Genomic DNA, 51,320 nt, shown 5'->3' on the forward strand with positions numbered 1-51,320 from the left:
AATGATCAATGTAGAAGTATATACAACGCCAACGTGTGAGGATTGTAAAAATTTCAAAAAGTTCTTACGAGAACATGAAATTTCGTTTACGGAGTATGATATCGCCGATCACCCTGATTATGCCGATACACTTCGAAATCGGTCAGGGAAAAATTTAGTTCCTACTATTTTTATCGATAATCAGATATTTTTCGGTTTTGTATTCAATCGCCAAAAAATCGAAAAATTGCTTCTTACCTAGTTTCTCAAAAAAAGAGCCACTCCCTGCAGAGTGACTCCTTTCTTCTTATATTCAAATCAATCTTTTTTTTCGCAATGTAAAACCCTCTTACGGATTGGCCCCGGCGGGTTTCCCTGTAACTACCGGGAACCCCGGCTTCAGCCGGAAATCGTCACGGGCGGCGTCCCTGAACTGCGGATCGGCAAACTGCGAGCTGGAATCGTTCCCCGTGTCGCGCTGGTAGAAGGCGAAGCCGGGGTATTCCTTCTTTTTCCATACCCAAAAGGCCTGATCTGCCCCTGATTCTGTATAATAAAGGTTGCTGCCCAGCGTATTATTGCTGTTGCTTGTATATTCGTTGCTGATCATAACGCCGGAATCACCTGCTACGATAATATTGCGGGTAATGACATTACCGCTTAAGTTAGCTTGCAGATACAATTGGCCGTTGCCATCGCCCAGCAGGTCGTTCTTGTAGAGCGTATTAGACTCGATGATACTATCGCTGGTGCCTCCACGCTCCTCGTCATAACCGCCCATGGCAATACCGGTCAGCCGGTTGTGGTAGATCAGATTGTTTTTGACCGTAATATCCCTGGTTAGCCTTCCCTTATGTTCGGAAGCAAGCTCAAGGCCGATGTCATTGTCATATAAGCGGTTCTGCTCCACCAGGATGGACCTTCCTCCGTCGATGTAGATTCCACCTGCCGCATGGCTGTCATTGGGTACAGGCTTGCCATAAGACGGATTAAGATTGGACGAAATCCCGTAGACTACGTTTCCTTGGACCGTTCCGTTACGCGCCTGATCCACCCGCTCGTCTCCCGCCGTTCCCTCAAACCCGATCAGGTCGATCCCGATATTGTCGCTGTCATGAACGATATTGTTCGTAATCTCAAAAGTATCCACATTGCCGTTAACGACCAGCGCCTCACTTGAGCCAAGCACCAAATCGTACACTTCATTACCATCAATAATCAGTCCTTGCAGCGCTTCCTTCGCTTCGGTTCCGTACACGGCAATCCCATGGGCATCCCTCCCGGTAAGCCCGTCCCCTTCAGGCGTGGCCGTATTGGCTATGGAATGAATGCGGTTATTGAGCACAGAGAGGTCCTTCCCTGAACCGTGAATATAGATACCTGCGGGAATGTCGCCAAGGGATGCAGTCTTGTAATTGCGGATTTCCAGTTGCTGAATCGTTACATAGCTGGCCTGATGGATCTCGACCATACCCTCCAAGCCGTCAACCGGCAGGCCTTCGCCGTCAAGCACCGCCGTCTCATTCGGATAACCGGCGAATATGACAGGACCGGCATCCTTCGAGCCTCCCTTGGAGATCTGCAGCTTCTGATGGTACACGCCTCCGCGAATATAGACACGGGTTCCCGGCTCTGCGAGGTCCGCAGCATGCTGAAGCGTCTTCCAGGGAGAATCTATGGTCCCTTGATTACTATCAGCTCCATCGACAGCCACATAGTACGTGTTGGCCTTATCCGGCTGCGGCGCTGCACTGGACTTCGGGGCCGGAGCTGTTCTTTGCGCGTATTGCGGCTTAGCTTCCGGCGGAGCTTGAACAGATAACGGCGTGTCCGAGGCGCCGGAACATCCCGACAGTACGATCAAACCAAGCACAATAGCCGATCTCCGGAAAATTCTTAGCATTTATGCACTCTCTTCTCAGCTTATTTATGATCCTCACCCAAATAAATACGGATGATTGCATCCATATATTGCATGACCTCGGTGGTCATCCCGTACACCCGTGCAGTTTGTCCCTCCTGCGGTGTAATGTACTCCCAATATTTCTGAATGAGCTGCTCATCACCGCCGAACATTTTGTCGGCGTATTCTATGATTGAGGCCGCGAGCTGCTGCGCCGCTTCAGAATCGGGCGGTTCTGCCAGCAGTCCAGAGACACGCCTGAGAATATCGGACCACTCCATAGCGAGCGGATTGCTTACATCGTTAATCGGCAGCACCTCCAGCTCTTCCGGAGTGAAGACCTGCTGCCGCAGCTGCGGACCCTGCGGGGGCTGTTCAAGCTCACGGATAAATCCGAGCATCTCCTCAATATTCACTTGTTCGGTTGCCCGCATCGCGTACAAGGTGGAGAACAGCAGATGCTCTACCGCCCGCAGCTTCTCCTGCTCCTGCTTTACGAAGACCATCTGCTGCTCCAAGGCACGGCTCCAGACGGTGACATCATGGTGTGCAACCTCACCGCTGTCGAGAATCACTTTAATTTCACTCAGCTTGAAATGCATTTGCTTCAGCACAGCAATCTTCTGCAGCCGTAGAATCTCATTCTCGCTATAAGAGCGGTACTGGTTCCCGGTATCCCTGTCCGGCTCCAGCAGGCCCAGCTTCTCATAATAATGCAGGGTGCGGACAGACACACCGGTTAGCTTGGACAGCTGGCCTACGGTATACATGGGCTTTCCTCCAAATAGGAATATTATTTGCTATATAGATTGAATTTGTAAGTTATGCGACATAGGTTGGCCGTGACTCCAGAGAATGTTTGGCCCTCCGGCCGCTGTTGTCCCCAGATTTCTTGATTTTGAACCGCTAATCGCGGTGGAAATCCGGTGACAAAGGCGGACGCTGACGCTCCTACAGTGCCAAAATTCTCCTCCGCCACTTTTCCCTGTCTGTATATTTTCAAGATCAAATCTATATAGAAGGTTGGGCACAGTAAATCATCCGGCACTGGCATGGCCGGATGATGGTTTATTACTAGTATGCTGTCCGCAGGCGCCGGCGGCGCCACAGATTAAGCAGTACCAGCAGCCCTGCGCTGCCGATAATGATTACACCAAACTGGATCACAACGGGACCGGTCCCCGCCTCCAGCTCGCTGTATGTCAGCAAGCGCCGGTCCTGCTGCAGGATAACGAACCGCGCAATTTCCAGAAAGGCCACATGAAATCCGACGGAAGCCCACAGTGATCCGGTCAAGCTGCGCCATAGCTGAAGCATCGTGCCATAACATAACAGCATAATCACATACTCTGCATTAATGCTGCTTCCGCGGTCGAGCCCGCTCCAGGCTTGCAGCTGGTTCACCGTCACCGGCACCAGCACAAACAGCAGCACCTGAGCGCCGTAAGCTGCGAAGGCAGGCAGGCGCAGCCGCAGGCCGCTGTATACTATTCCTCTCATTGACAATTCCTCCGGCAGCGCCTCGTACAGGAAGGCAATACATGTGTTGAAGGCTACAGCCAGCAGCAGCTCCGCAGAGAAATGCCAGGCTGTAATGGTGGTCCAGCCCAGGATACCCGTAATTATGAAGCCCAGTCCCCCCATCAGCAAGGCTGACGCTGCACCGCCCAGCATATGCAGGAATGCGACTGGTGTCAACGGCAGCAGCCTGGCGGTCAGGCGGAACCGGCGCTGGATGAGACAGACCGCGGGCACAATAAGCAGCGCCGCAGTCAAAGCCTGGACAACGGCAATTTCGTTATCCGTTGCACCGGAAGCCCGGACGGCGTTCCCGGCAACCGTAGCCGTGAACAGTCCCAGCGTCATGGCGAGCCAGCCAAGCGCTGTAATTGCCAGCCAGCTGCGGGCAGGTGTACGTCTTAAGATGTTCGATGATGGCATTGTTGTTTTGTCCATTTGTGATCCCTCCTGCTTCCATTGTAAACCCTCCAGTATACGTCAGGGTCAACCCTGGATTAGCAGGAATGATGCGTTAATTCCGTGATGAATGGGATCAGGACACACCGAAATATTCCTTAATCCCTGCTACAATAGCAGCCGCCACCCGGTTCTGGAATTCATCCGAGAACAGGATCGCTTCCTCTGTAGCATTGGACAGGAAGCCTACCTCGAGTAGCGTGGCTGGCATGGTCGAACGGCTCAATACGATTAATTTTTTAGACTTGACCTTACGGTCGGTGAAGCCGGTTGCCCCTTGCAGATGCTTGTGTATCATATCGGTCAGGGCTTTACTGTCTTTCCTGTAATAATAGGATTCGGTCCCCCGCACATCCGGCCTGTCTTGGACGGAGTTCGCATGAATGGATACAAAGGCATCCGCCCCGAGTTCATTGGCCATCTCTGCACGCTTGGGATTGGTCGGGTAGGTATCATCGCGCCGGGTCATTACAATATGAAAATCCGGCTCCTGCAGCAGCAGACGCTCCACTTTTAAGGCCAGGCTGAGGTTGAAATCTTTCTCCAGCGTGTTCGTTATGCCGATAGTGCCAGGATCAGCAGCGCCGTGTCCTGCATCAATCACAATAATTTTTTTCCCGTTCCCCGGATAGGCAGGCTGTACTGAAGGCGGTTCTTGGGAGGAAGAGTTCAGGTCGACGATCAGGAGGCGTGAAGCGACATCTTCCTCAATATAACTGGTATAATTCGTATCTGCAGAGAGTGCTAAAGTGACCCGAACGGTTGAAGCATCTGTTCCCGTGAGCTCGTAATACACCTTGCTAACCTTTGGAGTTCCGGTAATGGCCTGCTCTCCTGATTGGGTCTGATTATCCCAGAGCACCGTCTCTAAGAAGGAGGCGGACAAGGCCGTATGTGGAAGCTCGACTACAATCTGCGGCGGTTGGTTCCCGGCATAGACCTTGGGTTGAACCTTGCCTTCAAAAGCAATCATCAGGCGGTTGCCGCTGAAGCTGAGCCCGTTGACCGTTGAGGCTCCGGCTGCCGGGGCGGGCGGAACTGCCGTGCCTTCAGGCTTGGGAGAAGCTGAAGGTTCAGGAGTTGCTGTAACAGCAGGCGTGGCGGCCGGATCTGTATCAGGCCCCGAACCCGGTTGCGGAAGAGTTGATGAAGTCAAGCCGACAATCTTGCTTTTGTTGTCCCAGCTCACCCCTACGCCCATGGCTTCGCTAATGAATCTTAGCGGCACGACCGTGGTTCCGTTGAGGTTCCGGGGAGCTGCGGACAGCGGATGGGAGGTTCCGTCAATCCAGGCATTTTTGTGCCCGATCGTCAGTTCTACACTGCCCATCTCCTTAGGGATGGTTACGGTGCCAACCTGTTGGTTCCAGATTACGCCCATGCCCAGATTCTCCGCAATGATCCGCAAGGGAACCATTACACTGCCATTGATAATTTCTACCTTGTCTTTCTTTTGCAGAGGGATAGCTTGTCCGTCCAGCAGGATCGTCGGGCGGTTCTTGGCGGCAGCCTGAGCCTGTCCGCTAACCGGCAACAATAAGCATAGGGCTACGAACAGGAGCAAATAACTGAGCCTTCTCATAGGTGCATCTCATCCATTTCGTCTAATTTTGGAATTAACAGTTCTAAATGTAGACGCCAATAATTGGAATAGGTTGCGCATGAATCTGCGTCGCACGCAGTGTCTCCGTTATTCTGGTACTCCGGTTCATAGGTACAGAATGAGTAAAATACATGCAAGCAGCAGCCCGCCAGCCGCATAATCAATCCGCGAAAAAGTCAGCACCCGATAGGAGGTACGGCCCTTCCCGTTCCCGTAAGCTCTTGCATCAATCGTCATCGCCAGTTGCCCGGCACGCTGAATGGTCGTTATGAGCAGCGGCACAACCAAGGACAAATAAGCCATGCCCTGCCGGTGTCCACTAGCAGACTTGATGTCGAAGCCTCTGGCCTGTTGTGCCAGAATCATGCGGTCCAGCTCCTGGCTAATCGTTGGAATGAAACGGATGGCAAGCATAACCGTCAATGCCATAGCTTCTACCGGAACTCCCCAGGCAGACAGCGGCTTAAGCAGTTGCTCCAGCCCTTTGGCAAGCTCCAGCGGCTTGGTGGTGAGTGTTAAGAGTGAGGCCAGCGATACAAACAAAAGAATACGCCAGACCACGAAGACTCCGCTCTCTATCCCTTCCCGGGTGACCAGGAGATGATAGAGCAAGGTGAAGGACACAATAAGCAGAACCGGCTTGATGGCTCTGCCGAAGGTACGGAAGGGGACTCTGGACAGCAGCAGTTGTCCGCCCGCCAGGACAGTCGCCGCCGCGTATCCGCCCCATGTAGTGAGGAAGAGACAGCAGAATGTGAAGGCAAGCACACTCAACAGTTTGGTTCGGGGGTCAAGCCGGTGGACGACCGAATCTGAAGGTATATATTGACCCCATAGGACGTTATCCGCCATGGTGCAACCCTCTTGACTGCCAAACGGGTCTCACCAGCCGCAGAATATCTTCTTCCCTGCAGCTCGCTGGCTCCAGACTACGCCCGGAAGCAGCCTCCATCCATCTCAAAAGCTGTACCGGCTCCGGCAAAGGCAGTCCGGCCTGCTCCAAGAGCTTACTTTGTCTCAGAAACAGTTCGTTCACCTCCAAATGGGCCAATAAGCGCCCTTGTGTAAAGATCATAACCTCATCCGAATATTCGGCAACATCCTCTATCTGATGAGAGATGAATAGCACCGTCCGTCGCTTCTCCCGCTGCCATGCCTGAAGCTTCTTCAGCAGAGCTATCCTGCTTAGGGGATCAAGCCCGGCCGTCGGCTCATCCAGAATAAGCAGCTCAGGCTCGGCAATCAGCACAGAAGCGATAGCGACGAGACGCTTAAGTCCCCCGCTGAGCTGTAACGGGTTCTGCTGGAGAAGGCTTTCCGGGAGTCCGAGCTGTCCCATAACGCTTTTGACAGCTTCGTCCAGCTTGTCAGGGGCTGCTCCCTTCACTTTGAGGGCAAAGGCCAGTTCTTTATACACCGTCGTTTCAAAAATCTGTTGCTCCGGAAACTGAAACACATAACCCGCTTGCGGAACGGCTGTCCTCTTGCCTCTTCTATCCCCCGGCAGAGACTGCCCGTTATGCGTATATTCGCCTGTACAGAAAGGAGTCAGTCCTGTGATCACTTGCGCGAAGGTGGACTTTCCGGCTCCGGCCTGCCCAATGACCGATATCCATCTCCCCTTCTGAAGAGTACAGCTTACCGATTGCAGAATGTCTTTGCCGTTGATTCTTACACCTACGTCCTTTAACTCATAGACCATAAGCCGGTGATCGTCTCCTTCCAGTCTGCGCACAATGGGGCTCGTAACCCAAGCGCTTGATGCAATCTCACCGCAAAAGGAAGCGCAAGCGAATGTTCAGCAAGGGATACATTGCCGAACAAGGCCGAGGGCGTTCCGTCGAAGACGATTTCGCCGCGGCTTAGAAGCAGGACCCGGCCGGATGACAAGATCTCTTCCATATGGTGGGTGATATGAATGATCGTCATCCCCTGCCGGTGCAGGCTATGAAGCACATCCAGGATGGATTGTCTCCCCTGCGGATCGAGCATGGAGGTCGCTTCATCCACGATCAGAATAGCAGGCTTCATCGCTATGACGGCTGCCAGCGCGACCCGTTGTTTCTGGCCGCCTGACAATTGATGCGGCATCGCCTCCGCATACTCTTCCATGTGAACGGCTCTTAGAGCCTCATTCACCCGATCGGCTATTTGCTCTCCGGGGACACGCAGATTCTCCAGCCCGAAGACGACTTCATCATGAACCGATGTCGTGATGAACTGATCTTCAGGATTCTGAAATACCAATCCGGCCCTCTCCCGAATCCCCCTGAGATCCTCTGGATTCAGGGTATTCAGCTGCCCCAGCTTCACCTGTCCCTCTCTTGGCTGCAGCAGCCCGTTCATTAACTTGGCGAGTGTGGACTTTCCGCTTCCGTTCCCTCCAATGATGGAGGTGAATTCGCCCTGGCGGATGGTGAAGCTTAGCTGACGGAGAACGGGAACCCCCCGCCGGTAGTGATAATCGACTTGATCAAAAACAAGCATCTGCGTATACTCCTCCCTTCCGCCGTTACCGTCTCTCAAAATTCAAATAAATCCTCCAATCCGCAAGTAACTATAGCTGCGGGCTGCGGCTTCTGCCAACGGGTAATCTGTTGTCCGTTAACACCGAACACTTTACCAGTCAGCTCAGGGTCCTCCTGATTCAGCAGCAATCGAACGAACCGGGCCACATCTTCCGCTTCTCCCAGGTTCCATTCCGCGGGGAGAGGCTCATTGCATTTGGCGTATTTCTCGGTCAGATGTTGAATAACCGGACGGGTCATATCCGTTACGGCAGCGGGAGCAATGCCGTTGACCCTGATCCGCCTGGACTTCAGTTCATCGGCAAGCGTCCACAGCATCCCGAGAAGTCCGGCTTTGGCCGCGCTGTAATTGACCTGCCCCACCGATCCGGCCAGCCCTGCGGTTGAGGTCATCAAGACAATATCGCCTCCATGCCGGTCTAGATGGGGGATTGCCCGCTGGATGCAGTAGAAGGCTCCGTTCAGATGAACGTCCAGAACGGCTTGCCACTCCAGATCGGTCATAAATTCACATTTCCGGTCCTTAATAATGCCAGCATTATGAATTAGAATCTCCAGGGACCCCAGCTTGCCGGTCACTTCGTCCATCATCGCCGTCACCGCAGCCGGATCGGCTACATTGGCACAGAACCCCTCTGCCGTGCCGCCTGCCTGGCGGATATCCTCTACCACCTGTCCAATTCTCCCGCTGTGCCTACCATTCACGGCTACCTTATAACCGCAGCGCCCCAGCTCAATAGCTATACTGCGCCCAATCCCCCGGGTCGCCCCGGTAATTAATACGGTCTTCATAGGAGCCGGACCTGAGACAGGCTCCTATTCATAAGACCGGCTCCACCAGAACGGCCAGCCCCATTCCGCCGCCGATGCCAAGCGTTGCCAGCCCTCTGCGGTACGGATGCTGCAGCATTTCCGAATACAGGCGTGTCATGAGGATCGCACCGGATGCTCCGTAAGGGTGGCCCAGCGCCAAGGCTCCGCCGCCAGGATTGACCTTCTCCCTTGGAAGCTGGAGCTCACGCAGCGAGGCCAATACCTGGGAGGCAAAGGCTTCATTGAATTCAACGATATCCACATCGTCTATATTCAGCCGCTGGCGGCTAAGCAGTTGCCGGACTGCCGGGACCGGGCCGATTCCCGGATACCGGGGGTCCACTCCGGCGGCCTGCGAGTCCACAAACCGGAGGACGGGGGTGAGGCTCAGCTGTTCACAGGTCTCACGCGACATCATGAGCGCCAGAGCAGCGCCATCGTTAACAGGACAAGCATTACCGGCTGTAACCGTCCCGTTAGGTGCAAAAACAGGCGGCAGACTGCGCAGCTTCTCCAAGCTCGTATCCGGTCTCGGACATTCGTCAGCCGTGATCCGGTAACCGTTGACTTGAAGCGGTACCAGCTCCGGGGCATACCGGCCTGTGCGCTGGGCGTGAACCGCCTTCAGATGACTCTCCAGCGCATACCGGTCCTGCTCCTCCCGGGAAACACCATATTTGTCCGCCACATGCTCTGCGGCCAGCCCCATGTCCGGATCTCCAAAAGCGGCAGGGGTGAACGGTGCGCGTGTATATAACGTTGGTGTACCGGTCAGTGCGGCGGGTCTGAGGAGCTTCCAGGGCGCTCGGCTTGCGCTTTCGACACCGCCAGCCAGGAACAGGTCTCCGGCTCCGCACTGAATGAAGCGGGCAGCCATAATGATGGCTTCAAGCCCTGAACCGCATTGACGGTCGATGGTGACACCGGGAACGCTAACAGGCAGCCCTGCTTCAAGCACAGACTTACGGGCGATATTCCCTCCCGGGCCCACTGTGTTCCCTATGATGACATCGCTGATCCATTCCGGCGGCAGCTTGGCTTCCGTAACGAGGTCCCGGATCAGCGGGGCAAGCAGCTGCTCCGGTTCGAGCGTGCTTAGCTGTCCGCCTATTTTTCCGACAGGGGTACGCTTGGCCATGACCAGAACGGCCTCTTTCATATCGTCCCTTCTCTCACACGGTTTTTCATGATTTGACGGGCTATTTTGCCGGAACTGGTAAGAATGAATCTGTCCACTGTAATCAGCTCCTTAGGTACTTTATAGCTTGCAAGAAAGGGACGGCAATACTTACTGATTTCATCCAGACTGAGCTGCCCTTCTCCACTCCACACGATCATGGCCGTTACCTGCTCGCCCCACCGGTCATCCGGTTTGCCGAATACCATAACCTCCCGGATACACGGAATGCGGAGCAGCACAGCCTCCACTTCTTCAGGAAATACCTTGAGTCCCCCGCTCTTGATCATGTTGCCGGCGCGTCCGGCCAAGTGCAGATGCCTGTCCTGATCAAGGAGCATATAATCCCCTGTTCGCAGCCAGCCCTCCCGGAATATGCTTGCTGTCTCTTCCGGCAGCCGGTGATATCCTGCGAACATCATTTCGCTTCGGATGTACAGTTCACCAACCATTCCCGGCGGGACCTCTTGGAACTGCTCGTCACGGATGGTCATTTGCACGCCATCGAACGGCTTCCCCAACGAATCGGGCGGCTCCTCCCCGGTGATCTCCAGATAGCTGATGTAGCTGGCCTCCGATGATCCGTAATATTCATAGAGCTTCGTGTCCTTGAATATTTCACGGCATCTCTGCTTCGAGGCCGCGGACCACTTGCCTCCAGAGCTGATCAAAGCCTTCATGGAGACCTGCACGGGATGAGAAGCTGCCAGTTGAAGCAAGGTATCGGTCATCGCAGGCACAACGAACAGGATCATGCCGGGTTCGCGGGTACAGAGTTTCAGTACGCTTGGAGCCTCGAATTCCGGGAGCAGATGAAACGTAGCCATACTGTACAGGGATTGCATCATGGCGAACAGCGACAGAGAGTGTACGAACGGCCCGGGGGCAAGCACCTGCTGTATTCCGTTCAGCTCGAAAGCCTTCTCCGTCGCCTGAAGGCTTCTTAGCCATGAAACATGGGTCCGCATATACCCCTTAGGGAGGCCGGTTGTGCCCGATGTATACCCGATGAACAACAGCCCGGGGTTCTCCTCTGCTATGGCATCCGGCTCGAAGGCAGCTAACCAGGAGCTATAGCTTCGGGCTTCCCGCCCTTCACCGAAGGATAACTGCGGAATCTCTGTATAACGTTCTGCGAGGTCAGCCGTAAAACGTTCTTCACAGGCGATCAGTCCGGGCTCACACTGCCGGATTACCCTATCTATCTCAGCGGAAGGCCATTTGGGGTCCAGCAATACAGGAAGACATCCCGCATAGATCGCGCCGAGAAGCAATTCGGCGAATTCCATACGGTTTCCGGACAGAATGGCGATGCTCTGCTTCACGTGCCCGTCATGCCTGAGTCCGGCGGATACCTGCTGAACCCGCCTCATGAGCTGAGCGTAAGTCCGCTCTTCACGGCCGCCCGAGAGGGCAACACGGTGAGGATTCATCTGTGCACGTTCCAGAATGTTCTGTACCAGGTTCATGAGTACCTCACCCCTGCGCCTGTTCTTCAATCGGACTGACGGACCGGAGCTGCATCGTGATGACGGCTGCAATAACGGCTTTGATCAGGTCTCCGGGAAGAAAAGCCGTAGCACCTGCAAGTCCGGCCCAGACCGATGTATTCGTTATCCAGGCCATAATGGATGCGCCGATCAGATTCACCAGGATGACCCCAAAGGCCAGATTGACCGCGATCAGCTTCCAGGTGCGGGCCTTCGGCCATATTTTCTCCGAATACCAGCCGATGAGTCCGGCTGCGAGGGGCCAACTAAATATGTATCCTGCTGTCGGACCAACCAGCACCGCCAGTCCGCCGCGTCCGCCGCTCAGCACGGGCAGGCCAATCGCTACCAGAATGATGAAGATGATCAGGCTGAGGGCGCCCATCCGTCTGCCCAGAAAAGATCCGGCGAGCATCACGCCCAGCGTCTGGGCAGTAACGGGAACGGGGATGAAGCCTAGGGGCACGGGCGGAATCAAGCCAAGCACCGCGATGAGAGCTGCGAATAATGCCGCATATACAAGTTCTTTGGTCTTCAAATAGATAACCTCCTTGAATAAGATAAGCTGAATTATAATCGAGGTTTAATCTATTGTAAACCAATAATCAATTAAAGGTTTACAATTGGGCCGGAATAACCCACTTAAGTTTTCCTATTGTTAGATAAGCATGATAAGATATTCGAAGAGTGTTGATCGGCAAGTTATTCTTTTGGAGGGTTAGGTCCATGACAGTTAAACAACAGCTTCTAGCCTTGCTCGAGGACAGCAAAGGTGAATATATATCCGGTGAAGATATCGCCGGACGCTTATCCGTGACACGCAGCGCCGTCTGGAAGGCCATAAAATCACTGCAGTCAGAAGGTTATTCCATATTGGCTGTAACGAATAAAGGATATTCCTTGTCGCCTCATACGGATATCCTATCCGCCGGTGCCATTGCCAAGTACCTGGATGCACAGGGGCAAAAGCTGCGCGTCGAAGTCTTTAAGACGATCCCTTCAACCAACGAAGCTGTGAAAATCCTGGCCACCGGCGGAGAAGCGGAAGGCAAAGTGATTCTGTCGGAAGAACAGACCGCCGGACGGGGAAGAAAAGGCCGGAAGTTCTTTTCGCCCCCGGGCACAGGGATCTATATGAGCATCCTGCTGCGTCCCAAGCTGTCCGCAGCAGAATCCACACTGCTGACGACTTCCGCCGCGGCCGCTGTTGCCCTTGCGATCGAGCGGGTATCCGGTAAAGACACGCAGATTAAGTGGGTCAATGACGTATTCATGGAAGGCAAAAAGGTATGCGGCATTCTTACAGAAGCCTCCATGTCCCTGGAGAACGGGTCGCTTGATTATGCCGTGCTCGGCATTGGGATCAATGTCGCATTTCCGGCAGACGGCTTCCCTGATGAGCTCACCGGGGTTGCAACCTCTGTCTACCCGGATAGCAGTGCCCAGGGTGATCTCCGCAACCGGCTGGTGGCCGAAGTGCTTAACCGTTTCATGAGCTATTATGAGCATCTGACAGACAGGCTGTTTCTTACCGAATACCGGCAACGAATTCTATCGCTTGGCGGACCGGTCCTGGTGATGAAGGATCATATACAGCGTAAGGCAACCGCTCTAGATATTGATAATGATTGCCGTCTGAAGGTCAGATACGAGGATGGTGACGAGGAATATCTGTCAAGCGGAGAAGTCAGCATAAGAATGTAGCAGTTAACGGAATAGCAAAAAACCGCGATACCCTGGGGCACCGCGGTTAGGAACAATCCTGTTCTTATTGAGCTTGCTTCAACTGGAGCTGCTTCATGAACTCATTGAATTCCCCGGCAATTTCCTTGTATTTCGTATGGTGCAGGTAATGTGAGCCCTCCATCGGGATCAATTTACCTTGGGCCGATTGCTTGGCTTGTTCCTCATGCAGCGGAATCCATTGCTTGTTGCGCTCGTTATTGGATACAGCGAAGAGCAGGACCGGCAAATCATGCGGATAAGTCAGGTTTTCGGCATTTTTGAAATTGGAACCAAGGTGACCCAGCTCATTCATCAATGTTGAATTGCTGGAGACCCGGTTGGTAATCAGGTTCATCTGTTCTTTGGTATGCTCATCATAATCAAGCGATTTAAACGGATCTCCGCTCAATTTTTTGATCAGCCGCATCACCCCTGAATCTTGAGCAAACTTCATGGTCTTCAGCGGCAGCTTGACATCCATGCCCGGCTGATTGGGAACACTGCTGTCGATACCCACGAAGGCTTGAACTTCATCAGGATAAGCGTTCACATAAGATACAGCGTAGAGCCCGGTAATGGAATGTCCCATCAGAATGTAACGGTCAATCCCAAGCTGCTGCACCGCTTCGTGAATCTCGCTGATGATATTCTCTGTGGTTCTTTCTTTGTCCGTTCCATCACTGAGGCCATAGCCGAACGGCTCGATCGCCACCACTTTGTAGTTCGGAGTCAATTGATCAATGAGCAGCTTGAAATCAAGTACTGGCGATGCGGTTCCTTGCCCTGGAAGGAGAACGATCGTCTGCTCGCCGCTGCCTTCAATCAGCACATTCATCTTTTTGCCGTCAACATTGACGTATTGGCCATACGATTCAATTTTGTTTTTCTCGATCCCTTTGCTGATCACATTAACGACAAACGTGATGCCGATGAACAGCACAAGCACCCCGATGATGCCCCCTATAATTTTCAACCATAAGTGCCGTTTCTTCCGGCCCTTAATCCCTGTCTGCTGTGTTTCTGCTGATTTTGCCATGTCCATCTTCTCCTGTCCTTCTGTCTGTAGCGCCACCTTAGCGGCATAACTGAAGTATAGTCACCCAAGATGTCCTCTTCGTGACGGCAATATGAACGGAGTATGAACACTTAATAATTATTGCATGATTGTCATATTTAAAAATTGCGCGTCATCCAATTGGTCATCCGGTCTTCCATTTGCCTTGACGGGAGCAGGCGTACCTTGGTAGAGAATCCGGCCGTCAGTTATGTCGGCTACTGCTATAATAGGCATGCTGTTGTTCTTAAAATAATCGCCAGTTTGCAGCAGCAGATAAATCCGGCCGTCTGCTACCTGGGCTTGACTGATTGTTCCCTTGCCGAGTTGACTCGCTTTAATAGTCACTTGGGGATGAGCGAATCCGGTCGATAGGTCATAGCGGTTGATTGTCACCGCCTCTTCCGATAGGTGCATGGTAGTGTACGTAGCTCTCTCCAGGGAATGGAGAGTCCAAGACCCCGGTCTATTTTCTTCTTCTGCTCCAGCGACAAGCGGCAGTTCCTTCACATCTCCAGAAGCGTACTGGTACTCAAAAAGTCTTTCAGAGAATATCGTAGGAATAGTGTCGCTTGCTGATACGGTATTATCAGTTCTCTTGCTGCTCTCTGTCACCAAAAACAGCACCCGGGAGTTGGCCGCCGTCGGCTTCTTTTCCGCGATGATCTGTATTTGCAGTTCACGATCGTTCCTGGAGGGCTTGCCTAATGGCACTTGGACACTGTGAATAGGTAAACCTGTTTCGGCATTAAACACCATGTCGATAAGTTCATTACCTGAGTTAACTCTGTTAACGTTGGTAAGAACGTGTATTTCTGATCCAGCCTTCTGTACATCTATCACGTTAGTATATTGTACAGAATCGGTCAGTTCATCCGTGTAACGGACTTGCTTGCCGGTTGCCAAATCCAGCGAATCGATACTCCAGCGAATCGTTCCTTCCTGATCCGTATCTTTCGAATGGGTATAACTCGCTTTCGCAAAGATGAGTGTGTCTTGATCCGAGTAATAGCCATCAGTACCCATCTTCCCCCTCATGAACCCTGGATGCTCCTTATACAGCGCTTTAAACTCAGAAAAAGTCTGATCATGCAAAGGCCCCTTGTTTTTCATCCATTGATTCGAGAACGTCTGCTCAGATCTCTTGCTGCCCGATGTGGACACTTCAATGGGGTAAGAACCTTTACCGCCCACATAACTCCCGAGCAGAGTCAATTTGGATGCTTCGGCCAGATCCCCTTCTAATGTCTGCAGCTTATATTCCGGCAGGCGCAATTCTGCACCATAAGCATAAAAAGTTCCGAGCGAAGCCAATATTAACAGAATAAGTGCGCTCGTGATCATATAACGTTTCATTAGTCATTCACTCCCTATACGGTAATCTTCTTCGAGACGAGCCTGAAGCCGAGTGTGAGCGTAAAGCCCATCACCATAAGGTAGATGCAGAAACGGATGGCTGTTATCTCTCGAGGATAGAAGTAATTATACAGATTAAGATAAACTGCGCCTCCGATTGCAGCCCCACATACGGCAACATACAAGATCGCATAGACAATACCGGGCAGGCGGTAGCTTCGCTCGAGCAATACGGCCGTAAAGAGAACAAAGACAGCCAGAATGCCTATTCCATAATAGACAACAAATTGAATTCCATCCAGCGGCAGCAAGAAACGGACGAACACCAGATTTGAGGCAACCGCTTCGGCAAATAGGGAGGACATCCGGTATTCGGAGGGAACCATCCAGTTGAACAGCTGACGTTCCAGCAGCAGCATCAACAATTGGAACGAGACCATGGCAAAAACAAATACAAAGATAGCAGTGGCTTTGGCCATATATACGTTCCGCCTTACCGTCGGCAGGGTAAACAACCGATAGGCAAACTTATCTCTACCGATCCAGTCGCGGTACCATATCAGAAAGACATACAAACCCAATACTACAATGCTGATCAAAATAGGTATCGCAAACAAGAACTGCAAATCTCCGATGACATCGGCAAATGAAAAGTTACGTGTAGAATGCTCTCCCAAGCGGGCTGCCTCTCTCCACCCCTTAACTCTTACTTGCGTAGTATGCACAAGTCCGGTGATCTGAATGGCCGCCGTCAAGAACATCAGGCTGAAGAGAGCGTACCGGAAGCGATGAACCTCCAGATGAACGAGCTTTAGATATCTATTCAAGTGAGGAGCACCTCCTTCATGACGTCAACGACAGATTTGCTTTCCTCGCTTCGGACTTGTTCGCATTCAAAGGAACGGGCAACAACCCCATCACGCAGCAGCACTGCTTTGTCGATGAGATACTCAACCTCTTTCACTTCATGAGTAGTCAGGAGAACGCCGCGGTTGCCGACCAGTTCACTGGAGAACACCTCCGCGATTCTCTCCCGGTTGAATAAGTCTATTCCAGCAAAGGGCTCGTCCATGATCACATAATCGGAGTCTTGAGCCAAACCAAGCACCAGATTGAACTTGGCAGCAGTCCCCTTAGATAAGCGGCCCGCACGTTCATCGAGATCAAGGTCGAAGAAACGCATAAGTTCGTTCGCCCTATCCTTGTTCCAGCAGCTATAAAAGTCTTCCATGAACCGAAGCGCGTCAGACAGCTTCATCGAAGCCGGAATCGCCAAATGATCAGGAATATAGGAGACTCGTTCATAAGTATTCTGATTAATCTCTTCGCCATCAATCCGAATGCTTCCCCCATGAATCGGCGTCAGTCCCATAATCGTTTTGAGTATCGTTGATTTACCCGCTCCATTAAGTCCGAGTAGACAAGTGATTTGTCCCTTCTCGGCAGTGAACGTGACGTCCTTTAACACCTCTTTGTATGTGTATTTTTGGCTGACACGCACGAGCTCAATCATCGTTATTTCCTCCTTCTCCACTCTCAAAGGGGGCTTCCGGGGGCTCCTGTCTTTTCCCCGCCTGTGCCTCTGTGTATTTTTGCTGAATCACATCCAGCAGCTCGTCCAGTGGAACGTCTATGTTGCGAATGGTAGCCACGAACGCTTCAACGGCTGTGCCGAGCAGCTCTGCCCGAATCTGTCTCAATACATCCAGCTCCAGAGTGATGCGACTGGGGGAATTGCCTTCCGTTACAATCAAGCGCTGATCCTCCATTTCCTTGTATGCTCTCTGAGCAGTATTAGGGTTAATCTTTAGCAGGGCTGCCAGCTCTCTTCTAGACGGTATGGTCTGACCAGACTGAATAACGCCGGTTACGATCTTCTCTTTGAAAAGGCGGACGACTTGAGCATAAACAGGATCACGGCTGTTGAAAGTGATTCCGGCCCATTCATTGACTTTGTTCAAAAGTGACACCCCTTATGCTCGCAAGTGTGTACTAAGCGGTTCATACACTACAAAGTGTATTATGCGGTTAATACATTTACTTGTCAATAGTTGGCTAAAATTCCTGTTGTTAAATGAACACAAATAGGAGCAGATCTCTCATCAAATCTATGAGAGTCTGCTCCTATGTTAATCAATCCCCACAATCGACCAATTATGATCGGCCTCCGGCGAGATCGTCTTGCGCTCGCGGATGTAGCTTACCAGGATATCGCGGACGGTGCATTCGGACTCCCAGTGCTTCACCGCGCTGACCAGCCTGGAGGCCTTCAAAAGACTGCTGTAGCGGTAATTATTGACGGCAAGCTGAAGCTGATCGGTATCGGCAAGCGGTCTGCCCTGGTACATTAGATTGATAATACGGCTTCCCGCAGGCCGGGAGATATCAATCTGATAATCAACCCCCGCGAACATATCGTAGAGGTAACTCGGCACCTCGGGATCGGCGGCAATCGCCCGGTCGCCCGGCTGCCACTGCCGGAAATGGGCAGCCGACGCTTCCATGTAAGCCTTCAGCTCCTTGCCGGTGACCGTGACGACATACAGCAGGTTATCAAAAGGATAAATGCGGTAGACATCCGCATAAGTCAGAGGCCCCTGCTTCAGATCTGCCTTGTCGTTGAACAGGCTGGTGGCGGCAACATCCGCCCCGCTGGCCTGAAGCATCGCCCTCTGGATCAAGGTAATAACCGCCGTATCCTGCACTCTTCCCGCCGGTATACCTTCAGCTACCTCTGGGGGCTGGAAGTCAGCGGACGCATAACCCAGAATCCCGCCATCCCCCTCTATTGAAGGACCGCCGCCGCCCTTGGCAATGAACCGGAGGGTCTCTTCATGCGCCTCTGCAACGAGATCCCGGAATTCCGGATCCGGCTCCCAGCCGCTCATATCTACAATCGTCACCTCGCGGTTCACGACCCTTAGCTGTTCACGGTTCCGCTCAACCGTAAGGTCGAAGCGCACGACTTCCCGCCCCCGGTCACGCGGTCCCCCGATGACGGTATTCCCCATGCGCTGATTCACCGTAATATGCATATGCCCGACCAGCAGGGCATCCGCCTCAGGAACAAGCTCTGCGATGCGTTCGGCAGCATCCGAGCCTCCTTCTTCATCGAATTCTGCGACCATTCCCGCATGGGCGCTGATCACAATAAGGTCTGCCTTGCCTTCCGCCCGAAGAGCAGCGGCAAGGATCTGGGCAGTCTCAGCCATGTGGCCGAAGCTTAATCCCTCGACCTTACCTCCGTCCCAGCGCGGGACGTTGGGGTTCGTAAGTCCGATCACTGCAATCCGGACGCCTTGCCGCTCCAGGATGACATAAGGCTCTGCCAAAAGCTTACCGGCCTTATCCCGGACATTCGCGGCCAGCACGGGGAAGTCCAGCTCCTGCTTGATTCGTTCCACCAGTTCAATGCCGAAGTTAAATTCATGGTTGCCCAGAGTCAGAGCCTCATAGCCCAGCGCATTCAGCGCAGCCGCAACCGGATGCAAGGCATCCGGCCGCTTATTGTAGACATCGTCGGTCAGCATATTGCCCTGGAAGACGTCACCGTTGTCGATCAGAAGCACTTCCGTACCGCTCTCTCTGAGCTCCCGGACATAGGAGGCCACTCTGGCCAGCCCGTCATTTACAGTATCCATGCCATCTTCGTAACGGTACCCCCACAGATTGCCGTGAACATCCGAGGTAGCGATAATTACGATGCTCAGTTGGTTAGAGCCAGCTTCCAGTTCAATCATGATGTTCCCCTTCTCTATTCCTTGTTATTTCAGAATTGCGCCTGCGGTGAAGCTCTTCTCCATCTGGTCACTGAACAGCACATAAGCGAGCAGAATCGGCAGTGTGGAGATGACCATCGCCGCGGCAAGCGGCCCCCAGCTTATGCTGTACTGACCGCTGAAGTTCATCAGCCCGAGCGGCAGGGTCCGCAGCGACTCTTTCTGGATGAAGGTTGCCGCCATCAGCAGCTCATTCCATACCGCCAGGAACACAAAGATCGCTACCGAGGCCAGCGGCGGCTTCAGCAGCGGCAGTACGACTTTGAAGAAGGACTTAATCACACCGCAGCCGTCGATGAACGCGGCCTCCTCCAGCTCCTTGGGCATACTCCGCAGGAACGCTGACAGCATGTAGACGCCGATCGGCAGATTCACAGCAATGTACGGCAGGATAATCGAGAGCCGGGAGCTGAGAATCCCCAGATTCTTCAGGATCATGAAGAGCGGGATCAGCGTTGCATGGATGGGCACCATGACCCCCATCAGCAGGATGAACAGAATCAGACCATTATATTTGAATCTCATCCGTGTCAGCGCGTAAGCCATCATAGAAGCAAACAGCAGCACGCAAAAGAGGGTAATCAGCGTGACAGACACACTGTTAAAAAAGTATTGATTCACCTTGGCGCTAACCCAGGCCTCCGAAAAATTGCTAAACCGCCATTCGGTGGGAAGCGCCCACACTACTCCGCCGATAATCTCCGAATTATCCTTAAAGGCACTTACCACAAGCCAGTAGAGCGGGAACAACTGGAGGACGGCAATGAGGATCATCAGTAGATAGATGCCTGTGTTTTTGGTACTCTTCAGCATGTCCGGTCCTCCTTAATATTCAATTTTTTCACGGGTCAGCACTTTATTCAGCACCCAGGCAATGATGAGGCATTCCAGCACCATGAACACGGCAAGTGCGCTGCCGTAACCGAAATTCTGCTTCAGGAAGGCTTCCTGGAACATTTTCAGGGCAATCATCGTGGTCGAATGCAGGGGTCCGCCGTTCGTCATGACATATACGCTTTCAAAGGTTTTGAGTGCGTAAATTACATTCAGGACGATACAGATCCGCAGCACATCTGACAATAACGGAAGGGTAATATGACGGACTGCCTTCCAGCCGACTGCTCCGTCCAGCTTCGCGGCTTCATAATACTGCTCCGATATGCCCTGTATTCCGGCGAACAGGATCAGCATGTTATAGCCCACATAATGCCATGTCGTGACGATCAGGACAGACAATAACGCGGTTTTGGTATCTCCAAGCCAGGCTTGGGCCCAACTGCCCAGGTGAGCTGCCTCCAGCAGCGTGTTCAGCATCCCGATGTTCGGATCGTAGATTTTGACCCACAGGAGACTGACCATGGTCGTTGACATTACCACTGGGAAGAAGTAAATATTACGGAACCATTTGCGTCCCTTCATCTTGCGGGAGACCAGCAGCGCCAGACCAAACGAGAGCGGAAGCTGGATAAATACGCCCACAAGCAGAAAGGCAACACTATTCCATACTGCCTGCCAGAAGCTTTTATCTGCTGTGAACATCTTGGTATAATTGTCCAGTCCAATGAAGGTCATGGGGTTAATTCCATCCCACTCCTGGAAGCTGTAATATGCCGTCATGAGGATCGGTACGAAATAGAAGACCAGAAATACAGTTAGACCGGGCACCAGAAACAAAGCGATTAATTTCTTATCCGAGAGCGCTCTTTCCATTACTAACCACCTATCAGATTGCAGAAAAGCGATGCCGGTCCAAGAGACTGCATCGCCTTTCCCCTATTATATTTGTGAAGCGGTGTTACTCTGCCGAACGGAGTAAGGTTTCCAATTGGGCGGTGTACTCCTCAGGCGTCAGATTGCCGCCATAGAGCTGCTGTGTCATATCACGGTATTCCTGACCAATGTCCGCAGACAGCAGGCCGAACCACATCGCCTGGGTTTTGGCTGTTTTGCCGATATCGGAAGCATAGGTGGAGAGCTGTTCATTCTGTGATTCCGACTTCACTTCGCTTGCCGCATATCCGGGCAGGCCTTTACGAACGAATTCATCGTTAAGCTTCAACGACAGGTTAATGGCGAATTCTTTGGCTTTGTCCAGGTGCTTGGAGCTGTTGTTCACGAACAAGGAGTAAGGCGCCGCCGAATTCTGGAATCCGATCGTTGCGCTGTAGGCATCCTCTGCACCTGTCTTAGGGAATACGATGTATCCCAGGTTGTCGCCCATCGCCTTCGAGAGCGCAGAGAAATTGAAGCTGCCGTCAATCCAGATCAAGGCTTTGTCATTCTTGAATAACTCTTGGGCATCCAGGTAGGCGGAGCCGAGGAAGCCCTTCTGGAAGGCATTGCTGCTCACCAGGGAGGCTACCTGCTTCGCTGCCTCCACAAACGGGGCATCCGTGAATTTCGCTTGGCCGCTCAGCGCCTTGTCGAAGGCATTGACATCCTGACGCGCTACAAGCAAGTTGTACAGCAGATCCCCTTGCCATCTCTCTTTGCCGCCCAGGGCGATAGGAATAATCCCTTTGTCCTCAGCCTTGCTTACAACGGCCTGAAGATCATCCCAGGTCGCCGGAGGCGTAGCGCCGAGATCGTTCATCAGCTTTTTGTTATAATAAAAGACCAGTGTCGTGCTGATATTGGAAGGAACCGAATAGATATTGCCGTCTTCTTCCTTGACCAGCTGGTTGTCCAGGAATTTCGCTCCAAGTCCGGTGGAGTCCAGGGTATCGTTCAGAGGGGCCACCGTTTTCGACTGCAGCACAGGAGTTCGGTAGGACTTCCCGGCATGCTGCTGGAATACATCGGGAAGCTCATTCGCAGCCAGGGCAACACTGATTTTGGTCTTGTAGGTCTCGTCTTGTATGTACTCATACTTCAGATCCACGCCGACTTCGGCTGCGGTAGCCTCGGCAGCTGCCTGATACATCGGATCGGCATCAAAAATCCATAACGAGACAGATTCCTTGCCCTCCGCTTTGGCATCCGGTTTCGGGGTTTCCCCGTTGTTCACTTCCGCTCCTCCGCAAGCACTAAGCGCTACACCACAGAGCAGCGCGGATGCTGCAACTAACCCAAGCTTTTTCCCAAACATTTGTGCTGGACCACCTTTCGATATTTACGGATTCGAGTTACAGGTACAATCTTAACAAGTGAACCGCCGAGGACGAATGGAGATATATTGGTTCTAACAGTAAAATTTTTAGGTGTGTCAGCTTACTTTACACTCCCTTTACGAAGTGTTCCCATGTTAACCGCAGCTTTACGCAGGATTTATGGTGACTTAACACAATAAAAAAGCCCGGCTACAATAACCGGACCTGCGCGGTTGCTTCATAGAGTTCTCAATAGGGATCTGAATAGGAACCGCTATGTACTTTATTCGGGGTAATTCCGTATCTTTTTTTGAAGCATTTGCTGAAATAGAACGGGTCTTTATATCCCACCTGACGGGCTATCGTCGCTATCTTGGGCGCGGAGGCTTCCCCCTCGGAATTCCCCAGACTGAGCAGCGCCATCGCCTTGCCAAGGCGGACATTCGTCACATATTCCACAAACGACTCGCCGGTCTCCTTCTTGAACGCATGGCTTAAATAGCTCGGGTTCACGAAAAGGGCGCTGGCTGTATTCTGCAGTGACAAGGTATCCTCGGCATAATGCGAAGTCACATGGGCAATGGCCTTGCCGATCAATGCTGTACCGCTGCTCTGCCGCTTCTCCTCACGGCCCCGCCACGCCTCCGGGTCCTGCACATAACCGGCTTGCCGCTTCAACTGGCTGATGTACCGCTCCGCTTCCCATTTCTCCGTCAATTGGGCACGGATCGTGGTCAGGGCCTGTTCCACCGCATCCTCATCGACGGGCTTCAGCAGATAATGGTCCGCTCCGAGTGAGATGGCCTGCTGTGCATAAGAGAAATTATCATAGCTTGTGATAAAAATCAGCTTGACCGACGAGTTCAGCTTACGGACCTCCTGAATAAAATCAAGCCCGTTCATATTCGGCATTTCAATATCCGTAATAATAAGATCAATGCTCTGTTCCCCGATGATCCGCAGCGCGGCCGAGCCGTCCTCCGCTTCTGCGGCTACCTCGAACCCCGCGGAAGCCCAATCCACCAGACGGATCAGAAGCTGCCGGAAATAATATTCGTCATCCACAATCAGGACACGGGCTAACGGCGCTGTATTCATATTCTGGCTGTCCCCTCTTCCTGTTCATTCGTTCTCCAGAGCAGCGGTAAGCGCAGCTTCACTTCCACGCCGCTTCCCGGCTCTGACGCCAGGGCGATCCCGTAAGCTTCGCCGAACCGCAGCTGAATGCGGTCCTGAATATTCCGGAGACCGAAGCTGTATCGCTCACCCTGGTCATGGCCGGACCAGATCAGCCGCTGCTGCTCCTGGCTCATGCCCTTGCCGTTGTCACGGACGGTGAAGCAGAGCACATTCTGCCCGCCTGTCCGTTCGATATGGCAGGTGATTTCACACCAGCCCCCATCCGCCATTCCTCTAATGCCATGATGGATCGCATTCTCAACCAGCGGCTGGAGCAGCATCGTAGGCACCTGGCAGGCTTCCAGGCCCGGCTCGAACGAAATCCGGTAATTCAGCCTGCTGAAGCGGATCTGCTGGATATATAAGTAGCTCTCCAGATGCTTCTGTTCCTGGGCTACGGTGATCAGCTCCTGGCCGTTGCTTAGCGAGATCCGGTAGAACTCGCCCAGCGCCTTCAGGATACGGCTAATTTCCTTCTCGCCCGACATCACTGCCATCGCCCTTATCGTATCCAGTGTGTTGTACAAAAAATGCGGTTTGATCTGCGAATAGAGTAGCCGCAGCTCCAGAATTCGCTTGGTCTTCTCTTCCGCTTCGACTCTGCCCATCAAGCCTTGAATATGCTCTACCATCTCGTTGAAGGTAGCCCCCAACCGGCCCACCTCGTCTTCTGAATCGGCAGCAGCACGCCGGTCAAAGTTCCCGTTCCCCACCTCGACAATCACCTCACTGAGCCGGCTTAAGGGCCGGGTCAGGCGGCGTGTGAATACAACGGAGAGTATCGCTGCCGAGAGCATACTGATCAGCCCGAAGCCGGCTAATAACAGGGCGATTTTCCAATATCCGTAGGTCAGCTCTGAAATCGTAACCAGGTGAATCACCTTCCAGTCATAGGGGGCAAGGCTCTGCAATGAGACTAAATAGCGCTCTCCGGCGACTTGCTGCGTCCGTGTCCCTTGCGAGACCGACTCTGCCCAACGGGCAAGGGAAGCTTCTTCAAGCGGCTGATTCACACTCGAAGCCTCATTCGCAGAGACAATTCTTCCGTTCCGGTTAATGACCAGGGTGGAGTTCTTGCGGGTCTGTTCATTGTGGTACAGCCGGGCGAGCGTCCGTTCGTCAATATTGACATAAATATAACCCAGCGGGGTCCCCTTCTCCATGCTCATGATGACTCTGCCCACACTGATCATATTCTTGTGCTGCATCCCCGACAGGAAAGTCGGCGTAAGAGAATCTGCCCAGACCGCCCCGCCTCTGGCTGCATTCATCGCCTCTCTGGGATAGATGTCCAGACTCTGCCGGGTAACGCCGGTCAGGTTCGAGGAATAATAGAGGTTCCCGCTTAAGGATTCAATAATAACAGAGTCAATATTCGGCTCGGTCTCCAGCATCGCAGCCAGTGTATTATAGATCGACTTCAGCGCAGCGGCATCATTGCTGGACCCGGTGTCTCTGCTGAGCAGCTTCTGGGTGTCCTGATGGATCAGGACGAACTTGGTGAAATTCTGGACAGACTGGAACACCGTCTCCATTGACTGCTTCACGAGCTTCACTTCCTGCTGCGAGCTGGCTGTGGTTCGTTCCAGGGTCTGGTTGAAGACAATCCGCTGAATGCTGATCATAAAAATAACCAGCGCCAGCGATACAATAAGGATGTTGCTGAGCAGAATCTTTCGCCGGAGCGGCTGCTTGCCGCTGAACGAAAAAGGCAGCAGCGCCCGGAGCCTCTTCAAGAGGGATGGATAAGACATGAACCGCTTCATCGTTCCCTCCGTTACATGTGGGTTGTCCTTGTATTATACACAACCTGTCAACGGAATCGGTAAAATTGATGCAGCCGTCCAGGACCTGCCAGAGCCTCCGGCTAGGCTATGTGCGAATCTGTTCGGCCAGCCGCGCCAGCTCGGCTACCGCCGCAGGCGAGGGGTTGTTGAGCTGAGCCGCTACCGAGCTGCGCAGGAAGCTCCGCACTAGCGCTGTGAGCAGCACCTCCGGCAGCTTCAGCAGCGAGGCCAACATGCGCGGGACCGGCGGCCCTGACAATTCGGCCAGGTTCTGCCGCATATGGCGGATCATGCGGCGCACCGCGCCGGGATCATCCGCCAGCGCCTTCGGCCCGCCCGCCGCGAATACCGCCTGCAAGAGCGGCACCTCGATCACAGCGTGCGTCTTGAGCCAGGCATCCGTGTGCGGCTCAGCCTTGGCCCTGAGCCCGGCGCTGCGAAGCACACGTATAATCTGCTCCACCCGCGGGGTGGTGCGGCCATCGGGTTCGCCGATAGGGGTCTGCACGAGACGGGTTATGAAGTTATCTGGACGATAGCGGACCACCTCGCCGTCCAACGTACCGGCCGCCGCCGGGAAGCCGAGCAAGACTCGTTCATGGCCAAGCCTCCTGCTGAGCGGCTCCGGGCCGGCCGCCCAGTTAAGCATGAACAATACATCACCGTGCAGACCAGACAGGGAATCCAGTACGGCGTCCACCTGATGGGTGCGGACCAAGACCAGGAACAGGTCGTAGCCGCCGTCCGGATGCTCGACCACCGGCACCGGCACGCTGCGGATGTCCGGGCTGTTTCCTTCGGCGAGCAGCACACCATGCTGGCGTAAGCTGATCAGACGCTCCCCCCGGGCGAGCAGTGCGACGTTATGCCCCGCCTCATGCAGGCGGGCAGCGAGCAGGCTGCCGAGGGCCCCGGCGCCGTAGACCAGTATTTTCTTAGGGCTCTCCTCATGTGTGTGCTTATGTTTGTGCGTATCTTTGTTCGTGGTATCCATCGTTATCCCCCTCGTATGTTGACTATCAGACAATGTGTTGTATGATGAATCATACGGCGTTACCACTTGTTCAACAACCAACAATTGCGCCTGATCTGTCGGATGATCACTAGCTTGCAAGGAGGCAAGAGATGAACAAACAGCCTGAAGTAACGGAGAAAACAAGACAAACCTTTATCAACGTGTTCTGTGAGCTTTATTCCGCGAAGCCGATAGAGAAAATCACCATACAGGAGATTGCGAACAGATCCGGGTATAACCGGAGTACCTTTTATCAGTATTTTACCGATGTTTACGATTTGCTTCATTTCATTGAGAACGATATTTTCAAGGCTATCCGCGAGAAATTGAGCCGTGCTGAGCATAACTCTCCGCAGCCGCAGGAGCTGCTGCAGTTTTTTGAGGAGAATGAAACGGCCTTGCAGGCGTTATTGGGGGATTACGGCAATATGCGCTTTGCTGAGAGACTCAAAAGCGAGTTTTTCGCGGAGGGACCACAGCCTTGTCTCCCTGATGATCATTCACTGAGCCCCTATCTCATCGAGTTTCAGCTCTCCACCTCATTCTCACTGCTTCGGCTATGGCAGCGCAGGCACAAGGATTTGCCCCCGGAGGAGTTATTACAGCTGATTGATATGCTATGTAATTCCGGAATCTCCTCTGTGGCACAAGAGCCTTATACCACAAACAAAGCAGCGAATCTCCCATGATGGGAGGATCGCTGCTTTTTGGAGGGGGCGGGAAGGTGTGGGAGGAATGACGAGGGAACGATGTGGCAGGAACGAATAGCGCGGGAACGATGGCAAGGGAACGATGTGACAGGAACGAATGGCGCGGGAACGATGGTGTAGGATCGAATGGTGCGGGAATGATGGAGTAGACTCCTATGGTGCGGGAATGACGGGGCTGGACGCCGATGGTGTAGAATTAGTCCGGGTAGGCAAATAGATGGATTTCCTCCACTTGCTGATGGACAAATGGGTCCTGCTGCGACAGTAGTTGGATAAACGACACTTAATTGATCGCAATTCATGTAAACTCTCAAAGTTGATAACAATAGATGCTGTTTATCCACTTGCTTGCGAGTAATCTCCAGAAATGGATAAATTAAGATACATTTGTCCACTTGCTTGCTGCTACAGCTCCAACTCGAGCTACTCCAGCTACTCCAGTTACTCCAGTTACTCAAACTACTCTAACTACTCCAACTACTCCAGCTACTCCAACTACTCTAACTACTCTAACTACTCTAACTACTCTAACTACTCTAGCTACTCCAGTTACTCCTCCTGCTCCAACTTGAGCTACTCCTCCAGCTCCAACTCGAGCTACTCCTCCTGCTCCCCTACTCCTGCTCCTATACTACTACTCCCTACTACTACTGATACTGATACTACTACTCCCGCTACTCTTCCTGGGAGCCAACCTGGCTTCTTGCCCGCCTGTTAGCAGGTCAATCCGGCAGCAGTTCCTGTAAAGCTTGCAGCAGCCGGGCTTCGGAGGAATCGGTCATGGCTTTGGCTGGCAGCACCAGGGTGTAGACATATTCCCGGCGCAGAATGGACAGGGCCTTGAATTGCGGGAAATTCTTGAACAGGCTGATAACTCCCTGCCCGTCGCGGGTACACTGCCTGATTTCAAACAGCTCCGTGGGGACCGTGAAGCCGGTCTGAATCACTTTGGACATCGCTTCCTTGGCCGTCCAGAGCAGGGTCAGAAAGACCGGCGGCGCAAGCTCAGGACCAAGCTCCCCGTTCAGCGCCTCCTCCCTCTTACTGGTAATTCTTCTGATCCCCTCCACCGCCTTCTCATCTACCAGCTCCATATCAACGCCTGCGAGAAGACGGGGATCATAATCTACCGCCGCTCCCAGCGTATCGCAGTGGGTAATGGTAATCCGCCGGGTGCTACCAGCCACCATCGGCTGGAACAGAATTCCGTGCTGTATCTCAATCCCCGCTAGGTCATCCTGATCCCCGGCCACGGCCATTTTGGCAGCCAGCTTGCCAAGCAAATAGCTGTTGCGTCGCTTGGGATAGCGGAAGCCGAAATACTGCTCCTTCTCCGCCGCGCTCAGGTAATCCAGCGGACCGTCCTCCGGCGGCAAAGAGACCACGCTCAGCCCCAGCCCGTAGCTCCCCTCCGGCCCTTCCAGCTCCAGACGTACTCTTCTCACCGTGTCTGTGAGGAAATGTCCGTATTGTCTTGCAAAGGTTGTATATTGCATCTGCTACGCCCCTATTCTTACTTATGGTATCGGCTTATTTAATCTCCGCCACGATCTCATTCAGCTTCTTCAGTTCGCTGCCCATCGGTGTAATCACCGACCGGACCTGCTGAGCCAGCGGTTTACCCAGAATATATTTGCTGAAGTTCTCCAGCGTACCCGATGGACTCAGATCGAGCAGCAACCGCTGCCCGCCGGAAGTCAGGCTCACCAATGCCCCGCGGAAATTCATCGGCTGCCTCACTACATTCCACAGGAAGGATTCATCCGCGGTCTGCACACTTCCCCCGGCCATAGCCGATACCAGAGTCACTCCCGGGGCTGGAGTCTTGAATTCGATCTTCTGCATATATGTACGGTAAGGCTTCTCCAGTTCAGCGATGAACGCGGAATGGAAGGCGTAATTCACGGGAAGCTTCAGGCTGGCCACGCCCTGCTCTCTGATGAACTGCTGGATCTCGCTGATATGTCCGCTTCTACAGGCAATGGTGAAGTGCCTCTCGAAATTCACTGCAATCAGCTCTGAGCGGGTATTCAGCTCCGCATTCCTGTGATAGAACTGTTCATTGTCCAGTACGGCAATCATTGCACCGGTCCTGCAGGTTTTATGGAGCAGCTCGACTTGCTTCACGATAAGCTCCAGCGCTTGTTCAGGCGTCAGCACCTTAGCCACCGCCAGCGCCACATACTCGCCCAGACTGACCCCCAGCGTATAGCGGGGAGTGATTCCCTCAGCTTCCAGCGTCTCCGCCAGCGCATATTGAAGCATGAAGATTGCAGGATGAGAATAGACAATATTTTCAAAACTGGCTCCTTTGGGCTTCGCGCTCAGATACAGCTCCTCGATCACGCTTGTGCCGGTCAGATCATGAACAATCCGGTCCAGGCGCTCCATAGATTGCCGGAATACCGGATGCTTATCAAACAGCTCAAGCCCCATCTTGTAGTATTGCGAGCCTTGCCCTGAGAACATAAATACGATGTCGCTATGCATTTCCGTACCTCCCGAATGTGGAGCGGCTTACTTGAAATCAAACACTCTGCCATTATTCTTCCGGTTCCTGTAGTTGACGAAATGATTGAGATCGTCGATCTGAAAATACAGATTCTTCTCATAGAGATAGCTCATCGTCTTGCCCGGCGGATCGCCGAAGGAATGACCCGGGAATACCCGCGCGCTGGGCGGGATCAGCCGGATCAGCCGGTGAATGCTGTAGAACATATCCTCCGCTGAACCTCCAGCGCTGTCGCACAAGCCGCAGCCTTCAATAAATATCGTATCCCCGGAGAACAGATGGTCTTCGCCCCAGTAACAGACGCTTCCCTGGGTATGGCCGGGAGTCACAAGGCAGGTGATCTCGGAATCACCGATTTGAATGCGGTCCATATCCTCGACGGTTCTGAGCCGCTTGCATTGGTATTTGTAGTAATCCGCCTCTGTTCTGGAGAGATAGACGGCCGGATGATAGAGCATTTCAAGCTTCTTCACCATATTGGTATGATCAAAATGAGAATGGGTCAGCAGCACAGCCTCCAAGGTAGCCCCGTGCGACTCCAGAATACGAATCATCTGCGATACATCCCAGGACGGATCAACCACAAAGGCTTTGCGGGAAGTCTTGTCAATGCCGAGATAAGCATAATTCAAAAAGTTCATGCACTGCGTCTTGAGGGTAAACAGATCGTACGTTTCTTCCATACCCGCCTCCATGAAAATTTGATGTGCCCTATTTCCATAATTTATACTATGAATCTCCTAAATTATCATCTACCTGTTCTTGAACTGTCAATGAATGTTTACACTGTAAAAAGCCTGCAACTGTACATTGCAGACTTTTCCAAGTTAAATCCGTATAGGTCATGTCCTTTCCCGATGGGGTTTAAGCTGGATAACCGCCTCCGGGCGGTGGCCACGCTCCCTGTAGACGGCGGAGCAGCACAATCTCTCCCAGATGGTAGGAGTTATGTGAGGCAATATTGCGTAAGAGCCCGCCCTTCGTCTCACCGGGAAAATGTGCAAGCGTTTCGTCAAGCCGGGCAGTCTGAGCAATAGCAACGGCTTTCTCGACGCCTTGCAGCAGATGCTCAATAGCCTCCTGAAGCTGCGACTCGTCTGCCGGAGCACTCTCCGCAGGCCAGCTTTCCTGAACGCTTGCGGGACTGTGCGGCTTGTTGCCCTCCAGATGGGCCAGCATGAAATCCTGCCAGTAGCCCATATGCTTCACCAGCTGGTAGATCGTATAGGGGATTCCTTCTACAGTGTGTCCGGCAAGCTCCAGGGTAAGATCCGGCAAGGCTCTGGCCATCGGAATATGCCCGCGTTCCCCCACCAGAGATTTCACCAGCGCTTGAGCAAAAGCATGATTCGATTCTGACATTTGTAAGCTCCTTTTTGGTTATGTATTATCGAAAATATTTAATTGTGCAAAATATAATTTACAGAAACTAAATATATCTGTATTTAGTAATTTTGTCAAACTTCATGACAAAAAGACTGCCACATTCATGGCAGCCTTCCCTGTTTGTTAACCGTTACAACGTACGAAGAATGCTTAACAGCTCCTCAGACATGGTGCTTACCTCTTCCACAGAAGCATTAACCTCTTCCGTCAAAGCGGCCTGGGCCTCGGTCAAGCTGGACATGCTGTTAATTTTGGTAAGGATATGGTCAATCCGCTCATTCATTTCCTGCATTGTTTTTTCAATACTGTTCGATGCCGTCTTACTATGGTCCGCGAGCTTTCTGACCTCAGTCGCCACAATAGAGAACCCTCTGCCATATTCCCCGGCATGTGCTGCTTCAATGGATGCATTAAGACCCAGCAAGCTGGTCTGATTGGAAACCTCGCTGATAAATTGGGTGATTTCTTTGGTCTCATTCGCTTTTACCTTCACTTCTGTTGCAGCCTTGTGGGATTGCTCTTGGACTTCTAACATATCTTGAGCCTGCTCGGTTACCGATACGATCCCCTGGACGATCTCGCTGATAGCAGACAATAAGCCCTCCATCTGCAGATTCACCCGTCTGATGATTTCCTCTTTGTTGATTTCATGCGTAACATCTCAGATCGTTCCTGCTACCCTCAGGGGGACGCCCTGCTCATCACGAATCGTTTCGCCGCCTGCGTGGTACCAGCGATACTCGCCATTCTTGGAGCGTAACCGGTAGGTCACTTTATAGTCCGTCTGTCCTGTGTAATCATTCAGGTGATTGGCGAAGGCATCCAGCGTGGGCTGAAGATCTTCGGGGTGTAACTGGTTGCTCCAGCTGCTTAGCAGGTTAGGGAAATCATGCTCGTCTTCAAAACCAATCGTTCTTCTGAATTGCTCCGACCACCAGAACTCATTATTCGGATTGACCGGATCTCCAGCCAGCACGGTCATGTCCCAAGGGGCTTCAATCAGCGCACGATTAACCAGATCATAGCGGACGACTAGGGCATTCAGCTCATCCTGCTTTATTTTGGCGTCGTGAATATCTAACAAGGCTCCTGCTACCATAATGGGTGATCCGTCAGCAGCACGTACGGTTGTCCCTGTGGCCTGGAACCATTTATACTGACCCGCTTTTGTTAGCAGGCGATATTCGATATCGTATTTAATCGTGCCGGTTCTATCCAGCATATGATCGGCAAATAATTGCAGTACGCCGCCCTTATCTTCAGGATGAAGACAATTGGACCAGCTCTCCAGCACATCCGGGAAATCATGCTCATCGGTATAGCCGATCATCCGGCGCAGCTCATTGGACCATCTGAACTCATTGTGCGGATTCACCGGGTCCCCTTCATACACATCCATCTCCCACAACGCTACCTCGATAGCCTCTGTAATCATGTTTAATCTAACCCTGTAGTGATCCTCACGCTTATGTATCACGGACGTTAGTCGCGTTAACAAAGATTGCAGTTCATCAGGGGCCGCATCGGAAGAGGTATCGGATTGCCCTTCTTCCTTACGTTCAGCCCGCTCCACATACTGCCTTAATGAATTAATAAGCTGACCCTCTGATTGGGGTGTAGCTGCTTGGACTGTAGTTGCCTTTGCTGAACTTCCTTTGAATTTGTTTAGAATCGGCATGTAGGTTCGTTTCTCCTCATCTCAAGATGTAATCTTCTAATGCATACAGGCAGAAACGCTACGCCGTCCTTATAAGGATGGTACCCGTTTCGTAGGTTATTCCACTTCATCTGAAATGGCTAAATAGAGTATATAATACGCATGAGATTTAATATATAAATTTATATTTAAAAATTAACATAAATGCGGTGACTGGAGTGGGTTGGTGGGCAGGGTGGGGTACGGTATGTGGAGGGTTCGAGGCGCAACGGTGAAAAAGCAGCGGCAGAACAAGATTTGACCTAAAGTCTTGTTCTGCCGCTAAGTATAAACCCGATCTCTTTTGATGCTATTTCAATTTAACGCTTTTTAACATTTCATTGAATTCGGCGTTAGCTTGCCTGTGGACCTGCGATGGAGAAGTTAATACAAGGGTATAGATTTCATTATTTTTCTCGAATAGAATCATTCGAAATTTGATCTGTTCATTTTTATTGCTTACGCTGTAGGCCAACTGCTTCGCATCAATATTCCCTACCTTCACGGACTGCTCAGTGATCTTGGCCACATTCTTCTCCGTTATATCTTTTTTGACGAAGCTGACATATTGTTGGAAGTTCATATCTAAATCGCTCTTACTGTAATGACGAATTAGCAGCGTGCTCATCTCGGATGAGATTAAGATAAGCTGATGATCTCCTGCATTCTCAATAGAAGATGTTACGTCTCTCCAATCACTGTAGCCTGTGACTTGGACTTTTTTATCTTTGGTTGCAAATAGCTGCTTCGTAGATATTGTGGCGGTTTGAATCTCCGCCAGCCAGTTCACCTTCGCATCCACTGCTTCACCTATAAAACGTAATGGAACGTAGGTGCTGCCCTTGATGTTAGAAGCGGCTACGGTCAGTTTTTGCTGATTGCCGTTAATCTCAGCAGTAGTTGATCCTATTTTAAGCTTGATAAGCGTACCTGTTTTGCTTCCCTTGATCGTTTGCGTTTTTGGATCCCAGTCAACCTTGAGTCCCAGCGCTTCGAAAATAGTGCGGAACGGAACCATTACAGATCCATTTTGCCGAATGGGCGGAACTTGGAATTTGATGCTCTCGCCATTCAGCTGCACCATGATTTCGTCAGGATCTGAAGGTGGTGTAGGTTCTTTACTATCTTCATCAAGCACTTTGACGCCTTTGGCAGCAAGTTCGGTCAGGATTTTCTTAGCACTCGCATTCAGAGGATTATTGCTGAGTGAAACCTCCTTAAGCTTCGGAAGGCTTGTTAAGACGCTAATATCTTGGACCCGATTATTATCAAAGTATAGATGTTCTAGTTCCGGGTGATCTCTTAACGGTTCAAGAGACTGGATTTGATTATCGCTTATGATTAACCAGTTCAGTTTGTCTAAGGATTGAATTGGAGATATATCCTTAAGCTGATTATTACCGATTAACAAGTCTGTTAAATGGGTTAATCCCGCCAGTGCATCGAGCTTCTCTATGTTGTTCGAATCAAGATTCAGCTGCTCCAGTTGGGACAACGCTTGCAATGGCTCCAGTTCACTGAGCTGATTGTCATTTAGAGCCAGGAAGGTGACTTTGTACAGATTTTTAAGTGGCTCAATATTAGTAATTCCAAGCCCCGGGAGCATTAAGCTTTCTAAATTAACAGCATACTCTAGTCCGCTTAAACTGATGATTTTCTGTGCAGAATCACTTGGATATAGTGATGTTAGGGTCTGCAGATCTTCTTTGGTAAGGGGAGCGGCCGGCTTCTTCAGCTCGACACGAATCGCCTGTTCCAGATTCTTGTCTGAGATGAGAGCGGCTTCTGCAAATACGGATGGAATAGAAACGAAGCATAGCAAGAAAGCAAGTACAGTGGTTGATAGAATTTTGATCGGCTTACACAAAATAGATTCACTCCTTGAATTGTCGTAATGACTAGATTCGACATTTGTATACCATTACCTTATCGAAAAAGTGATAACCGTACCAGACTATTCTTTGGTCAAAAGGAAGCAGTTGGATTTTCTACACTTGCTGATGGACGAAAAATCCATAGTACGATAGCAGTTGGAAAAATGACACTTAATTTGCGTATTTTCTCTAAAAGTAGCGAAACTAATCAAATTAGATGTATTATATCCACCTGCTTCCTCCTTTTCCTATTAGATCAACAAAACAAGATACGTTTATCCACTTGCTTACCTCCAGAACCCTTCAACCAAGAAAACAATAGCAAATAAGGCGCCCCGCTGACGGGCACCTTACCTTGGATTTGAGATTATAGCCGGTTGAGCCGGGTTGGCTTGCCGGGGATGATCCGATCAAGCCTCCAGCTCCTCCTCGGTCCAGTGCAGCTGGACCCCGAGCGCCATCAGCTGCTCCTGATAAGCCTGAAGATGCGCCGCCGACTCTCTTACCGCTGCCGGTTCCACTTGCTGCCTGATGGCATAAGCCGCTAGAGTACCGGCTGCTTCGCCGATATTCCATTCCGTGGGATGCAGCCGATAGCAGCCGTTGGCGATTTGGGTCATGGAGATATTTTTGCAGGCCGGGAGCAGGTTCTTGACCCGCACCGGGATCAAGGCGCCGAGCGGGATCTCATAAGGATGATTCGGGATATAGAAGGTTCGCTGGCTCACCGTTGTAGGGTGAAGATCCAGATGATAGCTGCCTACCCCCACGCTGTCCTCATAACGGCGCGGTCCCGCCGCCCCGCGCAGCTCCTTGCTCACATCCTGCTCGGCAACGGTATACAGTCCCCTGATGCGCCGCGATTCCCGGATATACGGGGCTTTGGCAAGTCCGTCCTCTGTACCGAGCACATCTCCGCGCAGCCGCACCCCCGGATAACCCTGCCCGCCGTCCAGGCGGGGAGCCTCTGTCTGAAGCCAATACACGAGCGAGAGGGTCAGCTGTCTGGCCCCCTCCAAGTGCCGTTCCCGTTCCTCCGATGGCACGCCGATGAGCGGACCGGCATAATAATCGTTCAGCGCCCAGTTCAGCAGCGTGACCTCTCCGTCATTCAGCGGCTCGGTCCAGATGGCCGGGTCTACGATCCTCCGGTAATCCCACAGGGAGACAATGCCCTGCTCATTGGGGAACATTGTGAACTGCTTCAGCTTGGTTGTATCGTCAGCATCGGAAGCGAACCAGCTTAAGATGGGATACTTCGAGAATGAAGGAACATACCCGCGCCAGTAATCATAATCCCTTGGGCGCGGGATTGTATAATCTCCGCCCGGGATGTAGTCTACTGCCGCCACATGGGTAATCGACTGCATATCGAGCGGGTCTGCTTCCTCCAGTGCATGCGGCTCTCCCGTCTCGCTGCGGGACTCGGCGCCGCTGACATGCTCTACCCCAGCCAGCGGCAGCAGATCGCCGCATTCCGTAGCATCCAGATAATAGGTGCCGCGCAGCTTGATCCGCGCTCCGCCCGGACCCTGGACGGTGACCCCGGTCACCAGGTCCCCTTCGGTATCGGCAGCGACGGGCACCATATGGTAGAGCACCTCGATCCGCCCGGTGTTCACATACGGAGCCAGCATCTCCTGCAAGACGGCAAGCGCCACCTTCGGCTCATGCGCGAGCCGGCTGACCCAGCCATTGCCGGGATTCAGGATAGGATTGCTCTTGGCGGCTTCCGTAAGCGGATAATTCCGTCTGTAATAGTCCCTGACCCTGCTGCGAAATTCACGGTAAGATGCAGTGCTGCCCGATTGCTCAATCCAGCGGTGCTCATCCGGCGGAACTGCCTGCGAGGTCAATTGCCCTCCCAGCCAATCCGTCTCTTCTGTCAAAATAACCCGCTGCCCGGCCTTAGCTGCGGCCAGTGCTGCCGCCACCCCGCCAAGGCCGCCGCCGATAATTACTACATCCGAACGTTTCTCCTGTTCGCTAGCCATACTCTATCTCCTCCTTGTCGCTGACGTAAGATGATCCGCTGCTGTCCCGGCCTAGCCGTTCCAGTACCAGCCGGGCCGCGCCGAAGCAGCCTGCCCGGTTACCCAGTTCAGCTGCCGCAACCCTTCCGGCTAACCCGCTGCCCAGCTTCCCGGCCAGCATCGGCCACCATACGGCGCGGGTCTGAATGACGCCGCCGCCGATAATGATCCATTCGGGATCGACCGAGGCAGCGATATTACCAATCACCAGCGCCAGATCGGCTGTAAAGCGCTCCAGAACAGCCAGCGCCGCTGTATCGCCTATACCCGCAGCAGCCATAATCTCCCGGCCATGTGTATAGGTGATGCCTGTCTGCTCCAGTGCCAGCCGCAGCAGCGCATTGCCGGACACATATTGCTCCGCGCAGCCCTGCTTCCCGCAATTGCAGGGGCGGCCGCCGGGCACAAGCACGCTGTGCCCCCAGTCGCCGCCGCTCCAGCTCGCCCCGCGCAGCAGCCGTCCATCCGCCAGGTTGGCCCCGCCGACCCCGGTCCCCAGGGTCAGCATGACCAGACTTGGCTTGCCGCGTCCGGCCCCCAGCCACACCTCGCCAAGCAGTGCGGCGTTGGCATCGTTATCGGCCGCCGCAGGCAGTCCGAACTCGGCCATAGCCCACTGCGTGAGCTGCATCCCCTGCCAGCCGGGCAGGTTATCGGTGGCGTAGACCACCTCGCCGGAATTCATATTGATCCTGCCCGCTGAGGCAATGCCCAGCGCTTCCACTGCCGGATGGCCTGTTAACAATTCCTCCACCAGTCCTTGAAGCTGGCCGAGAATGGCCTCCCGGCCCAGCCGGGCCTCCGTATCGCGAACGGCCTCGGCCAGTACCGTGCCGCTTTCATCGACTACAAGCCCCTTGATGCCTGTTCCCCCGATGTCCACGCCTATCACTTGCCGCATTCGAAACGCCTCCACTTTCGCCGCCGTATCGTATAGTAATAAAAGCTTGCTTTATCCTGTGGAATCTATCGAGTCTTTAATTTTAGTAAATCCGGTCAATGACCGCTCTGGCTGTCAATTCCTTCATCTTCTTGGACTCCTCGCCATTCAGGTGCTCCAGCCCCTGGCAGAGCAGGTCAATAATGAACAGCTGGGAGATCTTGGCCCCTACGGAGCCGCCCTCCAGCGGCGATTCCTTCCCGGCCGTCAGCAGCACGATGTCGGCAATGGAAGCAATCGGGGACTTGGCGTAGTTGGTCATGGCAATTACCTTGGCTCCGTTCTGCTTGGCCTTCATCAGCATGTCATTCGTATCCAGCGTGCTGCCGGAGACGCTGATGCCAAAAGCGACATCGCCCGCCCCCATCGTCACAGCCATCATCGACTGGATATGGCTGTCGGAATTGGCTTCCACCCGCCGCCCGATGCGCAGGAAGCGGTTCTTGGCGTCCAGTGCCGTGATGCCCGAAGAACCCACGCCAAAGAACTGGACATACCGGGCCTGATCCAGAGCGTCTACCGCCTGCTGCAATTGCTCCCGGTCCAGCATCCCCAGGCTGGAGTGCAGGACTCCTACCATCGAGGCATACAGATGATCTGCATAGTCCCCCTCTTCTGCCCCCTGCTCGCCATCCTGCGCGACCTGCCGCTTCGGCAGCCCTTGGGCAAGCACCAGCTTGAAATCCTGGTAGCCCTTGAAGCCGATTTTGCGGCAGAAGCGCATCACCGTAGTCTCGCCCGTTCCGGCAAAGTCGGCCAGCTCAGTCACAGACAGATAGATCAGATTGTCCGGATGCTCCAGCACACATCTCGCTACCTTCTGTTCCGATTTGGTCATGGAAGGATAATACGTGTTAATTCGGTCATTCATTTCCATTGTCATTCATCCTCACTTTTCTCGCGGCTGCTGCGAACTGCCGGGTAATGAGCTGCGGCCTGGTGATTGCCGAGCCTACTACAACTGCATAAGCCCCCAGGTTCAGCGCCGCTTCCACCTGCGCAGGCTGGCTGATCCGTCCTTCAGCTATGACAGGAATCTTCAGGCGCTGTGCAGCCTGCCCCAGCAGCTCCAGATTTGGCCCTTCCTGCTGCCGGGAATAGGGCGTATATCCTGACAGTGTAGTCGAGACACAGCTGACCCCCAGCGACTCTGCATATAGCGCCTCCTCCAGAGTGGAGATATCCGCCATGGAAGCAGCCGGGCTTGCGTTCAGCAAATCTATGATTTGCTCCAGCGTACAATTCCCTGGCCTGCTCAGGCGGGTCGCATCAAAGGCGATCATATCCGCCCCCGCCTCCAGCAGCTCCTCAATCTCCCGCAGCGTCGGGGTGATATAGACGGCAGAATCCGGGTAATTGCGCTTCACGATGCCAATAACCGGCAGCGCGACCGCCTGCTTGATCGCCCGGACATCCGCCGCCCCGTTCGCCCGGATGCCGACAGCCCCGCCTACCTCTGCCGCCAGCGCCATGCGGGCCATAATCTCAGGCCCGTGCAGCGGTTCGTCAGGCAGCGCCTGGCAGGAGACAATCAGCCCCAGATGCAAGCTTTCCAGTATATTTTTGCTCAGGGTCCCCACCCACTCTCTTATATTCTAATAGACAAGCCCGCCTTAAGAGCGCAGAAACCGCACAGACAAGCCCACCTCGAACATGCGGTTCCAGGGCATATAGCAATCGGTAATCTGCACACTTCCGGCCGGACTGTCAATCCGGACAGCCAGCTCTTCGCCCAGCCGTTCCTGCACACGGGCGGCCACGCGGCCGCGCGGCCCATCCAGCTCGTATTTGCCGTAGCCCATCTCCTGCACCGGGCCTTCGCTCAGTTCTCCCCGCACGACCGAACAATAGCACACATCTTCGGCATACCGCAGCGCCAGGAAATCCAGATGCGCCTGTGTACGCCCGTAGAGCAGATAGATCATCGCTTGTGAGATGACGGTGCCGAGCGAGTTGGAGCTGGTGTTCCAGCCGGCGTATCCGGCGAGGTCGAACAGCAGGTTGGTCTGCCGCAGCATTTTGACCAGCTTCTGATCACCGCCATTGGCATATCCGACGTCCGCAACAGCGACCGGAATCCTCTTGCTCCGCAGCATGTATTCCCCATATTCTACCAGATCCATCAGGTTCCGGTATACATCATAGCTGTGAAAAGCGTGCCTCTGCGACACCGCCTCCTCCATCGTCTCCCCCGGTGTGCTGATAAGCAGCACCAGATCCGCTTCCGCAGCGCTCGACGCGATCAGTCCGCCTGCGGCCAGAATCTGATATTTCAGCGTCTCGTAGAAGAACCGGTCCTCGAACAGCGGGGTAACAAACGCTCCTTGGATGGATGACAAGCGCGGATACACCAGCGGCCTCCGTCCGGCGGCTTTATTCATCATCCGGGCGAGCAGCGTGCAGCCTACCTCATCTGCACCGGGGTACATATAGACCTTAAGCTCCAGATCAAGCGCAGTGATTCGGGCCCGCACCTTCTCCTGATCCTTGGCCGTATGCCCGTACGGTGCCGAATCATCCTGCGGAACAATCATGAAGTCGATGATCCCGTCACGGACCAGCTCCAGCGCCAGCTTGTTCGCCTCAATATTGACCGCTCTGCGGCCGAGATAATCCTCCAGCACCCCAGACGGCAGACGAAGATCAATCTCGGCCAGCTCGCGGATCTCCTCGTCGGTAGCAATCCCCAGCTCCAGCCGGTGCTGGATGAACCCCTTGCGGAAGATCTCCCGGCCCCAGTCCGCATAATAATCCGGCTCCTCGTCCGACAGGGAATACTGCGGACAGCGCATAATCAGCTGGAACGCATACAGCTTCAGCTGCGGATGTCGCTGCTTGATCCCGCGCAGCCGCTCCAGGCGTCCGGTCAGCTCTGCGGGCTCCAGCCCGTGCAGCCGCGAGGGAATAATGCCTCCATAGAGCAGCGTATCGAGGGCGACTACTGCTCCGTCTGCACCTGCGCAGGCAGCCTCGAACCAGGACCACAGCTGCTCCACATCACCCGGTCGCTTCTTCAGCCCCATCAACTCCCCCGGGGGACGCTCCATAATGTATTCCGTCTCCTTGGCCAGCAAATAAGGAAACTCATAATTGCAGGGCCGCTCGTCCAGCGGGATGAAGATCAGCTTACTGTGCTTCGTCATGCCCATCCTCCTTCTTCAGCTCCTCCGGCAGCTTCACGCCCAGTGCTTCAGCCGCACGTATGGCCGGATCACTGCCCAGACGGACGCCATAGCTCCGGCAGGTTGCTAGGCATTGGAGTACCTCTTCCCGGGCCTTCGGCTGCCGCGGCTTCGCCAGTTGTCTGCGGATAGCCTGCCACAGCGCGGCATCCGCCGTTGCCCGGCGCAGCCAGGGCCCCGCTTCTTCGGCGAACTTGGCGTTACTTAGCCCGCCAAGCCGTTCAGCAGCCTGCTCCAGCCGGCTGAAATAGCTATCCAGCCACGCCAGGTCCCGGCGGGCAAGCGCATCTTCCAGCTCCGGGTACCCGCCGGAATACAGGCGGCTGTTCAGATTCTGCTGGCAGAAGAACATCATCTCGTCCGCCAGCTCTCCAGCGAATTCACGGACGGACAGCTCCCAGGACAGCTCAGGCATGTACCGCTCACTGTTCCACATATAATGGGACATCGTTGTGAGTGTGATCTTGGAGCATTCCCATTGGTTCATCGGATTGGCAACGACCGCCGTATGCCCCAATTGCCCGAGCCGGGAGCTGCGCCCGCGCACCGGATCAAGGAACAGCCGGTCCTTGTCGCAGTCATTCACCGGAACATTGTCCCATAGCCACAGCTCATGCCCGTAATAGCTGCGGTTATCCTCCGCATGCTTCCGGCCGATCTCCGGGGCGAACACGAAGTAGCCGGTCCAGAATACTTTTACATTCGGATGAAGCTGCTCCCGGATATCCTTCTTATACTCCGTGTTCCAATACGACCAATATTCCGAGGGACACATCGCCAGGGTGAAGCTGGGCAGACACGATGCCAAATAATCGTAGACCCGGTTCGTCACATAAGCATGGGCGGCCCCGGAGCGTTCCAGAAACTGCCTGTTGTCGCCCGTAAGCACATAATCAATGTCATCCATCAGCAGCGCGAAATGCCGTACTCCGACCGCGATCATCGCAGCCAGCTTCTCTTCCAGCCTGGAGAAGTCCTCCTTGCTGCGGAATTCCAGATCATTGCCGGGACTGATACAATAGTAGAAATCCACCAGATGCTTGTCGCATTCTTGCTTCAGCTCATGAATCCCGGCGAAGATGTCGTCCGGATAAGGCTCACGCCACAGCTCCCGGTGATAAGGATCATCCTTCGGCGCGTACATGAAGGCGTTCATGCGGTGCCCGCCCATATACCTGACCGCATCCATGCGGTCCGCGAAGCTCCACGGTGTTCCATAGAACCCTTCTATAATTCCCCGCACCGGAAAAGAGGGCTCATCCTCCACCGTAACCACCGGCAGCCGGCAGCAGTCCCCCTCAATGGTGAGCAGCTGCTTCAGCGCCTCCAGCCCATATTTCAGCCCCCGGCGGCTTGAAGCAGCCACCACAAGCTTCGCTTCCTTGCCGATCACCAGCCGGTAGCCATCCGCAGCCAGCGAGCCATCGTACTCCAGCATCAGCTCAGCATTGCCCTTGTCGGCAGTGGCTACGCCCGGACCGGCCGGCTTCAGAATCTGTATTCCTCCGCCGTCTTCCAGCAGACCCTGTACATCCTGATTCATGGCATAGCGTGAGGCCAGCTCACAGCGCAGCTGCGGACCTTCCAGTACAAGCTCTTCTCCCCCGGCATAATAATCGCGGAACAAATACTGGCAGTCCCGTAACGAAATTCCCATTGAATAATGCCTCCTTAGTTACCCTTTAATTGCACCCGCAATACCTTCCATATAATACTTCTGCGTGAACAGGAACACGGTGATAATCGGCAGCACCGAGATCATGGTACCGGCGGCTATCCAGCCGAAGTTGTAAGAGAATTGCCCGTTCAGATACGTAAGTGCCGCCGCCAGCGGATACTTCTGCGGATCATCCAGCACTACAATCGGCCACAGGAAATTGTTCCAGAACGCCATCACCTCAAGCAGGCCGATGACGGCAATCCCCGGTTTGACGAGCGGCATCACGAGCTGAATGAAGATGCGCAGCTCGGAGGCCCCGTCCATTTTGCCCGAATCGCGGATGTCTGCAGGGATGCCCAGGAACGTCTGCCGCATCAGAAAAATATTGAACACTGACACCGCCGCCGGAAGAACCACGCCAAGGAACGTATTGCCCAGATGAAAGGACTGAATGGTCAGATAATGTACGATCATTGCGGTCGCCGACGGAATAATCATGGTCGAGATCAGCAGCGTGAAGATCAGGTTCCGCCCCTTGAAGCGGAAAGCCGCCAGCGGATACGCTGTCAGGCAGGACAGCAGGATATTGAAGGCTACCCCAAGCAGCGTAATGACCACCGTGTTCATAATATAACGCGGGAAATTCATGAAGTTCCACACCTGCACATAATTATCGAAAGCGATGAAGGTGGGCAGAATGGCCGGCGGGTTCGCAAACACATTGCGCCCCGGCATCAGCGATACGCTCAGCAGCCACAGGAAGGGCCCCATCATGAACAGAGCAAGCAGAATCAGCAGAATATAGGTAATCAGATAACGCAAGCTACGCGGCATCAATAGCTATTCACCCCGCCTTTCCGGTTGAGCCGGAATACCAGTACACTAAGCGCTCCTACCAGGACACTGACGATCAGCCCGAGCGCCGAGGCATAGCCGAAATTGAACTGCTCCAGCCCTTTTTGAAAAATATAAACGCTTGAGGTCAGTGTAGAGGTCCCCGGCCCGCCCTTGGTCAGAATGTAGACCTCGTCGAACACGCGGATCGCCCCCATGACCGAAATCAGGGTGCAGAAAAGAATATGCGGACGCAGCAGCGGAAGCGTCACATGCACAATCAGCCGCAGCGGACCCGCCCCGTCTACGCGCGCAGCCTCATACAGATCCGCCGGAATACCCTGCAGCCCTGCGAGATAGAGCATCATGTAATAGCCGAGACCCTTCCACATCGTAATGAACATCAGAACATACAGCGCTGTGCTGCTCGTGGAGAGCCAGGAGACCTGCTCACTGAGAATCCCCGCCTTCAGCAGCAGATAATTGACAACGCCGTTATTGCCCAGGAGCCAGCTCCAGATCAGCGCTACCGCAACCATCGAGGTTACGACCGGTATATAGTAGGCGGCCCGGAACATTTTGATGCCCGGAATCCGGCTGTTGACCAGAATCGCCATTAGAATCGCCAGGATCTGGATCACCGGCACAATCAGCACATACACCAGTGAATTCCACAGCGAAATCAGGAAATTGTGATCCTGGAAGGCCCGGGTGAAGTTATCCAGACCCACGTAACGCGTCTCTGCAATGACAGAATAATCGGTTAATGATAGCGGAATCCCGTAAATAATCGGCCAAAAGGTAAACACCGCCAAGAACAGCAGACCCGGTGCCATAAACGCCCACGCGGTAAAAGATTCGGATCGAATCCTCTTGTACACCCGCCACGCCTCCTTCTCCTTCAAATAACCCCGCAAAGTAAGGCTTTAGCTTAGAGGTTTACTCAGGTGCTTTGCGGGGGCACAAACATGTAAATTGGGGGGATTCCCCATCATCAAGCTGTACCTCAACAGTCTAGGAACCCTGACTGATGATATTATTGACTTCCTTCTCCACCTTGTTCAGCGTTTCCTTGATATCCGCATCGTTCATCAGAATCTCCTGTAGCCCCCGTGCCAGTGCAGAGTTGATATCCCCGGCACTCGGTACGCCAACCATGTAATCCGTAGCTTTGTCCAGACTCTGTGAGGAAGCGACCTTGGCTTCGGCTTCGAGTGAGCCGTCGGAGTCTGTGAAGAACGGATCTTCAATCGAAGCCCGGCTTGAAGGCAGTGTGTTGGCGACCTTGGAGAAGGCCGTCTGGTTCTCGCTATTCGTAATGAAGGCGGCGAATTCCACCGCCTGCTCCGGGTTCTTCGACTTCTGCGGCACCACCAGATTCATTGAATTGGAGAGGCGCAGGTTAGCTTTGCCGGTTGGCAGCGGTACGGCAATTGTATTCTTGTAGACATCCGGCGCGGAGGTCTTGATGAAGTTGATGAAGGTTGGGCCCGACAGCTGGAAGGCTACCTGCTCCCCGGAGAAATACTGGATCTGCTTGCTGAAGTCCGCATCCTCCTTCAGCACCACGCCTTCCTTCATCAGATCGCGCATCTGGGCGATCATGGCCTCGGCTTCCGGCGTGTTGAAGGCCGCTGCCGTCTTATCCTCATTAAGAATCGGGATGCCGTCGATCGGGAAAAGCTTAGAGACGAGCTGCTGCGCATAACCCGCGGCACCGGTCTTCTCGTGAACCTGGCGGGCCCATTCCACCAGCTCGTCGCGGGTCTGCGGCGGGCTGGCAGGATCGAGTCCGGCCTTCTCCACCAGCTTTTTATTCATGAACAGCACTTCAGTGCCTGTATACCAGGGAAGCGCATAAGCTTTGCCGTCCAACACAGTAGAATTATAAATGCCGTCAAAGTAACTCTTCGCTTGATCGTCCGTCAGATATTCGTTCAGATTCAGCAGCGCACCCTTACTGCCTAATTGACTGGCGAATTCGGTGTTAAGATTCACTACATCGGGGCTCTTGCCGCTGGCCGTGCTGGTGAGCAGACGCTGCGAGATCGCATCATAAGGATAGTCCTTCCACTCCACATTTACTCCTGGATGGCTGCCCTCATACTTGGTGATCAGTTCATTGAAATAGTCGTTGAACGTCGGTTGAAGTGCAATCGTCCAGAACTCCAGCTTAACCGGCTCCGCAGCAGGTGTTGCCCCGGCTCCAGTGCCAGCCTCTCCGGTGCTTCCTGCAGGGGTGCCCTTCGTATTGCCATTCCCTCCGCAAGCCGCAAGCAATAATGACATGGTCAGCAGTAATGATACCGTGAAGCCCTTTCTGTTGGTTCCCACACAACATTCCCCCTCAGTATTAGTGTAAGGTGAGCGCTTACTCCCGTGTCAGATTTCCTGACTTGTGCTCCCTCTTTTTATGAGTATAGCAGATTTTGGATTATAATGGAGCATTTTTTCTAAAATTAATTTAAAAAAGAAATATTTTTTCTTTTCTGCGGACGAAATCACCCGGGGAGTGAATCATTCTTCCTACAATGTGAAACCATGCACAAGCGAGGGCGTAAATAGCATTATCCAAGGATAGGGAGTGAATCGAATGGTGAACAAAGACTGGCTCAAGGAAAGCGAACGTTTCAATGAAGTGGCTGAATACTATGATAAGTATAGGCCCAGTTATCCATCCACCCTCATTGAGCAGATCGTGCAAGAGGCTTCGCTGACTGCGGAATCCAGAATCCTTGAGATTGGGGCGGGCAGCGGCAAGGCCTCGGAGCTGTTCCTGAACCGCGGGTATGAGCTGCTATGTATTGAACCCGGCCCGCAATTGGCGGAATTGGGAAGACAGAAGCATAAGGAGAAGAACGTACGATTTGTAACCTCAAGATTTGAGCACTGGTCCGGGCCGGAGAAGGATTTCGACCTGATCTTCTCTGCCCAGGCCTTTCATTGGGTGCCGCAGCCGGAAGGCTATGCGAAATGCGGGCGGCTGCTTAAGCCCGGAGGAAGACTGGCGCTCTTCTGGAATTTCTATTTGCAAGGGGAGAGTAATATGGAGCAGCAGATTGCTGAGGTCTGCGCACAATATGAGGTCTCCTGGTTCAATAAGCTGGAAGAAATCAAACGGAGAGTAGATAGAACAAAGTCAGAGCTGTCAGCCAGGGATGAGTTCGGAAAAACGGAGGTATACAGCTATCCCTGGGAGAGCCGGGATAATGCGGAGAGCTTCATTAATTTCCTCCGGACCAGCAACGGATTCATCGGGCTTCCCGAAGCAGAGAAGAATGAACTAAGCTCCAAGCTGCATGAGATCATAGATCGGAACGGCGGAATCCTCCATAGACATTATATAGCTACGTTATTCATAGCCGAGGCAATGAATCTAGCGGAGTCCTAAAATTCAAGACTATCTCAGGCTGAAGGGTGTAAAGAGTAACGGTCAAGGAGGAGCATCCAGGGCATCCACACAGCAGAAGTAGTTGGAAAAACGTATCTTAATTTGGGTGTTTTGGAGAGTCTGAGGGTATTAGTTGGATAAACGTCATTTAATTTCATGCATTCCCTCCACTCTGCTCCATTTGCCGCCTATTAAGTGCTGTTTTTCCAACTGTTTCCTGTCAAAGACGCTTCCGATCATGAGCAAGTGTAGTTAATCCACTTAAACTCGGCAGCAGCCCCAACTCCAACCCAAACACTAAGCCAACCCCCGAGCGGCCGCTGCGGAGGTTGGGGGAATAATATAAGTTACTTAGCTGCACCGGCTTCTACAAGCCATTGCTGCAGCTCCTTGAAGTCTGCGATCTCACCGAGCACGATCTTCTGGATATCACCTTCTGTATTGATGATGTAGGTGGACGGTAGTGCGGCAACCCCGTACGAAGCCGATATTTTGCCGGTGACATCAATGATTACAGGGAAAGAGAAGTCCTGCTGCTCCATATACTTGGATACCGTGCCCTTGGATTCTCCTGCATTAATGAACAAGGTCGCAATTTGAGTCTCTGAGGACTCATGAATTTCATTTAACAACGGCATTTCCTGCATACAGGGCTTGCACCAGGTGGCCCAGAAGTTAAGCAGCACGACTCTGCCCTTGTAATCACTCAGACGCACCTTCTCCCCCTTCCAGGTGACCGCTTCAAAATCAGGAGCCGGAGCCCCCACCGCCAATCTTCCGGACGGAGTGCGGCTGGAATGATCCATGTATACCCATATTACAGCTATAGTCGCTATGGCAATTACCAGCAGGGCAACGATCCGGCGGAGCTTCATCCCAGCCCCAGACTGTGGTTGAAGGCAGCATACAGAGAACCGAACTCTGCACGGATCTCTTCGGTTGGGCCTGATCCCACATGTTTACCCTGGTTAAGAAATACAATCTGATCCGCGACCCGGTCCGCAATCTCCAGTTGATGGGTGGAGAAAATAACCGTATGCCCCTCCTCCTTAATGCCTTGAAGCAGCTTCACAAATTCATTCATCCAGAACGGGTCCAGCCCGTTGGTCGGCTCGTCCATAATCAGCAGCGGCGGTTTGCCGAGCAGCGCTTGAGCGAACAGAACCCGCTGGCGCATCCCTTTGGAGAAGGTGTTCACCAGGCTGTTGCGTTTATCTGCAAGGCCAACCAGGGTAAGGACTTCCTCTACCCTGGTTTTGCGCCCGGGAATTTTGCGCAGCGCCGCCCAGAAGGTCAGCATCTCTTCGGCAGACAATCCATGGCTGAATTGATAGTCATCCGGCATATAGCCAATTTGCTGCGAGTAGAGCTTGCGTGATGTCTTCCAGTGCAGTCCGCTCACGGATATTTCGCCTGAAGTCGGCTGCAGGATTCCGGCCACCATTCGCAGAACGGTGCTTTTGCCTGCCCCATTCCCTCCGCAGAGGGCAAGAATGCTGCCTCCGGGAATTTGGAAGCTGATCTCTTCGACCAACGTTTGTTTTTTGATCCGCTTGGAGATTCCTTGTACCTGAACCAGCGGGTTATCCACGGGAACGCCCCCTCTCCCAGATCCAATACACCGACAGGATAGACAGCAGTATCCAGACTAGACAGACCGCGATAAATAACAGACTGCCGCCCGGACGGCTAATCCACTCCACCCACTGATAATATTCCGGCCCCAGGACAGCCCCCCCGCCCAGCTTAACGACAACGAACAGGCGAACAAGCTCTGCCGGGTTAAGAATCGTGAGCGCAATCAGCAGCGGCTTGATCCAGAGATAGGGCAGCAGCCCCAAGCCTGCAATCAGAAAGGTCGGCCAGCCGATTACGGCGAAGAACCATACCGCAACGGAGACGGTCAGGGCTTGCCAGCGGCTCTGGGAGAGGGAGCCGATGAGCAGGGCGATCGTCAAGAACAGCAAAACCAGTCCCGCAGAGAAGGCCAAGAAGAGAAAATAAGTGCCGGAATCAAACGCCGTGCCAAGAAATCCGCTGACCAGACCCATGAGTCCATAACCAAACGCTACAATAACTAACAATACGGCGGCCAGCCCCGTATACTTGCCCAGCACAAACGATAATGTTCCAATGGGATACGTGGATAAGAGCTGCCAGCTGCCGTCCTCCTGTTCCGAGGTTAGCGAGAAGGAACCCAGGAATAACGTCATCAATGGCAAAAGATACAGAATCAGGCTCAGCATGGAACCCGTGACGGCAGTATAACCTTCCACTACATTATTGGCATTAATCAGCAGCAGACTGAGACTGAAGGTGCAGAATAAAGCCAGGAAGGAATACGCCCACGGGTTGCGGAAGCCCATCTTCAGCTCTCTGCGGGCAATTTGCAGAATGTCTGCCATGCTTACATATCCATCTCTTCTGACGAAGTACCTTCCTCCGAGCTATGCTCCTTCATATGATCCTCTCCGCCAGGCATGTCCATGTTCATCATATCCTTATTCTGCTTCCATTCATGGGAAGCCAGCTCTCCGGCGCTCAGCACGGTTCCAAGCCCCTGCTCCTTCACGAAGGCTTCGGCTGCCGCTTGATCCTTGAAGCTGACAACCCCATAGGCCATGGGCGTACGCAGAGTCTCGTCATAGACATAACTGGCTTTGCTGAATTCAACCCAGGATTTGTCGTTATAGTCGCGGACATAATCCATACCGATCTGATCGGTCCCGTTGGTTGTCTTCCATTCATTCATACAGCCGATATCATCAAACTTATAATTCTTGCCGTCCTTGGTGGTCAGCTGCGTGGCGAATGCATCATCCTTCACCTGCATGTTGCAGACGACACAGATATCCACTTCTTCGTTGATGGCCACCGGCTCATACTTCTTCTGCCCGCAAGCGGCGAGGATTAGCAGGCTCATGACTACCGTCAAGACCAGACTCCATTTTCTCATAATCTCAGTACCCCCAGATATATTATTGTAATTACGGATAGAAACATTAACAGCCAGCCCGCTACCATTACTGTGCCTTGGCCCCCTGATGCCTGATCCGTGGTGACTGCCCCTGCATCAAGCTGCATGAGCGGCGCTGAATCCGTTGACCACTGCGCTGTACCGCTGGTATACATATCACTAAGAAACGTCATGCCCGGTGACTGGAAAAAAAGCTGATAAGCTGCATTACGGGTGACGAGCTGCTGATAAAAGGGATTGATCGCATACTTCAGATCGCTGATGCCATCGCCGGTAAGATCCAGTCCTTCGAACGCATCCCAATAATTCCCGTTCATCTCATTGTCCCTGCTGCCCGTGGCCTGGGCTTCAATGACATTCGCCACAAAACCGTTGCGCTGGAAGCGGTTGCCCTCTGCATTCTCGAATTGAATGCCGGTATAATTCCGGAGGACCAGATTATGCTGCAGGACATTATCGGAGGATTGCTGCATATAAATCCCCACCCGGTTGCCTTCTACCAGATTGTTCGTAAGGGTAGAATTACGCACATCGTAGAGCAGGATTCCCTGGGAATGGACATTCCGGCTCTGCTTGCGGAAGGAGTTCCCGGAGACCACAACATCGGTTACTCCCATCACCATGGCGCCGGTAATGTTATATTCGCCAATGTTGTTAGTGACCTTAGAGCCGTTGATGTACATGCAGTGGACCCCGTACCGCAGATAAGACAGCTTATTCTGATCGACCACCGTATTGCGGCTGTTCTCCAGATAGATGCCATCCCGCAGATAGGATATGTCGTTGTCTCTGATCTCAGCGCCATGAGAGTTATAGAGATCTATCCCGTTGCCTCTCAGGCCTGGCGCCTCTCCAGGGGGAATAAACCAGCGGATCTTGTTCCCCGACAGCACTCCGCCATCCGCTTCACGCAGTACAATTCCATACCCCGCTGAATGAATCACAAGTCCCTGCAACGTCACCCTGTCGGCTTCCACCCGAACCGCCGCAGCTTCTCCGTCGTTATTTTGCTGAATATTCAGATTCTCCAGCTGTACACCATCGGCCAGGATCAGCACTGCGGCCGGTTCATCCGGGCCGGTATTGAGAAGAGTTGCCGCGCCGTTCCCGTCAATGGTTAATTTCTTATCAATGCGGACAGGGCCCGAATAGGTTCCGGGTTCCAGACTAATCCTCTCTCCAGTCCTGGCCGAATCAACAATGGGCTGGAGCGGAATCGCTGCTTCTGTACTTCTCTCCGCCTTGGCTACATTGCAATAGAACAAGCATGTGGCTAACAAACCTGCTAAGAGTACAACACTAGCTTTGGATAAACCGGACGGATGGAAGATTTGGTTTAGTGGCATGATTCACTCCCCTCGGTGTATGCCTGTTCTCCATTCTATCTTTACCAACTGAGCAAACTGGTATAACCTGACGATGATAGATAACCGCCACTCTATAATAACGTTTTCAGTGTAAATAAAAGGAAGCGGGCTGACTATAGCCCAATGTAGCTATCCCTGCGAGAAAATGTGTCTAAATTGTGATGCGAAACAAGCAAGTGGAAAAACGTTAAGCCTGTTGATTACCTATATTCTGGTAATTAAATCAATAGCATGGGCTAAATAAATCTTCCACTCCACAGGTAGCCTTTGCAGCGTAAATAACCGATCAAACTCGGCGAACGTT

The 51,320-nt window shown here is 53.1% G+C and carries 46 protein-coding genes and 1 pseudogene; 4 read left to right on the forward strand and 43 right to left on the reverse strand.

The annotated features are described in order from the left end of the window. The first annotated feature begins 1 nt into the window (after position 1). Positions 2-241, forward strand: coding sequence for a glutaredoxin family protein (locus tag HQN87_RS21155; RefSeq protein WP_173137357.1), 240 nt, complete (start codon positions 2-4; stop codon positions 239-241). Positions 242-328: 87 nt separating this feature from the next. Here the strand turns inward: HQN87_RS21155 and HQN87_RS21160 are convergent, their stop codons facing one another. The 11 genes from HQN87_RS21160 to HQN87_RS21210 all read right to left on the reverse strand — a co-directional run bounded on the left by HQN87_RS21160 (position 329) and on the right by HQN87_RS21210 (position 12,008). After that, entirely contained in the window at positions 329-1,882 is a 1,554-nt protein-coding gene (locus HQN87_RS21160; protein WP_173137359.1) for a right-handed parallel beta-helix repeat-containing protein, read from the reverse strand. A 20-nt stretch (positions 1,883-1,902) separates the two neighbouring features. Then, on the reverse strand, positions 1,903-2,652 hold the full coding sequence (locus tag HQN87_RS21165) for a MerR family transcriptional regulator (protein ID WP_173137361.1): 750 nt from the start codon (positions 2,650-2,652) through the stop codon (positions 1,903-1,905). Positions 2,653-2,956: 304 nt separating this feature from the next. Next, positions 2,957-3,838: a CPBP family glutamic-type intramembrane protease gene (locus HQN87_RS21170; RefSeq protein WP_173137363.1), complete on the reverse strand. Its 882-nt coding sequence runs from the start codon at positions 3,836-3,838 to the stop codon at positions 2,957-2,959. Positions 3,839-3,935: 97 nt separating this feature from the next. Beyond that, positions 3,936-5,441, reverse strand: coding sequence for an N-acetylmuramoyl-L-alanine amidase (locus tag HQN87_RS21175; protein ID WP_173137365.1), 1,506 nt, complete (start codon positions 5,439-5,441; stop codon positions 3,936-3,938). Between the two features lie 126 nt (positions 5,442-5,567). Then, positions 5,568-6,314 (reverse strand): energy-coupling factor transporter transmembrane component T family protein, encoded by a 747-nt coding sequence (locus HQN87_RS21180; RefSeq protein ID WP_173137367.1) that lies wholly within the window; start codon positions 6,312-6,314, stop codon positions 5,568-5,570. Beyond that, a complete protein-coding gene (locus HQN87_RS21185) occupies positions 6,304-7,164 on the reverse strand; it encodes an ATP-binding cassette domain-containing protein (protein ID WP_173137369.1) in 861 nt (286 codons plus the stop codon). Before HQN87_RS21185 ends, HQN87_RS21180 begins: the two co-directional genes overlap by 11 nt. Next, a complete protein-coding gene (locus tag HQN87_RS21190) occupies positions 7,149-7,949 on the reverse strand; it encodes an energy-coupling factor transporter ATPase (RefSeq protein WP_173137371.1) in 801 nt (266 codons plus the stop codon). The genes HQN87_RS21185 and HQN87_RS21190 overlap by 16 nt, the downstream gene beginning before the upstream one ends. A 35-nt stretch (positions 7,950-7,984) precedes the next feature. Continuing rightward, the gene (locus tag HQN87_RS21195; RefSeq protein ID WP_173137373.1) at positions 7,985-8,782 is read right to left on the reverse strand and encodes an SDR family NAD(P)-dependent oxidoreductase; all 798 of its coding nucleotides are present in this window, start codon (positions 8,780-8,782) and stop codon (positions 7,985-7,987) included. 28 nt (positions 8,783-8,810) lie between these two features. Then, positions 8,811-9,962: a thiolase family protein gene (locus HQN87_RS21200; protein ID WP_173137376.1), complete on the reverse strand. Its 1,152-nt coding sequence runs from the start codon at positions 9,960-9,962 to the stop codon at positions 8,811-8,813. Beyond that, positions 9,959-11,449, reverse strand: coding sequence for a class I adenylate-forming enzyme family protein (locus tag HQN87_RS21205; protein WP_173137378.1), 1,491 nt, complete (start codon positions 11,447-11,449; stop codon positions 9,959-9,961). The genes HQN87_RS21200 and HQN87_RS21205 overlap by 4 nt, the downstream gene beginning before the upstream one ends. Before the next feature lie 7 nt (positions 11,450-11,456). Next, entirely contained in the window at positions 11,457-12,008 is a 552-nt protein-coding gene (locus HQN87_RS21210; RefSeq protein WP_173137380.1) for a biotin transporter BioY, read from the reverse strand. 188 nt (positions 12,009-12,196) lie between these two features. Between HQN87_RS21210 and HQN87_RS21215 the strand changes: the two genes are divergently transcribed. Further along, a complete protein-coding gene (locus HQN87_RS21215; RefSeq protein WP_173137382.1) occupies positions 12,197-13,174 on the forward strand; it encodes a biotin--[acetyl-CoA-carboxylase] ligase in 978 nt (325 codons plus the stop codon). A 64-nt stretch (positions 13,175-13,238) separates the two neighbouring features. Here HQN87_RS21215 and HQN87_RS21220 read toward each other — a convergent pair whose 3' ends face one another. From HQN87_RS21220 to HQN87_RS21275, 12 genes are all read right to left on the reverse strand, one after another. After that, on the reverse strand, positions 13,239-14,231 hold the full coding sequence (locus HQN87_RS21220) for an alpha/beta hydrolase (protein WP_173137384.1): 993 nt from the start codon (positions 14,229-14,231) through the stop codon (positions 13,239-13,241). Between the two features lie 117 nt (positions 14,232-14,348). Then, complete coding sequence (locus HQN87_RS21225) at positions 14,349-15,605, reverse strand: hypothetical protein (protein ID WP_173137385.1); 1,257 nt, start codon at positions 15,603-15,605, stop codon at positions 14,349-14,351. A gap of 14 nt (positions 15,606-15,619) precedes the next feature. Beyond that, the gene (locus tag HQN87_RS21230; RefSeq protein WP_173137386.1) at positions 15,620-16,432 is read right to left on the reverse strand and encodes a hypothetical protein; all 813 of its coding nucleotides are present in this window, start codon (positions 16,430-16,432) and stop codon (positions 15,620-15,622) included. Further along, positions 16,429-17,118 (reverse strand): ATP-binding cassette domain-containing protein, encoded by a 690-nt coding sequence (locus HQN87_RS21235; RefSeq protein ID WP_173137387.1) that lies wholly within the window; start codon positions 17,116-17,118, stop codon positions 16,429-16,431. Before HQN87_RS21235 ends, HQN87_RS21230 begins: the two co-directional genes overlap by 4 nt. Then, positions 17,111-17,566, reverse strand: a complete 456-nt coding sequence (locus tag HQN87_RS21240) for a GntR family transcriptional regulator (RefSeq protein WP_216857389.1) — start codon at positions 17,564-17,566, stop codon at positions 17,111-17,113. Before HQN87_RS21240 ends, HQN87_RS21235 begins: the two co-directional genes overlap by 8 nt. A gap of 168 nt (positions 17,567-17,734) precedes the next feature. Continuing rightward, positions 17,735-19,345 carry a bifunctional metallophosphatase/5'-nucleotidase gene (locus HQN87_RS21245; protein WP_173137388.1) on the reverse strand — a complete coding sequence of 537 codons (1,611 nt, stop codon included), beginning with the start codon at positions 19,343-19,345 and terminating at the stop codon, positions 17,735-17,737. 24 nt (positions 19,346-19,369) lie between these two features. After that, positions 19,370-20,197 carry a carbohydrate ABC transporter permease gene (locus tag HQN87_RS21250; protein WP_173137389.1) on the reverse strand — a complete coding sequence of 276 codons (828 nt, stop codon included), beginning with the start codon at positions 20,195-20,197 and terminating at the stop codon, positions 19,370-19,372. A gap of 12 nt (positions 20,198-20,209) precedes the next feature. Further along, positions 20,210-21,094: a carbohydrate ABC transporter permease gene (locus HQN87_RS21255; protein WP_173137390.1), complete on the reverse strand. Its 885-nt coding sequence runs from the start codon at positions 21,092-21,094 to the stop codon at positions 20,210-20,212. Between the two features lie 85 nt (positions 21,095-21,179). After that, entirely contained in the window at positions 21,180-22,472 is a 1,293-nt protein-coding gene (locus tag HQN87_RS21260; RefSeq protein WP_173137391.1) for an ABC transporter substrate-binding protein, read from the reverse strand. A 250-nt stretch (positions 22,473-22,722) separates the two neighbouring features. Continuing rightward, positions 22,723-23,571, reverse strand: coding sequence for a response regulator transcription factor (locus HQN87_RS21265; RefSeq protein WP_173137392.1), 849 nt, complete (start codon positions 23,569-23,571; stop codon positions 22,723-22,725). After that, positions 23,568-25,388: a sensor histidine kinase gene (locus HQN87_RS21270; protein ID WP_173137394.1), complete on the reverse strand. Its 1,821-nt coding sequence runs from the start codon at positions 25,386-25,388 to the stop codon at positions 23,568-23,570. Before HQN87_RS21270 ends, HQN87_RS21265 begins: the two co-directional genes overlap by 4 nt. A 136-nt stretch (positions 25,389-25,524) precedes the next feature. Next, the gene (locus HQN87_RS21275; protein ID WP_173137396.1) at positions 25,525-26,433 is read right to left on the reverse strand and encodes a ketopantoate reductase family protein; all 909 of its coding nucleotides are present in this window, start codon (positions 26,431-26,433) and stop codon (positions 25,525-25,527) included. A gap of 131 nt (positions 26,434-26,564) precedes the next feature. Between HQN87_RS21275 and HQN87_RS21280 the strand changes: the two genes are divergently transcribed. Then, on the forward strand, positions 26,565-27,143 hold the full coding sequence (locus HQN87_RS21280) for a TetR/AcrR family transcriptional regulator (RefSeq protein ID WP_173137398.1): 579 nt from the start codon (positions 26,565-26,567) through the stop codon (positions 27,141-27,143). A gap of 743 nt (positions 27,144-27,886) precedes the next feature. On the opposite strand, the gene HQN87_RS21285 is transcribed toward HQN87_RS21280, so the two are convergent. From HQN87_RS21285 to HQN87_RS21355, 15 genes and pseudogenes are all read right to left on the reverse strand, one after another. After that, on the reverse strand, positions 27,887-28,660 hold the full coding sequence (locus HQN87_RS21285) for a 4'-phosphopantetheinyl transferase family protein (RefSeq protein WP_173137400.1): 774 nt from the start codon (positions 28,658-28,660) through the stop codon (positions 27,887-27,889). Positions 28,661-28,694: 34 nt separating this feature from the next. Beyond that, on the reverse strand, positions 28,695-29,654 hold the full coding sequence (locus HQN87_RS21290) for an acyltransferase domain-containing protein (protein ID WP_173137402.1): 960 nt from the start codon (positions 29,652-29,654) through the stop codon (positions 28,695-28,697). Between the two features lie 27 nt (positions 29,655-29,681). Then, entirely contained in the window at positions 29,682-30,359 is a 678-nt protein-coding gene (locus HQN87_RS21295) for an MBL fold metallo-hydrolase (protein WP_173137404.1), read from the reverse strand. A gap of 181 nt (positions 30,360-30,540) precedes the next feature. Continuing rightward, entirely contained in the window at positions 30,541-31,038 is a 498-nt protein-coding gene (locus HQN87_RS21300) for a DinB family protein (protein ID WP_173137406.1), read from the reverse strand. Positions 31,039-31,192: 154 nt separating this feature from the next. Beyond that, positions 31,193-32,740: pseudogene (locus tag HQN87_RS33225) on the reverse strand (methyl-accepting chemotaxis protein). 328 nt (positions 32,741-33,068) lie between these two features. Then, positions 33,069-34,625 carry a stalk domain-containing protein gene (locus HQN87_RS21310; protein WP_173137409.1) on the reverse strand — a complete coding sequence of 519 codons (1,557 nt, stop codon included), beginning with the start codon at positions 34,623-34,625 and terminating at the stop codon, positions 33,069-33,071. Between the two features lie 417 nt (positions 34,626-35,042). Continuing rightward, positions 35,043-36,626: an FAD-dependent oxidoreductase gene (locus HQN87_RS21315; RefSeq protein ID WP_173137412.1), complete on the reverse strand. Its 1,584-nt coding sequence runs from the start codon at positions 36,624-36,626 to the stop codon at positions 35,043-35,045. After that, positions 36,619-37,566, reverse strand: a complete 948-nt coding sequence (locus HQN87_RS21320) for an ROK family protein (protein ID WP_173137414.1) — start codon at positions 37,564-37,566, stop codon at positions 36,619-36,621. The genes HQN87_RS21315 and HQN87_RS21320 overlap by 8 nt, the downstream gene beginning before the upstream one ends. An 82-nt stretch (positions 37,567-37,648) precedes the next feature. Beyond that, on the reverse strand, positions 37,649-38,482 hold the full coding sequence (locus tag HQN87_RS21325; protein WP_173137416.1) for a MurR/RpiR family transcriptional regulator: 834 nt from the start codon (positions 38,480-38,482) through the stop codon (positions 37,649-37,651). Then, the gene (locus HQN87_RS21330) at positions 38,469-39,164 is read right to left on the reverse strand and encodes an N-acetylmannosamine-6-phosphate 2-epimerase (RefSeq protein ID WP_436836481.1); all 696 of its coding nucleotides are present in this window, start codon (positions 39,162-39,164) and stop codon (positions 38,469-38,471) included. The genes HQN87_RS21325 and HQN87_RS21330 overlap by 14 nt, the downstream gene beginning before the upstream one ends. A 54-nt stretch (positions 39,165-39,218) precedes the next feature. Continuing rightward, a complete protein-coding gene (locus tag HQN87_RS21335; RefSeq protein WP_173137418.1) occupies positions 39,219-40,748 on the reverse strand; it encodes a DUF4127 family protein in 1,530 nt (509 codons plus the stop codon). Continuing rightward, positions 40,732-42,444: a glycoside hydrolase family 84 protein gene (locus HQN87_RS21340; RefSeq protein WP_173137420.1), complete on the reverse strand. Its 1,713-nt coding sequence runs from the start codon at positions 42,442-42,444 to the stop codon at positions 40,732-40,734. Before HQN87_RS21340 ends, HQN87_RS21335 begins: the two co-directional genes overlap by 17 nt. A gap of 18 nt (positions 42,445-42,462) precedes the next feature. Then, on the reverse strand, positions 42,463-43,281 hold the full coding sequence (locus HQN87_RS21345; RefSeq protein WP_173137422.1) for a carbohydrate ABC transporter permease: 819 nt from the start codon (positions 43,279-43,281) through the stop codon (positions 42,463-42,465). Continuing rightward, on the reverse strand, positions 43,281-44,162 hold the full coding sequence (locus HQN87_RS21350) for a carbohydrate ABC transporter permease (RefSeq protein WP_173137424.1): 882 nt from the start codon (positions 44,160-44,162) through the stop codon (positions 43,281-43,283). Before HQN87_RS21350 ends, HQN87_RS21345 begins: the two co-directional genes overlap by 1 nt. 133 nt (positions 44,163-44,295) lie before the next feature. Next, entirely contained in the window at positions 44,296-45,615 is a 1,320-nt protein-coding gene (locus tag HQN87_RS21355; protein ID WP_367272762.1) for an ABC transporter substrate-binding protein, read from the reverse strand. A 259-nt stretch (positions 45,616-45,874) separates the two neighbouring features. Between HQN87_RS21355 and HQN87_RS21360 the strand changes: the two genes are divergently transcribed. Then, positions 45,875-46,672 (forward strand): class I SAM-dependent methyltransferase, encoded by a 798-nt coding sequence (locus tag HQN87_RS21360; protein WP_173137426.1) that lies wholly within the window; start codon positions 45,875-45,877, stop codon positions 46,670-46,672. A 347-nt stretch (positions 46,673-47,019) separates the two neighbouring features. Here the strand turns inward: HQN87_RS21360 and HQN87_RS21365 are convergent, their stop codons facing one another. From HQN87_RS21365 to HQN87_RS21385, 5 genes are read right to left on the reverse strand one after another with little or no spacing between them, the layout of a single operon-like run. Next, positions 47,020-47,547 carry a redoxin domain-containing protein gene (locus HQN87_RS21365; protein ID WP_173137428.1) on the reverse strand — a complete coding sequence of 176 codons (528 nt, stop codon included), beginning with the start codon at positions 47,545-47,547 and terminating at the stop codon, positions 47,020-47,022. Continuing rightward, a complete protein-coding gene (locus tag HQN87_RS21370) occupies positions 47,544-48,263 on the reverse strand; it encodes an ABC transporter ATP-binding protein (protein ID WP_173137430.1) in 720 nt (239 codons plus the stop codon). Before HQN87_RS21370 ends, HQN87_RS21365 begins: the two co-directional genes overlap by 4 nt. Further along, positions 48,256-49,077 (reverse strand): ABC transporter permease, encoded by an 822-nt coding sequence (locus HQN87_RS21375; RefSeq protein ID WP_173137432.1) that lies wholly within the window; start codon positions 49,075-49,077, stop codon positions 48,256-48,258. Before HQN87_RS21375 ends, HQN87_RS21370 begins: the two co-directional genes overlap by 8 nt. A 2-nt stretch (positions 49,078-49,079) precedes the next feature. After that, positions 49,080-49,628, reverse strand: coding sequence for a nitrous oxide reductase accessory protein NosL (locus HQN87_RS21380; RefSeq protein WP_173137434.1), 549 nt, complete (start codon positions 49,626-49,628; stop codon positions 49,080-49,082). Then, a complete protein-coding gene (locus HQN87_RS21385; RefSeq protein WP_173137436.1) occupies positions 49,625-50,995 on the reverse strand; it encodes a right-handed parallel beta-helix repeat-containing protein in 1,371 nt (456 codons plus the stop codon). Before HQN87_RS21385 ends, HQN87_RS21380 begins: the two co-directional genes overlap by 4 nt. Between the last annotated feature and the right edge of the window lie 325 nt (positions 50,996-51,320).

This window comes from Paenibacillus tritici (genome assembly GCF_013204885.1).
Taxonomy (GTDB): domain Bacteria; phylum Bacillota; class Bacilli; order Paenibacillales; family Paenibacillaceae; genus Paenibacillus_AQ; species Paenibacillus_AQ tritici.

Excerpts from the sequence above, each read along its gene's own strand:
- HQN87_RS21155 (WP_173137357.1), top strand. The coding sequence starts at position 2 with ATGATCAATGTAGAAGTATATACAACGCCAACGTGTGAGGATTGTAAA.
- HQN87_RS21160 (WP_173137359.1), bottom strand. The coding sequence starts at position 1,882 with ATGCTAAGAATTTTCCGGAGATCGGCTATTGTGCTTGGTTTGATCGTA.
- HQN87_RS21165 (WP_173137361.1), bottom strand. The coding sequence starts at position 2,652 with ATGTATACCGTAGGCCAGCTGTCCAAGCTAACCGGTGTGTCTGTCCGC.
- HQN87_RS21170 (WP_173137363.1), bottom strand. The coding sequence starts at position 3,838 with ATGGACAAAACAACAATGCCATCATCGAACATCTTAAGACGTACACCT.
- HQN87_RS21175 (WP_173137365.1), bottom strand. The coding sequence starts at position 5,441 with ATGAGAAGGCTCAGTTATTTGCTCCTGTTCGTAGCCCTATGCTTATTG.
- HQN87_RS21180 (WP_173137367.1), bottom strand. The coding sequence starts at position 6,314 with ATGGCGGATAACGTCCTATGGGGTCAATATATACCTTCAGATTCGGTC.
- HQN87_RS21185 (WP_173137369.1), bottom strand. The coding sequence starts at position 7,164 with ATGGTCTATGAGTTAAAGGACGTAGGTGTAAGAATCAACGGCAAAGAC.
- HQN87_RS21190 (WP_173137371.1), bottom strand. The coding sequence starts at position 7,949 with ATGCTTGTTTTTGATCAAGTCGATTATCACTACCGGCGGGGGGTTCCC.
- HQN87_RS21195 (WP_173137373.1), bottom strand. The coding sequence starts at position 8,782 with ATGAAGACCGTATTAATTACCGGGGCGACCCGGGGGATTGGGCGCAGT.
- HQN87_RS21200 (WP_173137376.1), bottom strand. The coding sequence starts at position 9,962 with ATGAAAGAGGCCGTTCTGGTCATGGCCAAGCGTACCCCTGTCGGAAAA.
- HQN87_RS21205 (WP_173137378.1), bottom strand. The coding sequence starts at position 11,449 with ATGAACCTGGTACAGAACATTCTGGAACGTGCACAGATGAATCCTCAC.
- HQN87_RS21215 (WP_173137382.1), top strand. The coding sequence starts at position 12,197 with ATGACAGTTAAACAACAGCTTCTAGCCTTGCTCGAGGACAGCAAAGGT.
- HQN87_RS21220 (WP_173137384.1), bottom strand. The coding sequence starts at position 14,231 with ATGGCAAAATCAGCAGAAACACAGCAGACAGGGATTAAGGGCCGGAAG.
- HQN87_RS21225 (WP_173137385.1), bottom strand. The coding sequence starts at position 15,605 with ATGAAACGTTATATGATCACGAGCGCACTTATTCTGTTAATATTGGCT.
- HQN87_RS21235 (WP_173137387.1), bottom strand. The coding sequence starts at position 17,118 with ATGATTGAGCTCGTGCGTGTCAGCCAAAAATACACATACAAAGAGGTG.
- HQN87_RS21245 (WP_173137388.1), bottom strand. The coding sequence starts at position 19,345 with ATGATTGAACTGGAAGCTGGCTCTAACCAACTGAGCATCGTAATTATC.
- HQN87_RS21250 (WP_173137389.1), bottom strand. The coding sequence starts at position 20,197 with ATGCTGAAGAGTACCAAAAACACAGGCATCTATCTACTGATGATCCTC.
- HQN87_RS21255 (WP_173137390.1), bottom strand. The coding sequence starts at position 21,094 with ATGGAAAGAGCGCTCTCGGATAAGAAATTAATCGCTTTGTTTCTGGTG.
- HQN87_RS21260 (WP_173137391.1), bottom strand. The coding sequence starts at position 22,472 with ATGTTTGGGAAAAAGCTTGGGTTAGTTGCAGCATCCGCGCTGCTCTGT.
- HQN87_RS21265 (WP_173137392.1), bottom strand. The coding sequence starts at position 23,571 with ATGAATACAGCGCCGTTAGCCCGTGTCCTGATTGTGGATGACGAATAT.
- HQN87_RS21275 (WP_173137396.1), bottom strand. The coding sequence starts at position 26,433 with ATGGATACCACGAACAAAGATACGCACAAACATAAGCACACACATGAG.
- HQN87_RS21280 (WP_173137398.1), top strand. The coding sequence starts at position 26,565 with ATGAACAAACAGCCTGAAGTAACGGAGAAAACAAGACAAACCTTTATC.
- HQN87_RS21285 (WP_173137400.1), bottom strand. The coding sequence starts at position 28,660 with ATGCAATATACAACCTTTGCAAGACAATACGGACATTTCCTCACAGAC.
- HQN87_RS21290 (WP_173137402.1), bottom strand. The coding sequence starts at position 29,654 with ATGCATAGCGACATCGTATTTATGTTCTCAGGGCAAGGCTCGCAATAC.
- HQN87_RS21295 (WP_173137404.1), bottom strand. The coding sequence starts at position 30,359 with ATGGAAGAAACGTACGATCTGTTTACCCTCAAGACGCAGTGCATGAAC.
- HQN87_RS21300 (WP_173137406.1), bottom strand. The coding sequence starts at position 31,038 with ATGTCAGAATCGAATCATGCTTTTGCTCAAGCGCTGGTGAAATCTCTG.
- HQN87_RS21315 (WP_173137412.1), bottom strand. The coding sequence starts at position 36,626 with ATGGCTAGCGAACAGGAGAAACGTTCGGATGTAGTAATTATCGGCGGC.
- HQN87_RS21320 (WP_173137414.1), bottom strand. The coding sequence starts at position 37,566 with ATGCGGCAAGTGATAGGCGTGGACATCGGGGGAACAGGCATCAAGGGG.
- HQN87_RS21325 (WP_173137416.1), bottom strand. The coding sequence starts at position 38,482 with ATGGAAATGAATGACCGAATTAACACGTATTATCCTTCCATGACCAAA.
- HQN87_RS21335 (WP_173137418.1), bottom strand. The coding sequence starts at position 40,748 with ATGACGAAGCACAGTAAGCTGATCTTCATCCCGCTGGACGAGCGGCCC.
- HQN87_RS21340 (WP_173137420.1), bottom strand. The coding sequence starts at position 42,444 with ATGGGAATTTCGTTACGGGACTGCCAGTATTTGTTCCGCGATTATTAT.
- HQN87_RS21345 (WP_173137422.1), bottom strand. The coding sequence starts at position 43,281 with ATGCCGCGTAGCTTGCGTTATCTGATTACCTATATTCTGCTGATTCTG.
- HQN87_RS21360 (WP_173137426.1), top strand. The coding sequence starts at position 45,875 with ATGGTGAACAAAGACTGGCTCAAGGAAAGCGAACGTTTCAATGAAGTG.
- HQN87_RS21365 (WP_173137428.1), bottom strand. The coding sequence starts at position 47,547 with ATGAAGCTCCGCCGGATCGTTGCCCTGCTGGTAATTGCCATAGCGACT.
- HQN87_RS21375 (WP_173137432.1), bottom strand. The coding sequence starts at position 49,077 with ATGGCAGACATTCTGCAAATTGCCCGCAGAGAGCTGAAGATGGGCTTC.
- HQN87_RS21380 (WP_173137434.1), bottom strand. The coding sequence starts at position 49,628 with ATGAGAAAATGGAGTCTGGTCTTGACGGTAGTCATGAGCCTGCTAATC.
- HQN87_RS21385 (WP_173137436.1), bottom strand. The coding sequence starts at position 50,995 with ATGCCACTAAACCAAATCTTCCATCCGTCCGGTTTATCCAAAGCTAGT.